This is a genomic window from Ramlibacter paludis (assembly GCF_022012305.1).
GTDB lineage: Bacteria > Pseudomonadota > Gammaproteobacteria > Burkholderiales > Burkholderiaceae_C > Ramlibacter > Ramlibacter paludis.
On sequence record NZ_JAKLTM010000001.1, the window covers coordinates 220,378 to 274,954 of the forward strand.

At 68.8% G+C, this 54,577-nt stretch carries 56 protein-coding genes and 1 riboswitch (2 of these 57 running past the window's edge); of the genes, 23 read left to right on the plus strand and 33 right to left on the minus strand.

Annotated elements, in window-relative coordinates; genetic code table 11:
• The 5 genes in view from ttcA to LZ009_RS01135 are tightly spaced (at most 58 nt apart) and all read left to right on the plus strand, a layout consistent with a single transcriptional unit that may run on beyond the window.
• Positions 1-579 carry the 3' portion of a tRNA 2-thiocytidine(32) synthetase TtcA gene (gene ttcA / locus LZ009_RS01115; protein WP_275696036.1) on the plus strand. 342 nt of this gene lie to the left of the window's left edge, so only the last 579 of its 921 coding nucleotides appear in the window; its start codon lies off the left edge, out of view; its stop codon occupies positions 577-579.
• A gap of 34 nt (positions 580-613) precedes the next feature.
• A complete protein-coding gene (locus LZ009_RS01120) occupies positions 614-1,228 on the plus strand; it encodes a DUF4136 domain-containing protein (protein WP_275696037.1) in 615 nt (204 codons plus the stop codon).
• Between the two features lie 58 nt (positions 1,229-1,286).
• On the plus strand, positions 1,287-1,931 hold the full coding sequence (locus LZ009_RS01125; RefSeq protein WP_275696038.1) for a histidine phosphatase family protein: 645 nt from the start codon (positions 1,287-1,289) through the stop codon (positions 1,929-1,931).
• A complete protein-coding gene (locus tag LZ009_RS01130) occupies positions 1,900-3,096 on the plus strand; it encodes a DSD1 family PLP-dependent enzyme (RefSeq protein WP_275696039.1) in 1,197 nt (398 codons plus the stop codon). Before LZ009_RS01125 ends, LZ009_RS01130 begins: the two co-directional genes overlap by 32 nt.
• A gap of 19 nt (positions 3,097-3,115) precedes the next feature.
• On the plus strand, positions 3,116-4,861 hold the full coding sequence (locus LZ009_RS01135; RefSeq protein ID WP_275696040.1) for a lysoplasmalogenase family protein: 1,746 nt from the start codon (positions 3,116-3,118) through the stop codon (positions 4,859-4,861).
• Here the strand turns inward: LZ009_RS01135 and LZ009_RS01140 are convergent.
• The 3 genes from LZ009_RS01140 to ruvA form a co-directional block, all read right to left on the minus strand.
• On the minus strand, positions 4,825-5,547 hold the full coding sequence (locus tag LZ009_RS01140) for a hypothetical protein (RefSeq protein ID WP_275696041.1): 723 nt from the start codon (positions 5,545-5,547) through the stop codon (positions 4,825-4,827). The two genes, LZ009_RS01135 and LZ009_RS01140, sit on opposite strands and share 37 nt — an antisense overlap.
• Positions 5,548-5,703: 156 nt before the next feature.
• Positions 5,704-6,765, minus strand: coding sequence for a Holliday junction branch migration DNA helicase RuvB (gene ruvB, locus LZ009_RS01145; protein WP_275696042.1), 1,062 nt, complete (start codon positions 6,763-6,765; stop codon positions 5,704-5,706).
• The gene (gene ruvA, locus LZ009_RS01150; protein WP_275696043.1) at positions 6,762-7,340 is read right to left on the minus strand and encodes a Holliday junction branch migration protein RuvA; all 579 of its coding nucleotides are present in this window, start codon (positions 7,338-7,340) and stop codon (positions 6,762-6,764) included. Before ruvA ends, ruvB begins: the two co-directional genes overlap by 4 nt.
• Positions 7,341-7,367: 27 nt before the next feature.
• Between ruvA and LZ009_RS01155 the strand changes: the two genes are divergently transcribed.
• Complete coding sequence (locus LZ009_RS01155; protein ID WP_275696044.1) at positions 7,368-8,309, plus strand: PhoH family protein; 942 nt, start codon at positions 7,368-7,370, stop codon at positions 8,307-8,309.
• A complete protein-coding gene (gene ybeY / locus LZ009_RS01160; RefSeq protein ID WP_275696045.1) occupies positions 8,306-8,749 on the plus strand; it encodes an rRNA maturation RNase YbeY in 444 nt (147 codons plus the stop codon). Before LZ009_RS01155 ends, ybeY begins: the two co-directional genes overlap by 4 nt.
• A gap of 97 nt (positions 8,750-8,846) precedes the next feature.
• On the opposite strand, the gene dtd is transcribed toward ybeY, so the two are convergent.
• Together dtd and LZ009_RS01170 are read right to left on the minus strand one after the other, a co-directional pair.
• Positions 8,847-9,287 (minus strand): D-aminoacyl-tRNA deacylase, encoded by a 441-nt coding sequence (gene dtd / locus LZ009_RS01165; protein WP_275696046.1) that lies wholly within the window; start codon positions 9,285-9,287, stop codon positions 8,847-8,849.
• Complete coding sequence (locus tag LZ009_RS01170; RefSeq protein WP_275696047.1) at positions 9,287-10,204, minus strand: cation diffusion facilitator family transporter; 918 nt, start codon at positions 10,202-10,204, stop codon at positions 9,287-9,289. The genes dtd and LZ009_RS01170 overlap by 1 nt, the downstream gene beginning before the upstream one ends.
• A 41-nt stretch (positions 10,205-10,245) precedes the next feature.
• On the opposite strand from LZ009_RS01170, the gene LZ009_RS01175 reads away from it, so the two are divergent.
• The 4 genes from LZ009_RS01175 to LZ009_RS01190 all read left to right on the plus strand — a co-directional run bounded on the left by LZ009_RS01175 (position 10,246) and on the right by LZ009_RS01190 (position 13,588).
• Positions 10,246-11,703 carry a sensor histidine kinase gene (locus tag LZ009_RS01175; RefSeq protein ID WP_275696048.1) on the plus strand — a complete coding sequence of 486 codons (1,458 nt, stop codon included), beginning with the start codon at positions 10,246-10,248 and terminating at the stop codon, positions 11,701-11,703.
• Positions 11,700-12,320 (plus strand): response regulator transcription factor, encoded by a 621-nt coding sequence (locus LZ009_RS01180; RefSeq protein ID WP_275696049.1) that lies wholly within the window; start codon positions 11,700-11,702, stop codon positions 12,318-12,320. The genes LZ009_RS01175 and LZ009_RS01180 overlap by 4 nt, the downstream gene beginning before the upstream one ends.
• Positions 12,321-12,428: 108 nt before the next feature.
• Positions 12,429-12,914, plus strand: coding sequence for a GlcG/HbpS family heme-binding protein (locus LZ009_RS01185; RefSeq protein WP_275696050.1), 486 nt, complete (start codon positions 12,429-12,431; stop codon positions 12,912-12,914).
• A complete protein-coding gene (locus LZ009_RS01190) occupies positions 12,911-13,588 on the plus strand; it encodes an ankyrin repeat domain-containing protein (RefSeq protein WP_275696051.1) in 678 nt (225 codons plus the stop codon). Before LZ009_RS01185 ends, LZ009_RS01190 begins: the two co-directional genes overlap by 4 nt.
• Here LZ009_RS01190 and vapC read toward each other — a convergent pair.
• Positions 13,585-13,992: a type II toxin-antitoxin system VapC family toxin gene (gene vapC, locus LZ009_RS01195; protein WP_275696052.1), complete on the minus strand. Its 408-nt coding sequence runs from the start codon at positions 13,990-13,992 to the stop codon at positions 13,585-13,587. The two genes, LZ009_RS01190 and vapC, sit on opposite strands and share 4 nt — an antisense overlap.
• Positions 13,992-14,282: a type II toxin-antitoxin system VapB family antitoxin gene (locus LZ009_RS01200; RefSeq protein WP_275696053.1), complete on the minus strand. Its 291-nt coding sequence runs from the start codon at positions 14,280-14,282 to the stop codon at positions 13,992-13,994. The genes vapC and LZ009_RS01200 overlap by 1 nt, the downstream gene beginning before the upstream one ends.
• Before the next feature lie 105 nt (positions 14,283-14,387).
• On the opposite strand from LZ009_RS01200, the gene LZ009_RS01205 reads away from it, so the two are divergent.
• Positions 14,388-14,780, plus strand: a complete 393-nt coding sequence (locus tag LZ009_RS01205) for a cupin domain-containing protein (RefSeq protein ID WP_275696054.1) — start codon at positions 14,388-14,390, stop codon at positions 14,778-14,780.
• A gap of 136 nt (positions 14,781-14,916) precedes the next feature.
• Here LZ009_RS01205 and tyrS read toward each other — a convergent pair whose 3' ends face one another.
• Positions 14,917-16,152, minus strand: coding sequence for a tyrosine--tRNA ligase (gene tyrS / locus LZ009_RS01210; protein WP_275696055.1), 1,236 nt, complete (start codon positions 16,150-16,152; stop codon positions 14,917-14,919).
• A 185-nt stretch (positions 16,153-16,337) separates the two neighbouring features.
• Here tyrS and LZ009_RS01215 point away from each other — a divergent pair, with 185 nt between their 5' ends.
• Positions 16,338-17,696, plus strand: a complete 1,359-nt coding sequence (locus LZ009_RS01215) for a M23 family metallopeptidase (protein ID WP_275696056.1) — start codon at positions 16,338-16,340, stop codon at positions 17,694-17,696.
• 54 nt (positions 17,697-17,750) lie between these two features.
• Positions 17,751-18,860: an anhydro-N-acetylmuramic acid kinase gene (locus tag LZ009_RS01220; RefSeq protein ID WP_275696057.1), complete on the plus strand. Its 1,110-nt coding sequence runs from the start codon at positions 17,751-17,753 to the stop codon at positions 18,858-18,860.
• On the opposite strand, the gene erpA is transcribed toward LZ009_RS01220, so the two are convergent.
• From erpA to rplM, 5 genes are all read right to left on the minus strand, one after another.
• The gene (gene erpA, locus LZ009_RS01225; RefSeq protein ID WP_275696058.1) at positions 18,861-19,226 is read right to left on the minus strand and encodes an iron-sulfur cluster insertion protein ErpA; all 366 of its coding nucleotides are present in this window, start codon (positions 19,224-19,226) and stop codon (positions 18,861-18,863) included.
• 55 nt (positions 19,227-19,281) lie between these two features.
• Positions 19,282-19,692, minus strand: a complete 411-nt coding sequence (locus LZ009_RS01230; RefSeq protein WP_275696059.1) for a bactofilin family protein — start codon at positions 19,690-19,692, stop codon at positions 19,282-19,284.
• Between the two features lie 28 nt (positions 19,693-19,720).
• A complete protein-coding gene (locus LZ009_RS01235) occupies positions 19,721-20,428 on the minus strand; it encodes a DUF6776 family protein (RefSeq protein ID WP_275696060.1) in 708 nt (235 codons plus the stop codon).
• A gap of 96 nt (positions 20,429-20,524) precedes the next feature.
• Positions 20,525-20,917, minus strand: a complete 393-nt coding sequence (gene rpsI, locus LZ009_RS01240) for a 30S ribosomal protein S9 (protein WP_275696061.1) — start codon at positions 20,915-20,917, stop codon at positions 20,525-20,527.
• Positions 20,918-20,927: 10 nt separating this feature from the next.
• The gene (rplM, locus tag LZ009_RS01245; RefSeq protein ID WP_275696062.1) at positions 20,928-21,356 is read right to left on the minus strand and encodes a 50S ribosomal protein L13; all 429 of its coding nucleotides are present in this window, start codon (positions 21,354-21,356) and stop codon (positions 20,928-20,930) included.
• A gap of 210 nt (positions 21,357-21,566) precedes the next feature.
• On the opposite strand from rplM, the gene LZ009_RS01250 reads away from it, so the two are divergent.
• A complete protein-coding gene (locus LZ009_RS01250) occupies positions 21,567-22,472 on the plus strand; it encodes a 23S rRNA (adenine(2030)-N(6))-methyltransferase RlmJ (protein ID WP_275696063.1) in 906 nt (301 codons plus the stop codon).
• A 44-nt stretch (positions 22,473-22,516) separates the two neighbouring features.
• Positions 22,517-23,110, plus strand: a complete 594-nt coding sequence (locus tag LZ009_RS01255; RefSeq protein WP_275697092.1) for an ATP-dependent Clp protease proteolytic subunit — start codon at positions 22,517-22,519, stop codon at positions 23,108-23,110.
• On the opposite strand, the gene LZ009_RS01260 is transcribed toward LZ009_RS01255, so the two are convergent.
• The 4 genes from LZ009_RS01260 to ahcY form a co-directional block, all read right to left on the minus strand.
• The gene (locus LZ009_RS01260; protein WP_430300178.1) at positions 23,079-23,486 is read right to left on the minus strand and encodes a septal ring lytic transglycosylase RlpA family protein; all 408 of its coding nucleotides are present in this window, start codon (positions 23,484-23,486) and stop codon (positions 23,079-23,081) included. The two genes, LZ009_RS01255 and LZ009_RS01260, sit on opposite strands and share 32 nt — an antisense overlap.
• Positions 23,483-24,307 (minus strand): methylenetetrahydrofolate reductase [NAD(P)H], encoded by an 825-nt coding sequence (metF, locus tag LZ009_RS01265; protein WP_275696064.1) that lies wholly within the window; start codon positions 24,305-24,307, stop codon positions 23,483-23,485. The genes LZ009_RS01260 and metF overlap by 4 nt, the downstream gene beginning before the upstream one ends.
• On the minus strand, positions 24,304-25,044 hold the full coding sequence (locus LZ009_RS01270; protein ID WP_275696065.1) for a TlyA family RNA methyltransferase: 741 nt from the start codon (positions 25,042-25,044) through the stop codon (positions 24,304-24,306). Before LZ009_RS01270 ends, metF begins: the two co-directional genes overlap by 4 nt.
• A 113-nt stretch (positions 25,045-25,157) precedes the next feature.
• Positions 25,158-26,594: an adenosylhomocysteinase gene (ahcY, locus tag LZ009_RS01275; protein ID WP_275696066.1), complete on the minus strand. Its 1,437-nt coding sequence runs from the start codon at positions 26,592-26,594 to the stop codon at positions 25,158-25,160.
• Positions 26,595-26,662: 68 nt separating this feature from the next.
• Positions 26,663-26,734, minus strand: a riboswitch (S-adenosyl-L-homocysteine riboswitch).
• A 76-nt stretch (positions 26,735-26,810) separates the two neighbouring features.
• On the opposite strand from ahcY, the gene LZ009_RS01280 reads away from it, so the two are divergent.
• Positions 26,811-27,887 carry an ATP-dependent DNA ligase gene (locus LZ009_RS01280; protein ID WP_275696067.1) on the plus strand — a complete coding sequence of 359 codons (1,077 nt, stop codon included), beginning with the start codon at positions 26,811-26,813 and terminating at the stop codon, positions 27,885-27,887.
• Between the two features lie 13 nt (positions 27,888-27,900).
• The gene (locus tag LZ009_RS01285; protein ID WP_275696068.1) at positions 27,901-29,127 is read left to right on the plus strand and encodes an FAD-dependent oxidoreductase; all 1,227 of its coding nucleotides are present in this window, start codon (positions 27,901-27,903) and stop codon (positions 29,125-29,127) included.
• Positions 29,128-29,130: 3 nt separating this feature from the next.
• On the opposite strand, the gene LZ009_RS01290 is transcribed toward LZ009_RS01285, so the two are convergent.
• The 5 genes from LZ009_RS01290 to LZ009_RS01310 form a co-directional block, all read right to left on the minus strand.
• Complete coding sequence (locus LZ009_RS01290; protein WP_275696069.1) at positions 29,131-29,694, minus strand: DNA-3-methyladenine glycosylase I; 564 nt, start codon at positions 29,692-29,694, stop codon at positions 29,131-29,133.
• Positions 29,695-29,777: 83 nt separating this feature from the next.
• Positions 29,778-30,452, minus strand: a complete 675-nt coding sequence (locus tag LZ009_RS01295; protein ID WP_275696070.1) for a hypothetical protein — start codon at positions 30,450-30,452, stop codon at positions 29,778-29,780.
• A gap of 138 nt (positions 30,453-30,590) precedes the next feature.
• Positions 30,591-31,802, minus strand: coding sequence for a non-homologous end-joining DNA ligase (ligD, locus tag LZ009_RS01300; RefSeq protein WP_275696071.1), 1,212 nt, complete (start codon positions 31,800-31,802; stop codon positions 30,591-30,593).
• A gap of 213 nt (positions 31,803-32,015) precedes the next feature.
• Positions 32,016-33,164, minus strand: a complete 1,149-nt coding sequence (locus LZ009_RS01305) for a DUF1501 domain-containing protein (protein ID WP_275696072.1) — start codon at positions 33,162-33,164, stop codon at positions 32,016-32,018.
• A gap of 3 nt (positions 33,165-33,167) precedes the next feature.
• Positions 33,168-34,541 (minus strand): DUF1800 domain-containing protein, encoded by a 1,374-nt coding sequence (locus tag LZ009_RS01310; RefSeq protein ID WP_275696073.1) that lies wholly within the window; start codon positions 34,539-34,541, stop codon positions 33,168-33,170.
• A 156-nt stretch (positions 34,542-34,697) separates the two neighbouring features.
• Here LZ009_RS01310 and LZ009_RS01315 point away from each other — a divergent pair, with 156 nt between their 5' ends.
• The 3 genes from LZ009_RS01315 (at position 34,698) to LZ009_RS01325 (ending at position 38,444) form a co-directional block, all read left to right on the plus strand.
• A complete protein-coding gene (locus tag LZ009_RS01315) occupies positions 34,698-36,338 on the plus strand; it encodes a peptide chain release factor 3 (RefSeq protein ID WP_275696074.1) in 1,641 nt (546 codons plus the stop codon).
• Between the two features lie 67 nt (positions 36,339-36,405).
• Positions 36,406-37,632: a S41 family peptidase gene (locus LZ009_RS01320; RefSeq protein WP_275696075.1), complete on the plus strand. Its 1,227-nt coding sequence runs from the start codon at positions 36,406-36,408 to the stop codon at positions 37,630-37,632.
• Positions 37,629-38,444, plus strand: a complete 816-nt coding sequence (locus LZ009_RS01325; protein ID WP_275697093.1) for an HAD-IIB family hydrolase — start codon at positions 37,629-37,631, stop codon at positions 38,442-38,444. Before LZ009_RS01320 ends, LZ009_RS01325 begins: the two co-directional genes overlap by 4 nt.
• A gap of 16 nt (positions 38,445-38,460) precedes the next feature.
• On the opposite strand, the gene LZ009_RS01330 is transcribed toward LZ009_RS01325, so the two are convergent.
• The 5 genes from LZ009_RS01330 to uvrA form a co-directional block, all read right to left on the minus strand.
• The gene (locus LZ009_RS01330; RefSeq protein WP_275696076.1) at positions 38,461-39,243 is read right to left on the minus strand and encodes a gamma-glutamyl-gamma-aminobutyrate hydrolase family protein; all 783 of its coding nucleotides are present in this window, start codon (positions 39,241-39,243) and stop codon (positions 38,461-38,463) included.
• 76 nt (positions 39,244-39,319) lie between these two features.
• A complete protein-coding gene (locus LZ009_RS01335) occupies positions 39,320-40,285 on the minus strand; it encodes a tripartite tricarboxylate transporter substrate binding protein (protein ID WP_275696077.1) in 966 nt (321 codons plus the stop codon).
• 111 nt (positions 40,286-40,396) lie between these two features.
• Positions 40,397-40,909, minus strand: a complete 513-nt coding sequence (locus LZ009_RS01340; RefSeq protein WP_275696078.1) for a hypothetical protein — start codon at positions 40,907-40,909, stop codon at positions 40,397-40,399.
• A gap of 102 nt (positions 40,910-41,011) precedes the next feature.
• Positions 41,012-42,052, minus strand: coding sequence for a histone deacetylase family protein (locus LZ009_RS01345; protein ID WP_275696079.1), 1,041 nt, complete (start codon positions 42,050-42,052; stop codon positions 41,012-41,014).
• 14 nt (positions 42,053-42,066) lie between these two features.
• Complete coding sequence (gene uvrA, locus LZ009_RS01350; protein ID WP_275696080.1) at positions 42,067-47,919, minus strand: excinuclease ABC subunit UvrA; 5,853 nt, start codon at positions 47,917-47,919, stop codon at positions 42,067-42,069.
• Positions 47,920-48,098: 179 nt separating this feature from the next.
• Between uvrA and LZ009_RS01355 the strand changes: the two genes are divergently transcribed.
• Positions 48,099-49,202, plus strand: a complete 1,104-nt coding sequence (locus LZ009_RS01355) for an ABC transporter substrate-binding protein (protein ID WP_275696081.1) — start codon at positions 48,099-48,101, stop codon at positions 49,200-49,202.
• A 143-nt stretch (positions 49,203-49,345) separates the two neighbouring features.
• Here LZ009_RS01355 and LZ009_RS01360 read toward each other — a convergent pair whose 3' ends face one another.
• Entirely contained in the window at positions 49,346-51,019 is a 1,674-nt protein-coding gene (locus LZ009_RS01360; RefSeq protein WP_275696082.1) for an MFS transporter, read from the minus strand.
• 299 nt (positions 51,020-51,318) lie between these two features.
• On the opposite strand from LZ009_RS01360, the gene LZ009_RS01365 reads away from it, so the two are divergent.
• Positions 51,319-51,606 carry a GIY-YIG nuclease family protein gene (locus LZ009_RS01365; RefSeq protein WP_275696083.1) on the plus strand — a complete coding sequence of 96 codons (288 nt, stop codon included), beginning with the start codon at positions 51,319-51,321 and terminating at the stop codon, positions 51,604-51,606.
• Between the two features lie 79 nt (positions 51,607-51,685).
• Here the strand turns inward: LZ009_RS01365 and LZ009_RS01370 are convergent, their stop codons facing one another.
• The 5 genes from LZ009_RS01370 to LZ009_RS01390 form a co-directional block, all read right to left on the minus strand.
• Positions 51,686-52,315 (minus strand): 2-hydroxychromene-2-carboxylate isomerase, encoded by a 630-nt coding sequence (locus LZ009_RS01370; RefSeq protein WP_275696084.1) that lies wholly within the window; start codon positions 52,313-52,315, stop codon positions 51,686-51,688.
• Positions 52,312-52,449 carry a DUF1289 domain-containing protein gene (locus tag LZ009_RS24255; RefSeq protein WP_346730710.1) on the minus strand — a complete coding sequence of 46 codons (138 nt, stop codon included), beginning with the start codon at positions 52,447-52,449 and terminating at the stop codon, positions 52,312-52,314. Before LZ009_RS24255 ends, LZ009_RS01370 begins: the two co-directional genes overlap by 4 nt.
• 83 nt (positions 52,450-52,532) lie before the next feature.
• Entirely contained in the window at positions 52,533-53,036 is a 504-nt protein-coding gene (locus LZ009_RS01380; RefSeq protein ID WP_275696086.1) for a YbaK/EbsC family protein, read from the minus strand.
• The gene (locus LZ009_RS01385; protein ID WP_275696087.1) at positions 53,018-53,947 is read right to left on the minus strand and encodes a hydroxymethylglutaryl-CoA lyase; all 930 of its coding nucleotides are present in this window, start codon (positions 53,945-53,947) and stop codon (positions 53,018-53,020) included. Before LZ009_RS01385 ends, LZ009_RS01380 begins: the two co-directional genes overlap by 19 nt.
• Positions 53,948-53,951: 4 nt before the next feature.
• Positions 53,952-54,577: the 3' portion of a 2-hydroxyacid dehydrogenase gene (locus LZ009_RS01390; protein WP_275696088.1), read on the minus strand. The gene runs 295 nt beyond the window's last position; the window shows 626 of its 921 coding nt (coding positions 296-921); the start codon falls outside the window, past its right edge; its stop codon occupies positions 53,952-53,954.

Consider the following 54,577-nt stretch of genomic DNA (forward strand, 5'->3'; position numbering starts at 1 on the left):
ACCTACTCCATCGTCAAGGACAAGATCCCCGAGGGCAAGACGCTGTGCAGCCTGTGCAGCCGCCTGCGCCGCGGCATCCTGTACCGCGTGGCCGACGAACTCGGCGCCACCAAGATCGCGCTGGGGCACCACCGCGACGACATGCTGCAGACGCTGTTCCTCAACATGTTCTTCGGCGGCAAGCTCAAGGGCATGCCGCCCAAGCTGGTGAGCGACGACGGCAAGCACGTGGTGATCCGCCCGCTGGCCTATGTGTCCGAGAAGGACCTGGTGCGCTGGGCCGAGGTGCAGGCCTTCCCCCTCATCCCCTGCACCTTGTGCGGCAGCCAGGAGAACCTGCAGCGCAAGCAGGTGGGCGCGATGCTCAAGGAGTGGGACAAGAAGTTCCCCGGGCGCCTCGACAACATGCTGCACGCCTTGCAGAACGTGGTGCCCTCGCACCTGGCCGATGGAACGTTGCACGACTTCAAGGGTCTGACCGCCGACGGCGTGCCGAGCCCGGACGGCGACAAGGCCTTCGACCACGAGGAATTCCCCGTGGCCCCGCAGCTGCCCGGCCTGCAGGTCATCAAGCTCTGAGGCACCGGCGCCTCGCACTCAGGAAGGACATCTGATGCGTTGCCTGACCACTCCCCTCACCGCCGCCCTCCTGGCGGTTGTCGTCCTGTCCGGCTGCGCCACCGGCTACACGCTGGACAACACCGTCCTCACCTTCTCCCAGCTGGCCGCCCCGCCCGCCCAGGCGGGCTATCGCTTCGAGCGCCTGCCTTCGCAACTGGCCGCGGGGCCGATGCAGGTCGCGCTGGAACAGACCGCCGAGCCGGCCTTGTCCAAGGCCGGGTTGCGGCGGGACGACACCTCGCCGCGTTATTCCGTGCAGGTCAGCGCGCGCGAGGAAGAAGTGCTCTCGCCTTTCGCCGACCCGTGGAGCTACCGCGGCGGCTGGGGTTGGGGCTGGGGCGGCGGATACGCCGGCCGCGGGATCGGCGTCGGCATCGGCAGTTCGATGTACCCGTCGCGGTTCGAGCAGCTGTGGTTCCGGCGCGAGGTGAGCGTGGTGCTGCGCGACCTGGGCACGCAGCAGGTCGTGTACGAGACGCGCGCCCTCAACGACGGCCCCTGGAGCGACGCCCGCGTGGTGTTCCCGCTCATGTTCGAGGCGGCCATGCAGGGCTTCCCCAATCCGCCGCCGGGGCCGCGCCGCGTCGACATCCACGTCGGCGGCTGAGAACACAAGTTATCTTTTTTTGCGGCAGGACGCAGGCCACTCCATACAATGGGCGGTTATGGAAGCGACTCGCATCATTGCCGTGCGGCATGGTGAAACCTCCTGGAACGTCGATGCGCGCATCCAGGGCCAGCTGGACATCCAGCTGAACGAAACCGGCCGCTGGCAGGCGCGTCGCGTCGGCCATGCGTTGTCGGCGGAGCAGATCGCCGCCATCTATTCCAGCGACCTGGGGCGGGCCCACGAAACGGCGCGCGCCATCGGCGAAGCCGCCGGCATCCCGGTGGTCGCGCATCCCGGCCTGCGCGAGCGCCGCTTCGGCATGTTCGAGGGCAAGACCTTCGACGAGATCCACGAGACCTGGCCCGAACACGCGCAGAACTGGCGCAAGCGCATGCCCGAGTGGGAGCCGCCCGAAGGCGGCGAGTCGCTGCTGCAGTTGCGCGAGCGCGTGACCCGCACCGTGAGCGACCTGGCCTCGCGCCACGCCGGCGAGCAGATCGCGGTGGTGGCGCACGGCGGCGTGCTGGACACGCTGTACCGCATCGCCACCGGCCAGGAAGTCAATTCGCCGCGCACCTGGCAGCTGCCCAATGGCGCGATCAACCGCCTGCTCTGGACCCCGCAGGGGTTCACCCTGGTCGGCTGGTCCGACACCCAGCACCTGGAACATGGCGCAGCCGACGAAAACACCTCTTTCTGAAGCGCTCAAGCGGCTCGTAGGGCAGCCGGTCAGCGCCATCGACACCCCGGCGCTGGTCCTCGACCTCGACGCCATGCAGCGCAACCTGAGCCGCATGGCGGAGTTCGCGCGCAAGCACGACATCCGCTGGCGCCCGCACGCCAAGATGCACAAGAGCTCCGCCCTGGCCAAGCTGCAGATGCAGGCCGGCGCGGTCGGCGTCTGCGTGCAGAAGGTGGCCGAGGCCGAAGTGATGGTCAACGGCGGCGTACCCAACGTCTACATCAGCAACGAGGTGGTGGCGCCCGCCAAGCTCGCGCGCGTGGCGGAGCTCGCGCAGCAGCTCGCCTCCAGCCACGGCCAGCTCGCGATTGCCGTCGACAGCCTGGAAGGCGTGCGGCGCCTGGCCGGCGCCATGAACGAGCGCCGGCATGGCGGCGGGGTGCCGGCGGTGATCGACGTGTTCGTCGAGATCGACGTCGGCCAGGGGCGCTGCGGCGTGCCGCCCGGCCGCGCTGCCGTCGAACTCGCGCACGAAATCCGCAAGCACCCCGCGCTGCGCTTCGCCGGCCTGCAGGCCTACCACGGCAAGGCGCAGCACCTGCGCACCGCACAGGCGCGGCGCGATGCGATCGGCGTCGTCGTGCAGGACGTGCTGTTCACGCGCAAGCAGATCGAAGCCGAAGGCGTGCCGGTGGAACTGGTGACCGGCGCCGGCACGGGCAGCATGGTCTGCGAAGCGGCCAGCGGCGTCTTCGGCGAGCTGCAGGCCGGCTCCTTCCTGTTCATGGACGCCGACTACGCCGCCAACGAGCGCGACCCCGCGCAGCCGCAGTTCGAACACGCGCTCTACGTCAAGTCGCGGGTGATGAGCTCGAGCCTGCGGCATGCGGTCTGCGATGCCGGCCACAAGAGCCACGCCATCGACTCGGGCCTGCCGACGGTGCTGACGCTGGAGCCGACCGGCGAGCTCGAATACGCCAACGGCGGCGACGAGCACGGCATCCTGCGTCCCAAAGGCGCCAACCAGCGCGTGCCCCAGCTCGATGACGTGGTCTGGCTCATTCCCGGCCATTGCGATCCCACCGTCAACCTGCACCGTTATCTGATCGGAGTCGGCGGCGGCATCGAGCGCGGCAAGGTGGAGAAAATCATCCGGGTTGACGCCAGAGGCGCGCTGACCTGAGCCGGATCAAAATGGCGGCATGCAACTGTCGCCCAGCCAGGTCATCGTCCTGGCGACCCCGGTCTTCCTGCTGCTGATCGCCCTGGAGTACGCCTGGGGGATCTACCGCGGCCGCAACACCTACCGGCTGAACGACGCCATCAACAGCATCAGCCTGGGCATGCTGAGCGAGGCCAGCGGCGCGCTGCTCACGCTCTTTCGCGTCGGCATCTACACGGCGCTGGCCGCGCACATCGCGCTGGTCGATGCGCAGGCTTTCTGGCTGTCGCCCGTCGGCTGGCTCGCGGCGCTGGTCTTCTACGACTTCTGCTACTACTGGCAGCACCGCACCGGCCACCGCGTGGCGCTGTTCTGGGCCGCGCACGTGGTGCATCACCAGAGCCAGGACTACAACCTGTCGACGGCGCTGCGGCAGCCCTCCACCTATCCCTTCCTGAACTGGGTGTTCTACGTGCCGATGGCGCTGGCCGGCGTGCCGCCGCTGGTGTTCGGCATCGTCGCCCTGGTCGACCTGCTGTACCAGTTCTGGGTGCACACCGAACACGTCGGCAAGCTGGGCTGGTTCGACCGCGTGTTCTGCTCGCCGTCCAACCACCGTGTGCACCACGCCGTGAACGACATCTACCTCGATCGCAATTACGGCGGCATCCTGGTGCTGTGGGACCGCCTGTTCGGCACCTTCCGCGAGGAAGGCGAGCAGTGCGTCTACGGCACGCGCGCGCCGCTGCGCAGCTGGGACCCGCTGTGGTCCAACGCCGAAGTGTTCTGGGCGCTGGCGCAGGACAGCTGGCACGCGCGGTCCTGGGGCGACAAGCTGCGCGTGTGGTTCAAGCCGCCGGGCTGGCGGCCGGACGACGTGGCGCAGCGCTTCCCGAAACCACCGTTCGACATCGCGAAGGTGGAGCGCTACCACCCGCCCGTGTCGATGGCGGTGGGCTGGTTCGCGAGCCTGCAGTTCATCGCCCTGCTGGGCGGCGTGCTGTGGTTCCTCTGGCATGCCGACCAGGCGCCACTGGCCGGGTCGGTGATCTGGCTTGCCGCCCTGTGCACGGGCATGTGGGCCGTGGGCACGGTGCTGCAAGGACGGCTGACGGTGCTGCAGGTGCTGCTGGTCGAGGCGGCGGCGCTGTCCGTCGCCACCTCCGCGCTGGGACTGCAGGGCCCGCACCTCGTGTTCAAGCCGCTGGCCATGGTGCTGGCGGTTGCCTGCGTGCTGCAGCGCGGGCGGGGCGGCCGCTTCGAGGCGCTACTCGTCGCGGCGCTGGCCTTCTCGCTGGCCGGTGATGTGTTCCTGATGCTCTCCGGCTATTTCATTCCGGGACTGGCGAGCTTCCTGCTGGCGCACCTTTGCTACCTCGCCCTGTTCCGGCAAGGCGTGCAGTGGTTCCCGAGCGGCAGCGCGCTGGCCGGCACGCTCGCGGCAGGCGCGGCGATGTACGCCTTCCTCTATCCGACGCTGGACCCGGTGCTGAAAGTCGCCGTCGCGCTCTACACCCTCGTGATCGCGCTGATGGCGGCACAGGCGATCGGGCGGGCGGTGGCGGTGCGCGATGCCGCATCGACCGCGGTCGCGGCGGGAGCGCTGTTCTTCATGGCCAGCGATTCGCTGCTGGCGATCAACAAGTTCGCCCTGCCGCTGCCGATGGCGCAGTTCGCGGTGCTGGCGACGTACTACGTCGCGCAGCTGCTGATCGCGCTGAACGCGCGCGCACCTTCGGTGCGGGCGGCCTACAAGGACTTCGTGGCGACGAACGTCAGCGCCTGACCGTAGGTGGTATTCACCACGGCGGCTTCCAGCTGCTGCAGGTCGTGGCTGTAGACGGCGGCGCCCGAGAACACCACGCCCGGGAACACGCAAGGCAGGCCGCCGAACTGGATGGTCAGGTCGTAGGCGTCGTCGCGGCGCGGCACCACCTGCCCGGTGATGCTGCAGCCGTTCAGCACGGTGCTCAGCTTGCCGTCCGCCGTCACGTTGAAGGTGGTCTGGCGCAGGCCCAGCGAGAACGTCACTTCGCCCGGGTAGGAGCCCGCCAGGTCGGCCAGCTTGCCATCGGGATCGAAGGCCTTCAGGTAACCGAGCTGCAGCGCCGCGGCGTTCATGGTTCCCTTGATGCCGTTGCTGCCCGTCACCTTGCCGCTGATGGCGGCGGGCGTCGGACGCTGCGGCGGATAGGCGAAGTGGTAGTCCACGCCGTCGGTCGAGGTGAATTTCGCGCCCTGGAAATCGCCGGTGCCGCGCACGAGGCCGCCCAGCGTTCCGGGCGTGCCGGCGTACTTCAGGTAGTAGGTGCCGTCACCGAGGACGATCGCGCTGGCGGCGCGGTTGTCGACCGTGCCCTGCCAGAGGCCGGTATAAGGTTCACCGCCGCCGCAGGAAGACACCGCCACGCTGGCGAGGACTGCGGCGCCGAGGAGGGCCGCGCGTCGCATGGTTTGCTGGAGGAAGTCCATGGTCACCACCTTTCACAGGAAGTGACCAGTGTTGCTAACTGTAAGCTCTGCCGTCAACGCCGTTCGCCAGCAAATGTTCATTCGGCAAGTGATTTAGTTGGCAGAAAACGGCCGCCAGTGGTCTCTTCCGGCGTTGTATCTACGCAACTCGGGCCGTCAGGCCCCGTCGAACAGCTCCGTCCCGCGCGAAGGCGGCACCACGCCCAGGTGCCGGTACGCAGCCATCGTCGCGATGCGGCCGCGCGGCGTGCGCTGCAGGTAGCCCTGCTGGATCAGGTAGGGCTCGATCACGTCCTCGATGGTGTCGCGCTCTTCGCCGATGGAAGCCGCGACGTTGTCCAGCCCCACCGGCCCGCCGTCGAAGCGATGGATCACCGCCTCCAGCAGCTTGCGGTCCATGACGTCGAAGCCCTGCGGATCCACGTCCAGCATGGCCAGCGCCTTCTGCGCGATGCCGTGGTCGATCTTGCCGCTGCCCTTGACGTCGGCGTAGTCGCGCACGCGGCGCAGCAGGCGGTTGGCGATGCGGGGCGTGCCGCGCGAACGGCGCGCGATCTCGCTCGCGCCCTGCTCGTCGATCGGCGCCTTCAGCAGGCCGGCGCTGCGATGCACGATGCGGGTCAGCTCCTCGGGCGTGTAGAACTCCAGCCGCGCGACGATGCCGAAGCGGTCGCGCAGCGGATTGGTCAGCATGCCGGCGCGCGTGGTGGCGCCCACCAGCGTGAAGGGCTGCAGGTCCAGCTTGATCGATCGCGCCGCGGGGCCTTCGCCGATCATGATGTCGATCTGGTAGTCCTCCAGCGCGGGGTAGAGGATTTCCTCCACCACCGGCGACAGGCGATGGATCTCGTCGATGAAGAGGACGTCGTTCTTTTCCAGGTTGGTCAGCAGCGCCGCCAGGTCCTTGGGCTTTTCCAGCACGGGGCCGGAGGTCTGGCGCAGGTTCACACCCAGCTCGTGGGCGATGATGTGCGACAGCGTGGTCTTGCCCAGGCCCGGCGGGCCGAACAGCAGCACGTGGTCGAGCGCCTCGCCGCGCTTGCGGGCCGCGCCGATGAAGATCTCCAGCTGCTCGCGCGTCTTGGCCTGGCCGACGTATTCCTTCAGGCCCTTGGGTCGCAGCGCGCGTTCCAGCGCTTCTTCCTGCGGCGATGCGGGCGCGGCGGAGACCACGCGCTTGGGCGGCGGCGGAGCGAAATCGTCGGTCTGGATGCTCATCTCACCAGTGCCTTCAGCGCCTGCTTGATGCCTTCACTCACGCCGATGTCCTTGGGCAAGGACTTGAGCGCGGCCTGCGCCTCCTTGTCGCTGTAGCCCAGGCCGACCAGCGCCTGCAGGATGTCGCCCTGGTGGTCGGTGACCGGCGTGCCGCCCCCGGGCAGGCCGAGGTCGGCGCCGATCTTGCCCTTCAATTCCAGCAGCAGGCGTTCGGCGGTCTTCTTGCCGATGCCGGGCACCTTCACCAGGCGGCCGGCATCCTGCGCCGTCACCGCCTGCGCGATGTCGCCCACGCTCATGCCGCTCAGCACCGACAGCGCCGTGCGCGGTCCGACGCCCGAAATCTTGATCAGTTCGCGGAACGCCGCGCGCTCGCCGGGCGAGCCGAAGCCGTAGAGGATCTGCGCGTCCTCGCGCACCACGAAGTGGGTCAGCAGCGTGACCTTCTCGCCCAGGCCCGGCAGGTTGAAGAACGTGCTCATGGGCACATCCACCTCGTAGCCGACGCCGTTGCAGTCCACCAGCACCTGCGGCGGATTCTTGTCGCTCAGCGTCCCCGTCAATTTGCCTATCATTGCGGTCCCTTCCTGGGGATTATCACTTTGATTCTGCGTCACGCATTCACGCCCCTGAACAACAACCGCCTCGGCCACCTGTGCGGGCCCATGGACGAACACCTGCGCACCATCGAGCAGGCGCTGCAGGTGCGCATCGGGCACCGGCAGGAGCACTTCCGCGTCGAGGGACCCAAGGCGAAGGCGGAACGCGCGATGAACGTGCTGCAGGCGCTGTACGAGACGGCGGGCCGCAGCATTCCCCGCGATCGCGTGCAGCTGATGGTGGCCGGCGACGCGCCGCTGTCCGAGGACGACGACGGGTCGCTGGTGCTGCACACGCGGCGCAGCGACCTGAAGGCGCGCACGGCCAACCAGAGCGTCTATCTGGACAACATCGCCGGCCACGACATCACCTTCGGCATCGGTCCCGCCGGCACCGGCAAGACCTACCTGGCGGTCGCCTGCGCCGTCGACGCGCTGGAGCGCAACGCGGTGCAGCGCATCGTGCTGACGCGTCCCGCGGTGGAGGCGGGCGAGAAGCTGGGCTTCCTGCCGGGCGACCTCTCGCAGAAGGTCGACCCTTACCTGCGGCCGCTGTACGACGCCCTCTACGAGCTGATGGGATTCGACCGCGTGGCCAAGGCCTTCGAGCGCAACGCGCTGGAGATCGCGCCGCTGGCCTTCATGCGCGGCCGCACCCTGAGCAACGCCTTCGTGATCCTCGACGAGGCGCAGAACACCACCCCGGAACAGATGAAGATGTTCCTCACGCGCATCGGCTTCGGCAGCAAGGCCGTGGTCACCGGCGACGTGAGCCAGATCGACCTGCCCAAGGGCGCGCTGTCGGGACTCGTGGAGGCGGAGCACATCCTCAAGCGCGTGAAGGGCATCGCCCACACGCGATTCACGAGCGCGGACGTCGTGCGGCACCCGTTGGTGGCGCGCATCGTCGACGCCTACGACGCCGCGCGCGCCAAAGAGCGATGACGCTCGACCTGGCACTGCAGTTCGGCGAGTTTCCGGGCGTCGCCGCGCATCGGGCCCTGCTCACCAAGGCGCGAGTGAAGCGCTGGATGGCGATCGCGCTGAAGAATCCGGGCGAGATCTCCGTGCGCATCGTGGGCGAGGACGAAGGGCGCGCCTTGAACCGCCAGTACCGCCGCAAGGATTACGCGACCAACGTGCTGACCTTCGACTATGCGCAGCAGCCGGTGGTGTCGGCGGACCTGGTGCTGTGCGGTCCGGTGGTGGAGCGCGAGGCGAGGGAACAGGGCAAGTCGCTGGAAGAGCATTACGCGCATTTGCTGGTGCACGGGACCTTGCATGCGCAGGGTTACGACCACGAGCGGGGCGAGCGCGAGGCCATGGAGATGGAGGCGGTGGAGATCCTTCTCCTTGCCGCGCTCGGCATCGCCAACCCTTACTAGTCCCCGCGCGCTTGTCATCCCGGGCTCGACCCGGGATCCATCTTCCGCGGCCGAACGAGCTCCGGGAGATGGATTGCGGGTCAAGCCCGCAATGACATCATTTGACGGTCATCGGAATCGTCACCGGCCCATCGTTCACCAGGTGCACCTGCATGTCCTCCGCGAACTCCCCGGTCGCCACGACCGGATGCTGCCCGCGTGCTTTCTCCACGAAATAGTCGTACAGCCGCCGCCCTTCCTCCGGCGCGGCCGCATTGGTGAAACTCGGCCGGTTGCCGCCGCTCACGTCCGCGGCCAGCGTGAACTGGCTCACCACCAGCAGGCCGCCCGCGACGTCCTGCACGCTGCGGTTCATCTTGCCGGCCTCGTCGCTGAAGATGCGCAGCTTCAGCAGCTTGGCCAGCAGCTTGTCCGCCTGCACCTCGCTGTCGCCCCGTTCGGCGCAGACCAGCACCAGCAAGCCCTGATCGATCGCGCCCGTCACGCGCCCCGCCACTTCGACGCGCGCCTCGCGCACCCGCTGCACCACGGCCAGCATCAGATCAGGTCCTCTTCGTCATCGAAGTGCGGCTCCACGTTGTTCGGCAGCAGCTGGATGGTCGCCCGCAGGCCGGGCACCGCGCTCATCAAGGCCTGCTCCACCGAGGCGCGCAAGGCGGCCGCGCGGCCCAGGGACACGTTGGCCGGCATGTGCATGTGCAGGTCGACGAAGCGGCGGCGTCCCGAGCGGCGCGAGGAGACGTGATCGAAGCGGATGGTGCGGTGCTTGAACTGCGCCAGCGTCTTGTCGATCTCGGCCAGCACGTCGGGCTCCAGGGCGCGGTCCATCAGGCCCTCGGTGGAGCGCCACATCAGCGACACGCCTTCGCGCAGGATGTTGGCGGCGACGCCGATCGCCACCACCGGGTCCAGCCAGAGCCAGCCGGTCGCGGCCGCCAGGCCCACGCCGACCACGACGCCGGCGGAGGTCCAGACATCCGTCATCAGGTGGCGCGCGTCGCCATCGAGGGCCATCGAACGATGTTCGCGGGCCGACTGCAACATCAGCCACGCCAGTCCGCCGTTCAGCGCGGAGCTCAGGACCGACAGAACCATGCCGACGCCCAGCTGCTCCAGCGGCTGCGGCGCCCGCAGGCGCAGCAGCGCGGCCCACAGGATGGCCGCGGCGGCGATGAAGATCATCATGCCTTCGAAGCCGGAGGAGAAATACTCCGCCTTGTGGTGGCCGTAAGGATGGTCCTCGTCGGCGGGCCGCTGGGCGATCTTCACCATCACGAGCGCGAAGGCGGCGCTGGCCAGGTTGACGAGCGACTCCATCGCATCCGAGGCGAGGCCGACCGAACCGGTCAGCCACCAGGCCAGGGTCTTCATGGCGATCGTGACGATGGCAACGGCAATGGACCAGCGCAGCAGCGTCTCGGGCTGCAGGCGGCTGGCGGCATGGGCAAGCGACATGGCGCCGATTGTGCGACAGGCCGCATGCCAGAATCCGCGCCATGCGCCGCCCGACCGGCCAGCAAGGCCTGGCAATCGCCCTGTGGTTCGTCCTGACGGCGGCCGGATGCGTGCTGCTGGCCCGTGCCGAACTGGGCCGGCTGCGCGAAGCCTTCGAGACCGATGCCCGCATCGCGCACCGGCTGCTGAGCCAGCGCGCCGTGCAGCACGACGCCGTGCTGGCGACGCTGGCACTGCTGCAACCTTCGGCCGCCGCCGGCGCCGAGAAGCGCCTGCCCGCGCTCTATCCGCAGATCCTGGCGGTGCAGCGCCGCGACGGCGAGGACGCCTGGCCGGAACCCGCGCTGGCCGCCGCCGAAGCCGAATCGCGCAGCTTGAAACGCGCCGTGCTGGTCGATGCCGACCTGGCCGCAGCCCGCTATCGCTTGCTGCTGGCGGGGGCGCCGGCGAGCTTCGCGCTCACGATGGACCTGCGCGCCGTCGTGCCCTGGAGCGAGTGGCCGATGGCGCCGCAGCAAAGCCCGGTGCGCGTGAGCGTGGAACACGCCGGCCAGCATTACCTGCTCCAGCCCGGACGCGACCCCGGCACCGGCTGGCGCTATGAATTCCACAAGCACCTGGCCGCCGACAGCCAGCCTTTCGACGTGGCCGCCCTGCGCGTCGTCGGCTGGAACGAACTGCCCTGGCGCTGGATGCTGTCCTGGGCGGCCGCGATGGCCCTGCTGGTGGCGGCATGGCAATGGCTGCGGCGCCAGCGAGCCGAGCGGCAACGCGCCGAGGAATTGCTGCGGCTCGGCCAGGTCGCCCGCCTGAACTCCCTGGGCGAACTGGCCGCCGGCCTCGCGCACGAATTGAACCAGCCGCTGACGGCGGTGCTGGCCAACACGCAGGCCGCGCGGCGCCTGCTGGAGGACGAGCCGCCCGACCTGGCCACCGCGCGCGACGCGATGCGGCAGGCCGGCGACCAGGCCAAGCGCGCCAGCGAAGTGCTGGGGCGGCTGCGGCGCGGCATCGAGCGCCCGGGCCAGGGCGCCGCCTTGCAGCCGGTGCTGCTGGAACAGGCCGTGCGCAATGCGCTGTACCTGCTGGAGCCCGAGTTCGCCAAGCGCCAGGTCGCGCCGCGGCTCGAAAGCACGACGCCCTCGCTGGCCGTGCAGGCCGAGCCGGTCGCGCTGGAACAGATCATCCACAACCTGCTGACCAATGCCTTGCAGGCGCTGGACCAGGTGCCGGCCGGCGAACGCAGCCTGTCGGTGCGGCTGCAGGCCGACCAGGGACAAGGTGCGCTCACCGTGGACGACAGCGGCCCGGGCATTCCGCCGGAGTTGCTGCCGCGCATCTTCGAACCGTTCTTCAGCACGCGCGAGCAGGGGCTCGGCCTCGGCCTCAGCCTGTGCGAAAGCCTGGCCGCCGCCATGGGCGGACAACTCGGCGTGCAGCCGCGCACGCCGCGCGGCGCGGCCTTCACCTTGCGCCTGCCGCTGGCGCCCGCAACATGAGCGCGACGCTGTCCCCGCTGATCCACCTGGTCGACGACGACGAGGCCGTGCGCAGCAGCCTCGCGTTGCTGATCTCCACCGTCGGCCTGCGCGTGCAAGGCTGGAGCGACCCGCAGGCCTTCCTGCGCGAGTTCCCGCGCGGCGACATCGGCGCGATCGTGCTCGACGTGCGCATGCCGGGCATCAGCGGGCTGGCGGTGCTCGAGACGCTGCTCGCGCAAGGGGTCGACCAGCCGGTGATCATGCTGACGGGCCACGGCACCGTGGACATGTGCCGGCGCGCGTTCAAGTCCGGCGCCGCGGAGTTCCTGGAAAAACCGGTGGACGACGAGCTGCTGCTGGAGGCGCTGCAGAACGCCGTGCGCCAGCACGTGCGTTCGCGCGAGCGGCTCGCGGCCGACCAGCAGGCGCGCGAGCGCTATGCGCAGCTGTCGGAGCGCGAGCGCGAGGTGCTGGGCCTGATCGTCGAGGGGCTGACCAACAAGGAGATCGGGCGCGCGCTGACGCTGTCGCCGCGCACGGTGGAAACCCATCGCGCGAACCTGTTCGCGAAGCTGCAGGCGGAGTCGCTGGCGCAGTTGATCCGGCGTTATGCGAGCCTGGTGGACGGCGCGTGACCGGTCGAGTCGCTCCGTAAAACTACGGAACCCCGCGCGTAGCCGCACGAATGTCCAATCCGGACGCGGATTCCTACAGTTCTCCCACCAACCACGGAGACCTCACGAATGAACCGCTTCCTGATCGCCCTGACCCTCACCGCCACCGCTGCCGCCGCGCAAGCGCAAGGCGTGCGCACCGAGCGCAACGTCTCGCTGGCCCTGGCCAACCAGATCGCCGCGGCCACCGTCGCCGCCTGCTCCGCCAACGGCTACGCCGTGGCCGCGACCGTCGTCGACCGCGCCGGCGGCATCCGTGCCGTGCAGCGCGCCGACAATGCCGGCCCGCACACGCTGGCGGCCAGCTACGACAAGGCCTTCACCTCCGCCTCGGCCAAGAACAACACGCTGGCCATGATGGAAGGCGCGCAGAAAAACCCGGCCGCCGCCAACCTGGTGCACATCCCCGGCTTCCTGCTGCTGGGCGGCGGCGTGCCGATCAAGGTGGGCAACGAGACCATCGGCGCGGTCGGTGTCGGCGGCGCCCCCGGCGGCCACCTCGACGAGCAGTGCGCGGTGGCGGCGCTGGACCAGGTCAAGGAGCAGCTGAAGTGAAGACCATCGTGCTGGCCCTCGCGCTGGCCCTGGCCGGCGCCGCACAGGCGCAGGTCGGCCCCACGCCGGCCGAGGCCGCGCAGTACCAGGGCCTGCATGCCGCCGCGCACGCGGGCGATGCCACGCGCATCGCCAGGCTGGCCGCCGGCGGCGCCGACCTCAATGCACGCGACGGCTACGGCCGCACGCCGCTGCACGTGGCCACGTTCGCGAAGCAGCGCGGCGCGATCGAAGCCCTGGCCAAGGCCGGCGCGAAGCTGGACCTGCTGGAAAGCGACCGCTACGACGGCGTCACCATCGCCTCGGTGGCCGACGACGAAGCGACGCTGAAGCTGCTGCTCTCGCTGGGCGCCAGCGCGAAGCAGGTCACGAGCCGCTACGACGGCACCGCGCTGATCGCCGCGGCGCACCTGGGGCACGACGGCGTGGTGCGCCAATTGATCGCCGCGGGTGCACCGCTGGACCACGTGAACAACCTGCACTGGACGGCGGTGATCGAGTCCATCGTGCTGGGCGACGGCGGGCCGCGGCACCAGCGCACCTTGCAGGCGCTGGTTGCGGCGAAGGCGAACCTGCAGCTCGCCGATCGCACCGGACGCACGCCGCTGCAGCTGGCGCAGGCGCGCGGCTACAAGGAGATGGTGGCGATGCTGGAGGCGGCGGGCGCGCGTTAGTGCGGGCGGCCGGGATAGATCATCAGCGCCGGCTCGACCTGGGCCAACGCGATGAAATCCCGGTCGTTGTGCACCAGCAGCGCACCGTGCTCCAGTGCAACTGCAGCGATCAGACAGTCGTCAGGCTTGCGGATGGTGAATCCCACGCGCCGCGCGCGCCGATGCAGGATGGCTGCGATTTCGTACGTGGAAAGCTCCCGCGGTTCCAACAGCACCATGGTGGACAGCATGTCCCGCAGTGCTTCGAAGCCTCGATCGCTGCGGGCGCCCTGCAACACCTCTTGGTAGATGATGCCTGTGACGGCAATGTCCTCTTGACCATCTCGCTCGTCGACAAATCGGGTGCCTTGGGTATCCACGCCCAGGGAGCGATCGATCCAGACCGAGGAATCGACGAGCAGCATCAGGTTTTGCGCCGAGTCGGCGTCTTCTTGCTGGAGGGCCTGGCGGCCACCTTGTATGCGGCGCGTACCTGTTCGACGCGATACCTGCCGAACTCCTCAGGTGACGACGCCTTCGGATCGTAGGTCGGATCGATATCTCCCACGCCCAGAAAGTCCCGGAATCGCGGCCGCTTTGCGCGCGCAACCAGCTCGCGTAGGGCACGGTCGACCACCTCCCGCTTGGTGCGAGCGCCAGAGACCTCCATCGCCTGTGCGACGAGCGCTTCGTCGATGTCGATGTTGGTGATCATTTTGTGGATTGTATGTCTCTTGTATAAAAAAGCCACCCCGGGTAGGCCCCGAGCGCCTGAAGCCGACCGCTGGCTAGCATTTGCTCCTCTCTCGGAGGACTCGCAATGCGTACTCATCGTCTCACCCTCTTCGCCGCCGCCCTCACCGTCGCCGCCGGCACCCTCTTCGCCCAGGCTTCGGGCCTCACCCGCACGATGCTGGGCAAGCACGACCTCTCGGCGCCGGGCTACGAAGCCGTGATCGCGCGCGTCGAAGTGGCGCCGGGCGCCAAGGCGGGCCGGCACACGCATCCGGGCGAGGAGATCAGCTACATCCTGGAAGGCGAGGCGCTGCTGCTGGTCGACGGCCAGCCGCCGCGCACCGTGAAGGCGGGCGAGTCGTTCGTGATTCCGGCCGGGGTCGTGCATGACGCGCACAACGCGAGCGCCGCGCCGATCAAGCTGGTCGGGGTGTATGTGGTGGAGAAGGGGAAGCCGCTGGCGACGCCGGCGCCGTAATTTGCATCCGTGGGCAGCCGGGGTTGCCACCCCGGCATACGGAACGCGGGGAAAGCCGCGGTTCGCAAGGCTCACCACGGCCTACGGGGCCGTCCGTTAGGCCGTGGTGAGCGCGAAGCCGAACCGCGGCTGCCCCTCACGCCAACGTGACGCGCGCAAACTTCCGCTTGCCCACCTGCACGACATACGTGCCGGCTTCCAGCTTCAGCCCCTTGTCGCTGACCACGCTCGAATCCACCCGCACGCCGCCGCCTTCGATCAGGCGGTTTGCCTCGCTGGTGGAAGGCGCCAGGTTGGCCTGCTTCAACAACTGAGCGATCCCCAGCGGCGCGCCCGAAAGCGCGACCTCGGGGATCTCGTCCGGCACGCCGCCCTTGCTGCGGTTGACGAAGTCCTGCTCCGCCGCGTCGGCGGCCTGCGTGCTGTGGAAGCGCGCGGTGATCTCCTTGGCCAGCATGACCTTCGCATCGCGCGGATTGCGGCCGCCGGCCACTTCGGCCTTGAGCTTCTCGATCGCTTCGGTGCTCAGCGCGCTCAGCAGCGTGAACCAGCGCCACATCAGCACGTCGCTGATCGACATGACCTTGGCGAACATGGTGTTCGCCTCCTCGGTCACGCCGATGTAGTTGTTCTTGCTCTTCGACATCTTCTCGACGCCGTCCAGCCCCTCCAGCAGCGGCATGGTCAGGATGCACTGCGGCTCCTGGCCGTACTCGGCCTGAAGGTGCCGGCCCATGAGCAGGTTGAACTTCTGGTCGGTGCCGCCGAGTTCCAGGTCGCTCTTGAGCGCGACGGAGTCGTAGCCCTGCATCAGCGGGTACAGGAATTCGTGCACCGAGATCGAGGTGCCGCTCTTGAAGCGCTCGTGGAAGTCGTTGCGCTCCATCATCCGGGCCACCGTGTACTTGGCCGCCAGCTGGATCATCCCGCGGGCGCCCAGGGGGTCGCTCCACTCGCTGTTGTAGCGAACCTCGGCCTTGTCCACGTCCAAAACGGTGCGCAGCTGGTCGAAATAGGTCTTGGCGTTGGCCTCGATCTGCTCCCGGGTGAGGGGCGGGCGGGTGCTGTTGCGGCCGGACGGGTCGCCGATCGTCGTCGTGAAGTCACCGATCAGCGGAATGACCAGGTGCCCCAGGTCCTGCAGCTGTTTCATCTTGCTGAACACGACCGTGTGGCCCAGGTGGATGTCCGGCGCGGTCGGGTCCAGGCCGAACTTGATGCGCAAAGGCACCCCGGTTGCCTCGGAACGGGCCAGTTTCTGCAGCCAGTCCTCCTGCGGGATCAACTCCTCGCAGCCCCGCAAAGTGACCGCCAGGGCCGCCCGCGCGGCGTCGGTCACGGGCCATTTTTTTGTAACAAGCTCTTGATTCATAAGGAGTTTTACAGATGCCGGGCCGCTGAGGTTGGCTACAATGCGGGCTCGCCGGGCAGCTGCCGATTGTAAGTTGCCACCCGTTTTCTTCCCGTCCCGTTGCCAGCCGGTTTCTCCAGGCGACGTGGGCGACGACCTACCGCGGTGTAGGACGAACAACGACATCGCGGAGAGGGGATCCCGTTTTGAAGAGTCTGATCAGTGCCGGGGAGCAGCTCGCGTCGCGCGCCAAGCGCACGCTGGAGCACCACCCCCGGCAAATCACGGCCGTCGTGGCCGCGCTGCTGCTGTGCGGCGGTGGCGGCGCCTACGCCGTCGCCTCGCTCGGCCCCGACCCGTCCCTGCTTCCGGTCCGTGAGGTATTGGAACACGTGGAGACGCTGCCGCTGGACGCGCAGGTCGAAGCCCTCGACGGCCACCGTTTCAGCCTCTACAGCAGCGACACGGTCCGCAAGGCCGATTCCGTCGATTCGCTGTTGGGCCGCCTGGGCATCAACGACCCCGTCGCCGCCACCTTCCTGCGCCAGGACCCGGCCGCCCGCCAGCAGCTGCTGGCCGTCACCGGCCGCACCATCAGCGTCGAGGCCACCGACAACCGCAACCTGTCCCGCCTCACGGTTCGCTGGTCCTTCGAGGACCCGACCAAGTTCAAGCGGCTCGTGGTCGAGCGCCAGGCCGACGGCAAGTTCGCCTCGCGCATCGAGGTCGCGCCGCTGACCGCATCGCTGCGCGTCGGCACCGGCGTGGTCCGCACCTCGCTCTATGCCGCCGTCGACGACGCCGGGATCCCCGATGCCGTGACCAGCCAGCTGGTCGAAGTGTTCTCCGGCACCATCGACTTCCACCGCGGCCTGCGCGTCGGCGACCAGTTCGCCGTGGTCTACGAGACGCTGGAAGCCGACGGCGAGCCGCTGCGCACCGGCCGCGTCATCTCCGCCGACTTCACCAACGCCGGCCGCCGCCTGGACGCCATGTGGTTCCAGGAGCCGGGCCAGCGGGGCGGCTACTACAACTTCCAGGGCCAGAGCCTGGAGCGCGCCTTCCTGGCGTCGCCCCTGGCCGTGTCGCGGGTGACGAGCAGCTTCAAGATGCGCTTCCACCCGATCCTGCACACCTGGATCCAGCACAACGGCGTCGACTACGGCGCGCCCACCGGCACGCCGGTGCGCAGCGTCGGCGAAGGCCGGGTGGACTACGCCGGCCGCATGAACGGCTACGGCAACGTGGTGCAGATCGACCATGGCAAGGGCGACACCACGGTGTACGCCCACCTGAGCCGGGTCGACGTGCGCCTGGGCCAGCCGGTGCAGCGCGGCCAGGTGGTCGGCGCCGTCGGCGCCACGGGCTGGGCCACCGGCCCGCACCTGCACTTCGAATTCCGCGAGAACGGCCGCCAGCGCGACCCGATCGAAGTGGCGCGCCAGAGCCAGCCGGCCACCCTGTCGGCAGCGGCGCGTCCGGCCTTCGACAAGGCGGCGGAGTCGCTGCGGGCGCAACTGGCCGCGGTGACGATGAACGCGCCGCAGCTGGCTTCCGCGCGCTGACACTGGATCCCGGCTCCAGGCCGGGATGACAAGCCTTGGGGATACCATTCCCCCATGCGCGACCTCTTCATCGGCCTCATGTCCGGCACCTCCATGGACGGTGTCGACGGCGTGCTGGCCGGCTTCTCCACCGGCCGCCCGCAGGTCCTGCAGCACGCCAGCGCCCCCTTCCCGGATGGCCTGCGCGCGGAACTGATGGCGCTCAACACCTCGGGCCCGGACGAACTGCATCGCGCCTGGCTGGCCGGCAATGCGCTGATGCGCGTCTATGCCGACGTGGTGCATGCCCTGCTCGCGCATGCGCAACTGCCGGCATCGGCGGTACAGGCGATCGGCGCCCACGGCCAGACCGTGCGGCACCGGCCCCAGCAGTTCGACGGCACCGGCTACACGATCCAGCTCGCCCAACCGGCCTTGCTGGCGGAGCTGAGCGGCATCGAAGTGGTGGCCGACTTCCGCAGCCGCGACGTCGCCGCCGGCGGCCAGGGCGCGCCGCTCGCGCCCTTCTTCCACCAGGAGGTGTTCGGCCGCTCGGGCCACGCCGTCGGGGTGCTGAACATCGGCGGCATCTCCAACATCACGCTGCTGCGCGCCGACGGCAGCATGCGCGGTTTCGACTGCGGCCCCGGCAATGCGTTGATGGACGACTGGTGCGCGCAGCACACGGGCGCGCCCTACGACGACGACGGCCGCTGGGCCGCCTCCGGCCACGTGCAGGACCCACTGCTGGCCCGCCTGCTGGCCGAGCCCTACTTCGCCCTGCCGCCGCCCAAGAGCACCGGCCGCGACCTGTTCAACCGCCCCTGGCTGGAGGCGCACCTGCAGTCCTTCCGCCACCTGGCGCCGGTGGATGTGCAGGCCACGCTGACCGAGCTCACCGCGCGAGCGATTGCCAGCGAGGCCAAGCGGCATGCGCCGCAGCTGGAAGAACTGATCGTCTGCGGCGGCGGCGCGCTGAACGGCCACCTGATGCGGCGGCTGCAGGCCTTGCTGCCGGGTGCCAGGGTGAGTTCCAGCGGCGACCACGGCATCCCGCCCATGCAGGTCGAGGCCGCCGCCTTCGCCTGGCTGGCGCGCAAGGCCGTGCGCGGCGAAAAACTGGAGCTCACAAGCACAACGGGCGCCCATGGCGCCCGTGTGTTGGGGGGAATCTACCCGGCCTGATCAGGCCGAGAAGCTCGAACCGCAGCCGCAGGTGGTGGTTGCGTTCGGGTTCTTGATCACGAACTGCGCGCCCTGCAGGTCTTCCTTGTAGTCGATCTCGGCGCCCACCAGGTACTGGTAGCTCATCGCGTCGATCAGCAGCGAGACGCCGTTCTTGGTCATCACGGTGTCGTCGTCGTTGGTGATCTCGTCGAAGGTGAAGCCGTACTGGAAGCCCGAGCAGCCGCCACCCTGGACGAACACGCGCAGCTTGAGGTCCGGATTGCCCTCTTCGGCGATGAGATCGGCGACCTTGGCCGCGGCGCTGTCGGTGAACAGCAGCGGGGCGGGCATATCGGTCGAGACGTTTTCGGCAACAGCGCTCATGTGGATTTCCTCAGGTCTTGCCACCAATGGTACGCCAGGCGGCGGCCAGCCGCTCTCAGGCGCTCTTTGCTGCCAGCTTGAGTAAGGGCTTTTCTTCCTCGCCGGCGGCTCCGTTGGCCAGCAGCGGCCGCAGTTGACCGGAGATGGTGGCGCCCTGGTGCATTTCCAGGGCGATATAGGAAACGTCGCCTTCGATCCGGGCCTTGGGCTGCAATTCGAGCAGCTCGCGGGCGTGGACCGGGCCGCGCACGGTGCCGTTGATGATCACGTGGTCGGCGACGATGGCGCCGTGCACGATGGCCGCCTCGGAGATCACCAGCAGGCTGTTCTCCTCGGAGGTGGCCTGGATGTCGCCGTAGACCTCGCCGTCGACGCGCAGGCCTTCGTTGAATTTCATGTTGCCTTCGATGCGCGTTCCCTGCGCGATCAGGCTCTTGATGGGAGGCTGGGCTTTCTTACCGAACATGCTGGATTCTCCTGACGACTTTTTCGACTTACAAGGAAACGTTCTGCTGGGCCCGGCTGACCGACCCTTCCACCACCCGGGCGGAAACATTTTTTACCACGGCCTGGGGCGGCAGATCGACCATTCCCTCCAGACGGCGGTATTGGCGGAACTGAAGGGCTTGCGGCCCCCCCGGCAGGCCCATCATCCAGGGCTTTCCGTCCAGGGTGCCGGACACGTTGAGCTCCAGCTTGCCCCGGAATTCGGGCGCGTTCTTCACCGGCTGGATCACCAGCACCTGCCACTTCAGCTGGGTGCCGGACAGCACCTCGGCCTGCAGGCCGCGGATGGTGACGGCTTCGGTGCCGCTGGCGGGCATGAGCTTCTCGAAGAAGCCCAGGTCCTCGCGCAGGGCGCGGTTCTCGGTCTCGAGCACGCGGATCTGGTTGGCCAGGCGCTCCTGGGCGGAGCGCTCCACCAGCATCGCGCTGCCGGACGTGTTCAGGATGGATTGCAGCCGGTCGCGGTCGCCGCGCAGCTTGGCGGCGTCCAGGCGCAGCTGTTCGAGTTCTTCCTTGTCGGTGTTGTCGACGCCGGCCAGGCCCTTGCCCAGCTCGAAGGTCCACAGGGCGATGGCGCCGCAGAAACCCAGCACGATGGCGGCAGCGGCCCATTGCAGGGGCCAGGGCATGGCGCTGCGCACCTTCATCCGCGGTGCGCTGATGGTCAGCCTACGCCTGAGCAGCTTGAAACGCATGGATGAGGATGCTGCACAAAGAACAAAGCCGCAGCAAGTCTTGACTTGTGCGGCTTTGTGTCGGACGACAACCCGTAGGCCGTCGTCGGGGGAAGCTTAGCGCTTCGAGAACTGCTTGCGGCGGCGAGCAGAGTGCAGGCCGACCTTCTTCCGTTCCACTTCGCGAGCGTCGCGGGTCACGAAGCCGGCTGCGGACAGCTGGGGCTTGAGGGCCGCGTCGTAGTCGATCAGGGCGCGCGTGATGCCGTGGCGGACCGCGCCGGCCTGGCCGGATTCGCCGCCGCCGTGCACGTTGCACTGGATGTCGAACGCTTCAGCGTTGTTGGTCAGCACCAACGGCTGCTTGGCGATCATGATCGAGGTCTGGCGGCCGAAGAACTCCTGGATGTCCTTGCCGTTGACCGTGATCTTGCCGGAGCCCTTCTTCAGGAACACGCGGGCGACGCTGGATTTGCGACGGCCGGTGCCGTTGTTCCATTCACCAATCATCAATAGCTCCTTAGATTTCCAGCGGCTTCGGCTGCTGGGCGGTGTGCGGATGTTCGCCGCCACCGTAAACCTTCAGCTTCTTGATCATGGCGTAGCCCAGGGGACCCTTGGGCAGCATGCCCTTGACGGCCTTCTCGAGCGCGCGGCCGGGATGCTTGGCCTGCATTTCCTTGAAGGTCTGCTGGCGGATGCCGCCCGGATAGCCGGTGTGGCGGTAGTAGACCTTGTCCGTCTCCTTGGCGCCCGTGACACGGAGCTTGGAGGCGTTGATGACGACGATGAAGTCGCCGGTATCGACGTGAGGCGTGTAAATGGCCTTGTGCTTGCCGCGCAGTCGGAGGGCAGCTTCGCTGGCTACCCGTCCGAGCACCTTGTCGGTGGCGTCAATCACAAACCACTCGTGCTTCACGTCAGCGGGCTTGGCGCTGACAGTGGTCATTGAAGACTTTCGAGTAAGTTTGGCGGGCCCTTTTCCACGGTCGGTTTCCCTCTGGCGGGGATCTCTTAGGTGGGGTTTTCAGTTCCGTCGCGGGGCCACTAAGCGCTGCGGAACCCGGCATTATAGCCGTAAGTCGTCATCCCCGCCCCGGCCTACGCCGGGGCAGGCTCCGGCGGGGATCCAGGGCTTGCCGAGGGGTACCATCCGCGGATGTTCAGCTACCGCCACGGCTTCCATGCCGGCAACCACGCCGACGTCCTCAAGCACATGGTGCTGATCGCGGTCCTGAAGCACCTGACGGCCAAGCCGACCGCCGTGACGGTGGTCGACACCCACGCCGGCGCCGGCCTCTACCGCCTGGACTCCGATTTTGCCGGCACCTCCGGCGAGGCCCAGGACGGGATTGTGAAATTGTGGGCCAGCCCGCTGGCGGCCGAGCCGCCGCCGCTGCTGGCCGACTACCTGGAGCTGGTCGCCAGCTTCAATCCGTCGGGCAAGAAGAAGATCTACCCCGGCTCGCCCTTCGTCACCCAGGCCCTGCTGCGGCAGGACCCGCGTGACAAGCTGTGGCTGTTCGAGCTGCACCCCACCGACAGCAAGGCGCTGGCCGACCACGTGGCCCAGATCGAGGACCACCGCATGGTGGCGGTCAAGCGGGAAGACGGCTTCGAGGGCCTGCGCGCGCTGATCCCGCCGCCCTCGCGCCGCGGCCTGGTGCTGATCGACCCCAGCTACGAGATCAAGAACGACTACGGGCGCGTGGCCGCCTGCATCCAGGAGTCGCTCAAGAAGTTCGCAACCGGCACCTACATGGTCTGGTACCCGGTGATCCCGCGGCCGGAAGCGCACGAGTTGCCGCGCCGGCTGAAGACGCTGGCCAACCAGGCCGGCAAGCCCTGGCTGCACGCCACGCTCAACATCGGGCAGGCGCCCGAGCGGGCCAAGACCCATACGCCCGGCGAGCAGCCGATGCGGCAAGGCCTGACCGCCAGCGGCGTGTTCCTCATCAACCCGCCGCACACGCTCAAGGCGCCGCTGCAGGAGGTGCTGCCGCAGCTGGTGGAAGTGCTGGGGCGCGGTCGCGGCCAGGGACAGGTCGTGGAGTCCGGCGGCTGAAGCGGGGTTTGGTGCATCATGCGGCCATGACACGAGGCCCCACCATGGAACATCCCGATCCCGATACCCCCGCGGCAACCGGAGAGCCGCGCAATGCCTTCCTCGAGGAAAAGGCGTTCAAGTCGCGCACCGTGATGCTGTTCGGCGCCGTCAGCGACCAGTCGGCCAGCGACATCGCGCGCCGCCTGATCGCGCTCGACGCCGAATCGCACGCGCCGATCGACATGATCCTGAGCTCGCCCGGCGGCCACCTGGAGTCCGGCGACGCCATCCACGACATGATCCGCTTCATCCAGGCGCCGGTGAACATGATCGGCACCGGCTGGGTCGGCAGCGCGGCGACGCACCTCTACCTGTCGGTGCCCAAGGAGCGGCGCTTCTGCACGCCCAACACCCGCTTCCTGATCCACCAGCCCTCCGGCGGCGCGGGCGGACCGGCCAGCGACATCGCGATCCACGCGCAGGAAATCATCAAGGCGCGCGAGCGCATCGCCCGCACCATCGCGCGCGAGACCGGCCGCCCGCTGGATGGCGTGCTGGAAGACATCGAGCGCGACCGCTGGCTGTCGGCCGAGGAAGCGATCGACTACGGCCTGGTCGGCCGCATCATCGAGCGGAAGACGGATCTGAAGAAGTAGCGTCCAGCACGGTCAGGCTGACCTGCGCCGTCCCGCGGCCGCGGCCCAGGCCGATGGCCCGGGCGGCGGCGTGGCTCAGGTCGATGATGCGCTGGCGCAGGTGCGGCCCGCGGTCGGTGATGCGCACTTCGACCGTGCGGCCGGTCGCCAGGTTGCGCACCAGCACCCGCGTCCCGAACGGCAGGCTGGGATGGGCGGCGGTGAGGGCATGCATGTCGAAGCGCGCACCGCTCGCCGTGCGCTTGCCGTGGAAGCGCGCGCCGTACCAGGAAGCCAGCCCGCGCTCGCCGATGACGGGCTCGGGTGCCTCGTCGGCAAGCCCCGCCAGCGGCCACGCCGCCGCCAGTGCCAGCAGGAGAGCGGGAAGCCGCCTCATCCCAGGCGCTGGCACAAGGCCAGCGTCGGCCCCGCCTGGTTCATCGTGTAGAAGTGCAGCCCCGGCGCGCCGCCGCGCTGCAGTTGCTCGCACAGCGCGCTCACCACGTCGAGGCCGAAGGCCTTGATCGACGCCGTGTCGTCGCCGAAGCTTTGCAGCCGCAGCCGGATCCAGCGCGGCACTTCGGCGCCGCAGGCGTCGGAGAAGCGCAGCAGCTGGCTGGAGTTGGTGATCGGCATGATGCCCGGCACCACCGGCAGCGCGATGCCCAGCTTGTGCGCCTCGTCGACGAAGCGGAAATAGGAGTCGGCGTTGTAGAAGTACTGCGTGATGGCCGAGTCCGCCCCGGCTTTCGCCTTGGCCGCGAAGGCCTGCAGGTCGGACTGCGGCGACTTCGCCTGCGGGTGCACCTCGGGATAGCAGGCCACCTCGATGCGGAAGGTCCGGCCCGTCTCCGCGCGGATGAACTCCACCAGCTCGCTGGCGTACTGGAACTCGCCGCCCATGCCGTAGCCGCTGGGCATGTCGCCGCGCAGGGCCACGATGCGCTTCACGTTCATGGCCTTCAGCTGCGCGAGCTGGTCGCGCACCTTGGCGCGCGTCGCGCCTATGCAGCTGAAATGCGAAGCCGCTTCCACGCCTTCGGCCAGGATCTCGCTGACCGCGCCGAAGGTGCCGCTCTGCGTGGAGCCGCCGGCGCCGAAAGTGACCGAGCAGAACTCGGGGCGCAGCGCGTACAGCTGCTTGCGCGCGGCGCGCAGCTTGTCGCTGCCTTCCGCCGTTTTCGGCGGGAAGAATTCAAGACTCAAGGGAAGCATCAATCGCTCCTCTGGGCATGCAAAAAGAACTCCCGGTTGCCATCACCGCCGGCAATGGGACTGTCGTACCACCCGCGCACCGGCAAGCCGAGCGATTCACAGGCAGCGCGCAAGCGCTGCTCCACCTGCGCGTACAGCGACGCATCGCGCACCACGCCGCCCTTGCCGACTTGCCCCGGCTGCAGTTCGAACTGCGGCTTGGCCAGCACCAGCAGGTGGCCGCCCGATTTGAGCAGCGGCGCCAGCGCGGGCAGCACCAGCGTCAGCGAGATGAAGGACAGGTCGCCGGTCACCAGGTCGAACTCCGCCCCGACCTGCTCCGCGCTCAGCTCCCGCGCATTCAGCTTCTCGATGGCCACCACCCGCGCATCGCCCCGCAGCTTCCCGTGCAGCTGGCCGTGGCCGACGTCGACGCCGGTCACCCGGGCCGCGCCATGCTGCAGCAGGCAGTCGGTGAAGCCGCCGGTCGACTGGCCGACGTCCAGGCATTTCCAGCCCTGGACGTCGAGTTGCGCAGTCCGCAGCGCGCCTTCCAGCTTCAGGCCGCCGCGCGAGACGTAGCGCGCCTCGGCGGTGTCCAGCAGCTGCAGTTCCGCGCTGCCGGGCAGCTCGTCGCCGTTCTTGGCCACGGGCTTCCAGGCGCTGCCGTCGAACCACTGCACGCCGGCCGCGATCAGCCGCTGCGCCTGCGAGCGCGTGGCGGCCAGGCCGCGTTCGACGAGCAATTGGTCGGCACGCATGGGGGGATCGTGAAGAAGGATGTCATTGCGGGCCTGGCCCGCAATCCAGCTCCCGTGCCTGTTCGGCCGCAGGGCTGGATCCCGGGTCAAGCCCGGGATGACATGAACTTCCATCAATAACGGTAGGTATCGGGCTTGTACGGCCCGTTCTTGTCCACGCCGATGTACGCGGCCTGCGCGTCCGTCAGCACGGTCAGCTGCGCGCCCAGCTTGGACAGCTGCAGGCGCGCGACCTTCTCGTCCAGGTGCTTGGGCAGCACGTAGACCTGGCCCACTTCGTAGTCGTTCGGCTTGGTGAACAGCTCGATCTGGGCGATGGTCTGGTTCGCGAACGAAGAGGACATCACGTAGCTGGGGTGGCCCGTGCCGCAGCCCAGGTTCACCAGCCGGCCCTTGGCCAGCAGGATGATGCGCTTGCCGTCCGGGAAGATCACGTGGTCGACCTGCGGCTTGATCTCGTCCCACTCGTACTTCTCGAGCGAGGCGACGTCGATCTCGTTGTCGAAGTGGCCGATGTTGCAGACGATGGCCTGGTCCTTCATGGCCTTCATGTGCTCGTGGCGGATCACGTCCTTGTTGCCCGTGGTCGTGACGAAGATGTCGGCCTTGTCGGCGGCGTACTCCATGGTCACCACGCGGTAGCCTTCCATCGCGGCCTGCAGGGCGTTGATGGGGTCGATCTCGGTGACCCACACCTGCGCCGACAGCGCGCGCAGGGCCTGGGCCGAACCCTTGCCCACGTCGCCGTAGCCGGCCACGACCGCGACCTTGCCGGCGATCATGACGTCGGTGGCGCGCTTGATGCCGTCCACCAGCGACTCGCGGCAGCCGTACAGGTTGTCGAACTTGCTCTTGGTGACGGAGTCGTTGACGTTGATGGCGCGGAACTTGAGCAGGCCCTTCTTCGACATCTCCTGCAGGCGGTGCACGCCGGTGGTGGTCTCTTCGGTCACGCCGACGATCTGCGCGGCCTTGCGGCTGTACCAGGTCGAATCTTCGGCCAGCTTCCTGCGGATGGAGGCGAACAGGATGCGCTCTTCCTCGCTGCTGCCGTTGCCGGCGACGAGCGACGCGTCCTTCTCGGCGCGCTGGCCCAGGTGCATCAGCAGGGTGGCATCGCCGCCGTCGTCCAGGATCATGTTGGGGCCTTCGCCTTCCGTGCCCTTGGCGCCGAAGTCGAAGATGCGATGGGTGTAGTCCCAGTAGTCTTCCAGCGACTCGCCCTTGACGGCGAACACCGGTGTGCCGCCCGCGGCGATGGCGGCAGCGGCGTGGTCCTGCGTGGAGAAGATGTTGCACGAGGCCCAGCGCACGGTGGCGCCCAGGGCCTGCAGCGTCTCGATCAGCACCGCGGTCTGGATCGTCATGTGCAGCGAGCCGGTGATGCGCGCGCCCTTGAGCGGCTGGCTCTTGGCGTACTCCGAGCGGATGGCCATCAGGCCGGGCATCTCGGTCTCGGCGATGCGGATTTCCTTGCGGCCCCAGTCGGCGAGCGACAGGTCGGCGATGGCGCAGTCCTGGGTGGGGACGGGCTTGAGAACGGCGTTCATTGATGGCTCCAAATCAGATTTGAGTCAGCCACTCGGTCCAGTCGGGGGGATTCCTCACCGCACGGAAGAGTGGGTGAGCGTCGTTGCATGTAGATTCCGAGCCTCGCGTCCGTGATGGACGCTGCAACGCTCCTCGGTTGCGCCGATTTTACCGGCAAAGCGACCCGGGGCGCCAATCACCCCACGGCAGCGTCCGGAACCGTTAAAAAGGCCAACATGCCGTCCTCCGCCCTCCCCACCGCCCCCATCGCACCGATGCTGGCGAAGATCGCCGATGCCTTGCCCACCGGCGAAGGCTACCTGTTCGAGCCCAAATGGGATGGTTTCCGCGCCCTGGTATTCCGCGGCGCCGACCAGGTCTACCTGCAAAGCCGTGACTTGCGGCCGCTGAACCGCTACTTCCCAGAGCTGGAGAAGGCGTTGCAGGAAGCGCTGCCCAAGGGCTGCGTGCTCGATGGCGAGATCGTCGTGGCCGGCAAGCGCGGCCTGGACTTCGACGCCCTGCAACAGCGCATCCATCCGGCGCCCTCGCGCATTGCGCGCCTTGCGAAGGAGACGCCGGCCGGCTTCGTGGCCTTCGACCTGCTGGGCGCCGGCGGCAAGTCGACGATGGAGCTGCCGCAGGCTGAACGCCGCCTGCGGCTGGAGCGCCTGCTGGCCAAGGCCAAGCCGCCGCTGTACCTCACGCCGATGACGCGCGACCGCGCGCAGGCCGAAGAGTGGCTGCAGAAGTTCGAAGGCGCGGGCCTCGACGGCGTGATCGCCAAGCTCGAATCGGCGACCTACCAGCCGGCCAAGCGCGCGATGCTGAAGATCAAGCACGTGCGCAGCGCCGATTGCGTGGTGGCGGGCTTCCGCTGGTACAAGGAGCGCGACGACGCGGTCGGTTCGCTGCTGCTGGGCCTCTACGACAACGAAGGCGTGCTGCACCACGTCGGCGTGACTTCGTCCTTCACCATGGCCATGCGCGAGGAGCTGGCCAGGGAACTCGAGCCGCTGCGCACCGGCGTCGACAAGCACCCCTGGCGCGACTGGGCCGGCGCCGAGGCAGGCGAAGGCGGCCAGCGCATGCCCGGCGCGCAGAGCCGCTGGAGCGGCGGCAAGGACCTGGGCTGGGAGCCGCTGCGGCCCGAGCGCGTGGTGGAAGTCAAGTACGACCACCTGCAAGGCGACCGCTTCCGCCACGCCGCGGTCTTTCTGCGCTGGCGGGCCGACAAGCCGGCCGAAGACTGCAAGTACGACCAGCTGGAGGTGACGACGCCGTTTGCGCTCTCCAAGGTGTTCGGCGCATGATGGCCTCCGCGCCATGACCGACAGGACCACCTCGACGCAGTGCTGCATTGCCGGCGGCGGACCGGCCGGGATCATGCTGGGCTTCCTGCTGGCGCGTGCCGGCGTCGACGTGGTCGTGCTCGAGAAGCACGCGGACTTCCTGCGCGACTTCCGCGGGGACACCATCCACCCTTCCACGCTGACGGTGCTGGACGATCTCGGCCTGCTGGACGAATTCCTCGCGCTGCCGCACGACGAAGTGCTGGAACTGACGGCGGACGTCTACGGCGAGATCTTCACGATGGCGGACTTCCGCCACGTGCCGGCGGCGCGCCACATGCTGGTGCTGGTGCCGCAGTGGGACTTCCTGGACTTCATGGCGCGCAAGGCGCGGGAGCTGCCGCACTTCCACCTGCGCATGGGCAGCCGGGCCGAGGCCGTGGTAACCACCGGCGAGCGCGTCACCGGGCTGGAGGGCAGCGACGGCGAGGGCCGCTGGCGGATCGATGCCGACCTCGTGGTCGCCGCCGATGGCCGACACACCACGGTGCGCGAAAGCGCGGGCCTGCAGGCCACCGATGTCGGCGCGCCCATCGACGTGCTCTGGTTCCGCCTGCCGCGCGATGCGGCACGGCATCCGGCGCGCACCGGCGGCATCATCCGCACGGGTGCGATGCTGGTGATGCTGGATCGCGGGACCTACTGGCAGTGCGCCTTCGTCATCCCCAAGGGGTCGCTCGATGCGCTGCGCGCCGAAGGCCTGGAGCGCTTCCGCGCGCGCATCGCGGCGATCGCGCCTTACCTGGAACCGGAACTGCAGCCGCTGGCCGGCTGGGACGACATCAAGCTGCTGAGCGTGCAGATCACCGACCTGCCGCGCTGGTACCGCGACGGCCTGCTGTGCATCGGGGACGCCGCGCACGCGATGTCGCCGGTGGGGGGAGTCGGCATCAACCTGGCGATCCAGGATGCCGTGGCGGCGGCCAACCTGCTGGCCGCGCCGCTGCGCGAGGGCAGGCTCACCAGCGCGGACCTGCACAAGGTGCAGCAGCGCAGGCACTGGCCGGCGCGCGTGACGCAGCGCGCCCAGGTCGCGATCCAGGAAACGGTGCTCTCGCCCTTGCTGGCCAACACGAGCGGGCCGGGCCACCCGCCCGCCGTGCTGCGCCTGCTGCAGCGCTTTCCGCGGCTGCGGCGGCTGCCGGCGCGGCTGGTCGGCATCGGCGTGCGGCCGGAACGCGTGGAAAGCGTCCAGCGCTGAGCTTCAACGGGCAGCGCCGCGGCGGAAGCAGCCGACGGCGTGGTCGTCGACGATGCCCACGGCCTGCATCCACGCATAGACGATCACCGGCCCCACGAACTTGAAGCCGCGCTGCTTCAGCGCCTTGGAGATCTCTTCCGACTTCTCCGTGCTCACTGGCAGGCTGCGGCCGTCGCCGCGGATCACCTGGCCGCCGGTGAAGGACCAGCAGAAGTCGGCGAAGTCCTCGCCCTGTTTCTCCATGGCGCAGTAGATCTTCGCGCCGGCAATGGTGGCCTCGATCTTCGCGCGCGAGCGGATGATGCCGGGGTTCTCCAGCAGCTTCGCGACCTTCTTCTCGTCGAAGCGCGCAACCTTGCGCGGATCGAAGCCGGCAAAGGCCTCGCGGAAGGCTTCGCGCTTGTGCAGGATGGTCCGCCAGGAGAGGCCCGCCTGGAAGCCCTCCAGCATCAGCATCTCCCACAGCATGCGCGCATCGCGCTGAGGCACGCCCCATTCCTCGTCGTGGTAGCGGGCCATGAGCGCGTCGTCGCCGTTGGCCCAGGAGCAGCGGTTCAAGGTGGTCATCGGCCGATCGTACGGTCTGCGCCGGCCGGTCCGGCCACCACGAAAAAAAGGGGCCGAAGCCCCTTTCCTGGAAGACCGGCGGGTCAGTCCTTGTGCTTGTCGTGGCCCTTGGCCTTGCCCTGGCCGTGCTTGCCCGGACCGTCGGCATTGATGGCGCTGCTCACCGAGCCGGCGCTCACCGCGCCAGCCCCGTTGGCACCGGCACCCGCAGCTGCAACGCCGCCGAGGGTGGTGGAGGTGCTGCTCGTGCCGCTGGTGCCCGCCTGGGTGTTGCTCGTCGTCGCCGTGTTCTGCGTCGCGCTCGTGGCCTGGTTGGTCACGGCGCTCGGGCTGATGGTGACGTTGCTGTGCGGCATCGCCCGGAAGGTGGCGTCCGTGTTCACCGTGGTGCTCGCCTTCGGCGCGACCGACTGGCTGGCGGTGGTGCTCGTGGTGCTGCCCGCGCGATTCGTGGTCTTGCCGCTCTTGCCCGATCCCGTGGTGCTGCCGGTTGCCGCCTGCGTGCTGCTGGTGGTGGCGGTGTTCTGGGAGGCCGACGTGGTCTGGTTGGTCGTGGCGCTCGGGGCGATGGTGACGTTGCTGTGCGGCATCGCCCGGAAGGTCGCGTCGGTGTTGACCGTGGTGCTCGCGCTCGGGGCGACCGACTGGGTGGCCTGCGTGCCGGTGGTGCTCGTCGCCGTGTTGGCGGTTTGGGCGAGGACCGAGCCGCTGGCGGCGGCGGCGACGACGGCGGCGATGAGGGTGAGTTTGTTGATCATCTGGTTTGTTTCTCCGTGGACAGATGCGCCATGTTGAGCAGGGGTGCGCCGCGCAAGGTGTCATCCACAGGGGACGGGCTCGGACGGCCAGCTCCTACACGTGGGCGGGCTCAGCGATTGCGCCGGGCTAGGTCAGCATCAGGTGGAAGCGGGCTTGTCCGCCTTGGGCCGCAAGCGCGCCGGCACGTGCTCCAGGTTGATCCGCACGCGGTACGACACCGATGAACTTCCGCGCATCTTGTCCACCAGCACGTCGGCCGGCTGCAGATGAGCCGCGGCCTTCGGGTGCTTGGCCTTCCAGTCCTCCGCGGCCGCGATCGCTTCGGCTTCGCGCTGCGCGCGCGCAACTTCGACCAGCGGCTTCTTCGAGGGCGGCGCCCGCCTCGGCTCGCCGGCGCCCTTGCGGTAGTGCGGCGGCCAGGGCGCGTCGCCTTCGCCGTGCGACTCGGCCAGCGCCAGCAGCGGCTCCAGCGATTGCGGCTGCTCGTCGATTGCCGCATGCGGATCGCCGACCTGCAGGAACCGCCTGGGCACGGTCCACAGCGTGAAGTCGGCCGGATTGCACGCATCGAGTTCGTCCCAGCGCACCGGGGCCGACACGCGCGCATCGGGCTTGGCCCGCACCGAGTAGGCGGAGGCCACCGTGCGGTCCTTGGCGTTCTGGTTGTAGTCGACGAACACGCCGTGGCGCTCTTCCTTCCACCACTTGCTGGTGGCGAGCTGGGGCGCCCGGCGTTCGATCTCGCGCGCCAGCGCCAGTGCGGCGCGCCGCACTTCGTCGAAGGTCCAGCGCGGCTGGATGCGCACCAGCACGTGGATGCCGCGCGAACCCGAGGTCTTGGGCCAGCCCACCAGGCCCAGGTCGGCCAGCACCGAGTGCGCGACCTTGGCCACCTCGACGATCTGCGGCCATTCGATGCCGGGCACGGGATCGAGGTCGACCCGCAGTTCGTCGGGATGGTCCAGGTCTTCGGCGCGCACCGGGTGCGGGTGCAGTTCCAGGCAGGCCAGGTTGGCCATCCAGGCGAGGTCGCTCGCGTGGCGTGGCACGACTTCCTCGGCGCTGCGGCCCGAGGGGAAGCGGATCTGGGCCACCTCGAGCCAGTCGGGCCGTTTCTCGGGAGCACGCTTCTGGAAGAAGAAATCCTCGGCGATGCCATTCGGGTAGCGCACCAGCACGCAAGGCCGGCCACCCGCGCCGCGCAGCGCGCCTTCGGCCACCGCGAGGTAGTAGTCGACGAGGTCGCGCTTGCGCACGCGCGCTTCGGGGATCAGCAGCTTGTCGGGGCTGGTGATGATGACCTCGCGGTCGCCGACCGTGAGGTGGAGTTCTTCCTTGGCGGCGGGCATGAGGGCAAGCTAGCGCGGGTGGGGCATGCGTGGTGTCGGACGCAGCCGCGGTTCGGCTGCGCGCCCGCCACGGCCTACGGGCCGCACCGGCGAGCCGGGGTTTCCACCCCGGCCTACGAAATCGGATAGCCGTAGGCCGGGGTGGAAACCCCGGCTCCCCCATCCCCGCCATCCACCCGTAGGCCGTGGTGAGCGGCGCAGCCCGAACCGCGGCTAGCTCCGCAACAACCGCGGCAACGCCTTGCCCGTCGGCACGCCCGGGAACAACGCCCGCGCCACCCGCTCCGGCTCGATTCCGAAACACTCGCCTGCCGCTGCGCTCACCAAGGCATCGAGCCCGGTCGTCGGCTGCAGGTCCCGCCCCTCGTACAAGGACGCCAGCCCCGGCCAGTCGCCCAGCACGCGCCCGCCTTGCACCGCGCCGCCCAGCAGCATCGCCGCCGAGGCCGTGCCGTGGTCCGTGCCGTTCGTGCCATTGGCGGCCGCGGTGCGGCCGAACTCCGTCGCCACCAGCACCACCGTGTCGACCCAGGCCGGTCCCATGCCGGTGCGCAAGGCGGCCAGCATCGCATCGAGGTTCTTCAGCTGGTTCGCGAGTCGCGGACCTTGCGCACTGTGCGTGTCCCAGCCCCCGGTCTCCAGCATCGCGATGCGCGGACCGGCAGGCTGCGACAGGAAGCGCGCGGCCAGCTGCCCCAGCTCGGCCGGGTTCTGCCGCAGCGGCGCGCCCGCCATGCCGCGCGCTTCCATCGCGGCCGTCCACAGCGCGTGCAGCTGCGCATCCTGCGCGTACAGCTGCTCCACGCGCTGCAACAGGTCCTCGGGCGCCTGCCGCAGGGCCGAAGGCGCATACGAGGTGACCTTGGCCGGGCCGCGCATGGCCAGCGGCAGGGTCGGCGTGATCGCGACCGCCTCCGCGCCTTCCTTGGGCAGCAGCGCCACCAGGCGGTTCAGCCAGCCGTCCTTCAATTGATAAGGCGCGCTGCCGCCGGTCTCCAGCACGTTCTGGCCGTCGAAGTGCGAGCGATCCCGGTAAGGCGAGGCCACCGCATGCACGAACAGCGCTTCCTGCGCCGAATGCAGCTTCGCGGTCTCGGCCAGCGCGGGATGCAAGCCGAAGAGGCCGTCCATGCGCGTGAGCGACGCCGCATCCAGCGCGATCGCGCCGCGCAGCCGCGCATAGGCCGGATCGGCATAAGGCACGACGGTGTCGAGGCCGTCGGCCGCGCCCCGCTGGATCACGAAGACGAAACGCCGCTGCGTCGCGGCGCCGGCCAGCACCAGCCGCGGCGCCGCCAGCCACGCGGTGCCGGCAGCAGCGAGCTGGAGGAAACCGCGGCGCGAAGGGGAACGGGCTGTCATGGCTTACCTCCTCATGAATTCGGGCGACACCATCAGCAGCGCCAGCGCCGTGGCCGGACTGTCGGCACGCGCCAGCGCCGTGGCCGTAGCCGCACCCACGCCGCCGGGCAGCAACTGCGGCGCCAGCGCCCGCGCATCGAGCGTGGCCGGCGCCAGCGACGCCAGCCGCTGCGCCAGCTCCACCCGCCGCAGCAGCAGGTCGGGCGCCATCCAGCTGGCCGCAAGGTCGTCGTAGCCCGCAGGCGAGCCGGGCCGCCACACCGGCTGGCCCAGCTGGGCCAACATCGGGGCCAGCATCGTGCTGCGCGGCTCGCGCACACCCAGCCCGCGCAGGGCCGACAAGGTCCAGTCCCAGGGCGTCTTGAACTTGGGCTGGGCCTGCGCCCAGGCCTCCGGCGATTCCACCAGCGCGCGATACACGGTCGGCAGGTCGCCGCCGCTTTGCAGGAAGGCTTCGGCCAGGCGCTGCTGCAGCACGGGCGGCGGCTGGTCGCCGGCAAAGTGCCGCGCCAGCTTGGCCGCGATGTGCTGCGCGGTCGCCGGATGGCGCGCGAGGTCCGACAGGATCGCCGCCGCCTGCGCCTCGCCGCGCTGGTCGTAGGCCTGCCCCAGCACCCGCCGCGGCCCGGGTTCGTGCAGCGCCGGGAAATAGGCAAAAGCGCCGGGCGCCGCGTTGGCCGGCAGTCCGGGCAAGCCGCCCACGCTCCAGCCGGTGAGGGCGCGCGCGAACTCGGTCACGTCGTCCTGGCCGTAGCCGCTGCGCACGCCCAGCGTGTGCAGCTCGAGGATCTCGCGCGCCAGGTTCTCGTTGAGGCCGCGCCTGCGTTCCGGCGGCGCCCGCCGGCCGGCCGCGCTCTCCGGCCCGACCGACCGCGCCTGGTCCAGGTACAGCAGCATGGCCGGATGGCGCTCGGCGGCCAGCAGCAGGTCCTCGAAGCGGCCGAACACGTGCGGCCGGATCGCCTCCGCCTCGAAGCTGCCGGCTAGCAGGCCCAGCGGCGCCTTCTCGACCGACACCGCGAAGTGGTTGGCCCAGAAGTGCACCAGCCGTTCGGCGAACGGGGCCTGGGTCTCGACGGCGCTGGCGGTGCGGGCCAGCACCGCGCTGCGGTAGCGCTCCTGCCCCAGCTGGGCCAGCTTCTGCCGCGCGGCCAGTTCATCCGGCCCGCGCAGGCCGCGCTGGTACTCGCCGTAGTAGGTGACCAGTTCGCCGCTGCCCGGCTCGCCGGACCAGGCCGGCGCCTTCGCGTCGTAGCGTTCGAACTGCGCCAGCAGGAATGCCCGCGGATCGGGCGGAAGGGTTTCGCCGGGACGCGCGCCGAGCCCGAAGCGGTTCAGGGCAGCGGCGGCCAGCCGTGGGTCGGCAGCAGGGCTCATGGGACCTCCGATGCCGGAATTAACGCCGAAGGCCGGTGATTCGTCACGCGCCAGCTTGTAAAGACCGCGCAAAGCACACGCGGCTGCCGGCTTGGCACAATACGGGGGTCCAGCCGCGGCGTCCGCCCGTGCGCCCGCCCCCTCCGGAGTCTCCCTTTGTCCGCCTCGCCCCTGGGCGCCGAAACCCGGCGCCGCCGCACCTTTGCCATCATTTCCCACCCCGACGCCGGCAAGACGACGTTGACGGAAAAGCTGCTGCTGTTCTCCGGCGCGATCCAGATCGCCGGCGCGGTCAAGGGCCGCAAGGCCTCGCGCCACGCCACCTCGGATTGGATGGAAATCGAGAAGCAGCGCGGCATCTCGGTGGCTTCGTCGGTGATGCAGATGCTGTACCGCGACCACGTGGTCAACCTGCTCGACACGCCCGGCCACAAGGACTTCTCCGAAGACACCTACCGCGTGCTGACCGCGGTGGACGCGGCGCTGATGGTGATCGACGCAGCCAACGGCGTGGAAGCGCAGACGCGGCGGCTGATCGAGGTCTGCCGCCAACGCGACACGCCCATCATCACCTTCGTCAACAAGATGGACCGCGAAGTGCGCGAGCCGCTCGACATCCTCGACGAGGTGGAGCGCGAGCTGGGCATGCCCTGCGTGCCCATGACCTGGCCGGTCGGCAAGGGCAAGGGCTTCGGCGGCATCATGAACCTGCGCACGCAGGCCATGACGGTGTTCGAGTCGGGCAGCGAGCGCCGGCCGCAGGACTTCGACACGATTCCGCTGGAAGACGCCGCCACGCTGCAGGCGCGCTTCGGCGACGAGTACACGCAGGCCGCCGAGAGCATGGAGCTCGCCGTCGGCGCCTCGCCCGAGTGGGACCACGCGGCCTTCCTGGCAGCCAAGCAGACCCCGGTGTTCTTCGGCTCCGCCGTCAACAACTTCGGCGTGATGGAGGTGCTGGACGCGCTGGTCGACCTGGCGCCTTCGCCGCAGCCGCGCGTGGGCCATGCCATGGTCAACCGCCAGAGCGTGGAGCGCGTGGTCGAGCCCGACGACGAGGCCTTCTCCGGCGTGGTGTTCAAGGTACAGGCCAACATGGACCCATCGCACCGCGACCGCATCGCCTTCGTGCGCATGGCCTCGGGCAAGTTCACGCCCGGCATGAAGCTCAAGGTGCAGCGCACGTCCAAGGAACTGCGGCCCACCTCGGTGGTGACCTTCATGTCGCAGCGGCGCGAGGCCGTCGACGAGGCCTATGCCGGCGACATCATCGGCTTCACCACGCACGGCGGCGTGCAGCTGGGCGACACCATCACCGACGGCACGGTCAACCTGCAGTACACCGGCCTGCCCTTCTTCGCGCCCGAACTGTTCATGGTGGTCGTGCTGAAGAACCCATTGCGCACCAAGCAGCTGCAGCAGGGCCTGGCCCAGCTCGGCGAGGAAGGTGCGATCCAGGTCTTCCGGCCCGAGGTCGGCGGCCCGATGCTGCTGGGCGCGGTCGGCCAGCTGCAGTTCGAAGTGGTGCAACACCGGCTGAAGGGCGAGTACGACTGCGACGTGCGGCTGGAAGGCTGCCCTTACACCGGCGCGCGCTGGATCACGGCCGACACGCCGGCGGAGCTCAAGGCCTTCACCGACGCCTATCCGCAGCGCATGGCGCTGGACGCGGCCAACGCCCTGGCCTTCCTTTGCACGTCGCCCTACGACGTGCGGCTGGCGCAGGAACGCTTCCCCAAGATCCACTTCCACCTGTTGCGCGAACACGCCGGCCTGGCTTTGCAAAGCGCCGGCTAGCAGGCCCTGCCACCGGCGGGCGCGGCGCGGCAATAATGGGCCCTCGCGTTTGCCAGGGAAGACCAACATGAAGATGTCCCCAGCCCGCCGCCGCCTTGCTCCGGCGCTGGCCTTTGCTGCCGTCCTTCTGGCCGCCTGTGGCGGCGGTGGCGGCGGCGGCAGCTCCGCCCCGCTGGGGCCGCCGCCCTCGGTCCGCTTCGGCGCTTCCTCCAGCCTCGAGAACATCTGCACCCTCGACGGGCAGAAGCGCTTCGTCCGCGCGTACATGGACGAGGTGTACCTCTGGTACAACGAAATCCCCGAGCTCGACGCGTCGCAGTACGCCAACATCAGCGACTACTTCAACGCATTGCTGGTCAAGACGCCCGACGCCAACGGCGTGCCCAAGGACCGCTTCAGCGCGGTGCTGCCGGAGTCGGCGGTGCGCGCGAGCATTGCGCAGTCCGCCGCGGCGCCGGTCGCGGCCGACCTGGGAACGGCGCTGGCCGCCACGTTCTCGGTGCCCGTCTCCAAGGTCGTGACCACGCCCGGCGGCCGCCGCGTGGGCTACATCCAGTTCAACGACCACGCATCGGGCGCGCAGGACGAACTGATCTCCGACTTCCGCGCGCTGCGCGACGCCGGCATCCAGGACATCGCGCTGGACCTGCGCTTCAACTCGGGCGGCTTCCTCTACGTGGCGCAAAGCACGGCGTCGATGATCACCGGCCCCGCCAACAACGGCCGCGTGTTCGAGCAGCTGATGTACAACGACAAGCGCGGCGCCGAGACGGCCGCCAGCGCGCTGCCCTTCATCGGCGCCGTGACCTTCGCCGAAACGCGCTACCCCGCCGGCACGGAGCTGCCGCAGCTGGGCCTGACGCGCGCCTACATCCTGACCTCGGGCAACACCTGCTCCGCCAGCGAATCGATCATCAACAGCCTGCGCGGCATCGACGTGGAAGTGATCCTGGTGGGCAGCAAGACCTGCGGCAAGCCCTACGGCTTCCACCAGAAGAACAACTGCGGCATGGCTTTCTTCCCGATCGAGTTCCGGGGCAGCAATGCCAAGGGCTTCGGCGACTACACCGTCGGCTTCTCGCCCACCTGCGCAGTCACCGACAACCCGGCGGCCTTTGCGGGCAGCGGCACCGACCCGCTGCTGAACGCGGCGCTGTACCACTCGGACCACGGCGCCTGCCCGCCGGTGGCCAGCAGCGCCCTGGCGGGGTCCTCCTTGATTCCCGGCATCACACGCGAAGTGCCGGCACGTCCGGCATGGCTGGGACGGGTGCTGACGGGAGCCGAACGCTGAAGCCGCTGCAGGAATGGCCGGCCGCCGAGCGCGCCGGCATCGTCGGCGTGCTGACCGACATCGACGACACGCTCACGACCAATCACGCGGTCACGCCCGATGTCATCGCGGCGCTGGGCGCGCTGCGCGCGGCCGGCCTGCACGTGATCCCGGTCACCGGCCGTCCCGTCGGCTGGAGCGAGCCCTTCGCGCTGCAATGGCCGGTCGATGCGATCGTCGCCGAGAACGGCGCGGTGGCGCTCGTGAACGAGGGCGGCCGGCTGAAGAAGATCTACATCCAGGACGAAGCGACGCGCCGCGCGAACTTCGCGCGCATGCAGCAGGTCGCGCAGCGCGTGGTGCGCGAGGTGCCCGGCGCCACGATCTCGCAGGACAGCCCGGGCCGCGAGACCGACATCGCCATCGACCACAGCGAGTTCGCGCACCTGCCGCAGGACGCGATAGCCCGCGTCGTTGCGCTGATGCGGCAGGAAGGCATGAACGCCACGGTCAGCTCGATCCACGTGAACGGCTGGTACGGCGGCCACAACAAGCTGGCCGGCGCACGCTGGATCGTGCGCGAGCTGCTGGGCCGCGACCTCGATGCGGAGCTGCAGCACTGGGCCTATGTGGGCGATTCGACCAACGACGTGCTGATGTTCGAACACTTCCCGCACAGCGTGGGCGTCGCCAACATCCGGCGCTTCGTGGACCAGCTGGCGTTCAAGCCGCGCTACGTGACTGCAGGGGAGCGCGGGGCAGGTTTCGCTGAAGTGGCCCGCGCGATTCTTTCCCCCGGTCATTCCCGCGCAGGCGGGAACCCAGGGCTTTGAAGGCGCGCCGCTTCGCTCACGCGACCGCGGCCTCCTCGTCCTTCGCCCGCCGGCGTTCGCGGCAGGCCTCGGCAAACGCCTGCAAGGTGCGTTCGTAGAACGGATGCTGCTCGTGGCGCCACTCCGGGTGCCATTGCACGCCATAGGCAAAGGCCGGCGCCGCGGCGACCCGAACGCCTTCCACCAGGCCGTCGGGCGCACGGGCCTCGGCCACCAGCCCTTCGCCGAGACGCTTGATGCCCTGCCCGTGCAGCGAGTTCACCTTCGCCCGCGTGCCTCCCGCCCAGCGCGCGAAGGCGCTGTCCGGCTCCAGCAGCACGTCGTGCGCCTCGGCAAACTGCACGGCCAGGTCCTCGCTCTCGGGCTCGCGGTGATCCAGCATGCCGCCTGCGCTGTGCACAGCCTGGTGCAGGCTGCCGCCCAGCGCCACGTTGATCTCCTGCAGCCCGCGGCACACGCCGAACAGCGGCACGCCCGCCATCAACGCCTCGCGCACGAGCCGCATGGTGAGCTTGTCGCGGCGCGGATCGAGCAGGTCGGTGGGCAGCGCGGCGGCGCCGAAATGCGTGGCCTCGACGTTGGAAGGCGAGCCGGTGAGCAGCACGCCGTCCACCAGCGGCAGCAGGCAGGGCACGTCGTCCGCTTCGGCCATCGGGAACAGCACGGGCTGGAGGCCCAGCGCCGTGACCGCGGCCGCGTAGCGGTCGGCCAGCACGGTGTAGCCGCCGGGATCGGACAGGTCGAGATTGCGGTGGCAGGCTGGCAGCCAGACCAGGGGCTTGTGGGGGAGCTTGGGCATGCTCCGCCATCCTGCCTCGTGCGCCGCGGCGGCGCGCTCCGACGCGGCGTGACACCGCGTCGGAAAAAGCTCACGCTCAGTTCGGCTTGGCCAGGCCCAGCTTCTCCACCAGGGCCTTCTCGCTCTTGAAGGTGTCCTGTGCGAAGCGCGTGTACTGCACGGGGTCCATGTAGATCGGCAGCATGTCGTAGCGGGCCAGTGCGGCGACGTAGCTGGGATCTTCCATCGCCTTCTTGAAGGCGTCGTGCAGCTTCTTCACGACGTCGGGCGGCGTGTCGCGCGGCGCGCCGATGCCGAAGGGCGAGTTCTGCACCACGTCGATACCCAGTTCCTTGAGCGTCGGCGCATCGGGGAATTTGTCGAGCCGCTTCTCGCCCCAGGTGTTGAGCACGCGGATCTTGCCGGCCTGCACCAGCGGCGCGAAGCCGGTGGAATCGGCCGCCGCCATGATGTGGCCGCCGGTGATGGCCACGGCGAGGTCGGCGCTGCCCTTGTACGGCACGTGGTTCAACTGCAGGCCCAGCTTCTGCGCGACCAGCTCGGTGGTCAGGTGCGGGCTGGTCAGCGTGCCGGTGGAACCGTAGCTCAGCTTGCCCGGGTTCGCCTTGGCATACGCGACGAAGTCGCCCCAGTTCTTGAACGGGCTGTCGGCGGGCACCACGATGCCGAACGCATAGCCGGTGAGGTTGATGACGTAGTTGATGTCCTTGACCGGGTCCCAGGCGATCTTGGTCGTGTACGGCAGGCGGAACACCCCTAGCGGGATCTGCGCGAGCGTGTAGCCGTCGGCCTGGGACGTCTGCAGCAGCTGCGCGGGCAGCGTGCCGCCGGCGCCCGGCTTGTTGTCGATGACGACCGGCTGCCCGAGGATCTTGCCGGCGTTGTCGGCCAGCTGGCGCATGGTGATGTCGGTGGGCCCGCCCGCGGGGAAGGCGATCACCAGCTTGATCGGCTTGGCGGGAAACGTGGATTGGGCGTGGGCGCCCAGGCTGGCCGCGGCCAGGGTGGCGGCGGCAAGCTGGACGAGGTGGCGACGGCGCATCGGGGCTCCTGTGAAAGCGAAAGGGCGAGCGCGCATTGCAGCGCGTCGCCCTTCCAACGGCAATCGGGAGTAGCCCGGGCGGCCGTAACCTGCGCGACAGGCGCCCTTGGCTCAGCAGCCTTCCGGACGGTCGGGCCGCATCGGAACGGCGCCGGTCAGGGTGATGGTCGCGCCGGAGCCGGTGGTGGACGTGAACGTCGCGCCGGCGAAGTTGACGCGGTTGTTGGCGCGGTCCACCGCGGCGCCCGCGGAACCGAGCAGCCGGAATTCCACCGCGGCGATCGAGACGATCGTGGTGCGCAGGTCCGGACTGCCCGGGATGTAGCGCACGTCGCCGTCCATCATGCGGATGCCGCCGGTCTGCGTGAGCCCGTTGAACTTGAAGCGGCAGGTCTCGGGATCGCCGCCGATGGGATTGACCTTGGTGACGTTGTTCGAGTTGACGTTGGTGCTGGCGTAGACGCCATTCAGGTTGGCGTCGGTCGCCGCGGCGACGGTCACAGACGCGGCCTGGCCGGACGGCGACGGATCCTTCTCGTCGACGATCACGCCTTCGTCACCGCCGCCGCACGCGGCCAGCAGGACCGAGAATGCGACCGCGGTCGTGGCAAGTAAAGCTTTCATGGCTACCTCGGGGGTTGGGGAGGAAGCCGAGGCTAGAGGATGGTTCCCCTCGTGCCGTGCGCTCGTTTCCGACAGCCCTGTCGGACGACGCCGACTTTGCAATCACAACATTTCGAAACCTTCGAGCACATTCACGGTGTTGCGCCCGACCTCCGCCACCGCGTAGCCACCCTCGAACACGAACAACATCGGCAGGCCGGTGCGCGCGAGCGCTTCGCCCACGCGCAGGTAATCGTCGCTGCGCAGGCCGAAGCCCGAGATCGGGTCGCCTTCGAAGGTGTCGACGCCGAGCGAGAGCACGATGGCTTCCGCACCGAAACCGCGGATCGCCGCCAGGGCCTGGGCCAGCGCTTCGCGCCAGGCCGCGAATCCCGTCCCGCGCGGCAGCGGCAGGTTGAGGTTGCAGCCGGCGCCGGCGCCGCTGCCCGTCTCGTCGGCGTAACCGAGGTAGTACGGATACTCGGTGTGCGGGTTGCCGTGCACGCTGGCGAAGAAGACGTCGCCGCGCTCGTAGAAGATCGCCTGCGTGCCGTTGCCGTGGTGGTAGTCGAGATCGAGCACGGCCACCTTTTGCAGGCCCGCGTCGCGTAGCACCTGCGCCGCGATCGCGGCGTTGTTCAGGAAGCAGTAGCCGCCGAAGAAGTCGTGCCCCGCGTGATGGCCCGGCGGGCGCGTCAGCGCGAAGGCGGCGCGCTCGCCGGCGAGCAGCGCGCGCGCACCGGCGACGGCGCAGTCGGCGCCGCGCCGCGCTGCGTCCCAGGTGCCGGCGGTGATGGGCGAACCGGCGTCGAACGAGAACAGGCCCATGCGCGCGAAGAAGCTCGCGGGGAGCACGTCGGTGCGGAAGGTGCGGATCGGCCAGTACGACGGAATGGCATCGCGTTCGGCGTTCCTCGGATCCAGCGCAACCCACTCGTTCCACGCGCCGGCGAGGAAGTCGAGGTAGCGCGGCGCGTGGATGCGCTCCAGCACCGTGCGCGGCACTTCGGGCGCGGACGCGATGCTGCCGAACTTGCGCGCATTCAGCTCCTGCAGCACGTAGTCGGCGCGCGCGGGCACCTCGAAGCAAGGCACCAGCTCGCCGCGAAACATCTCGTGCCGCCCGTGGTGCTGGGCATGCGCCTCGTTGTAGAAGATCTTCATGCCGCCAACCGCACTCAGCGTGCCAGCACCGGTGCCAGCGCGACCCCGGTATGCGTGCCCAGCGCCACCACATCCTCCGGCGAGGCCGCAGCCACCACCTTGCCGCCGGCGCTGCCGCCTTCCGGCCCGAGGTCGATGATCCAGTCGGCCTCGGCGATCACGTCGAGGTCGTGCTCGATCACCACCACGCTGTGGCCGCCGTCCACCAGCCGGTGCAGCACGCGGATCAGCTTCTCCACGTCCGCCATGTGCAGGCCCACCGTGGGCTCGTCCAGCACGTAGAGCGTGTGCGGCGCCTTCTGGCCCCGGCGCGTGATGTCGTCGCGCACCTTGGACAGCTCGGTCACCAGCTTGATCCGCTGCGCCTCGCCGCCGGAAAGCGTCGGTGAAGGCTGCCCCAGCGTGAGGTAGCCCAGGCCCACGTCGCGCAGCAGCTGCAGCGGATGGGCGATGTTGTTCATCGTCGCGAAGAACTCCACCGCCTCGTCCACTTCCATCTGCAGCACGTCGCCGATGCTCTTGCCGCGCCAGGTGACGGCCAGCGTCTCCGGGTTGAAGCGCGCGCCATGGCAGGCCTCGCACGGCACCTTCACGTCGGGCAGGAAGCTCATCGCGATGGTCCGCACGCCCTGGCCTTCGCAGGTCGGGCAGCGGCCTTCGCCGGTGTTGAAGGAGAAGCGGCCCGGGCCGTAGCCGCGCGCGCGCGCCTCCAGCGTGTCCGCGAACAGCTTGCGGATGGTGTCCCAGAAGCCGATGTAGGTGGCCGGGCAGGAACGCGGCGTCTTGCCGATCGGCGTCTGGTCCACTTCCAGCACGCGGTCGATGGTCTGGTAGCCGTCCACCGACTTGCAGCCGCTCCACTTGGGACGCTTGCCCGCATCGTCGGCGTCGCGGCCGGCCTTGGTGCTGCGCTGCTGCACGGCCGCCTGCACGTTGTGCAGCAGCACGTCGCGCGCGAGCGTCGACTTGCCGGAGCCGGAGACGCCGGTGACGACGACCAGCCGGCGCAGCGGCACGTCGACGTCCACGTCGTCGAGGTTGTGCAGGTCGGCGCCCTTCAGGCGCAGGAACGATGCAGCTTCGGTGCCGGCGGTCACCGGCAGCGCACTCGACATGTGGGCCAGCATGGACTTCAGCTTCTTGCCCTTGGGCGCCGCCGGCGGCTTGGCCGCCACGGGCGCACCGGGAGGCTCGCGTCCGTCCATCCCCTCGACCTCGCGGCGCGCCTTGAGCGGATGCTTCATGGCGTGCAGCAGGTAGCGGCCAGTCAGCGAATCCGCGTTCGCGGTGACGTCGTCCGCCGTGCCCTGGGCCACCACGCGGCCGCCGCGCTTGCCGGCGCTGGGGCCGATGTCGATGATGTGGTCGGCGCGCCGGATCGTGTCCTCGTCGTGCTCCACCACCACCAGCGTGTTGCCCTTGCCGCCCAGCTTGTGCAGCGCGTCCAGCAGGATCTGGTTGTCGCGCGCATGCAGGCCGATGGTCGGCTCGTCCAGCACGTAGCAGACGCCCTGCAGGTTGGAACCCAGCTGCGCCGCCAGCCGGATGCGCTGCGCCTCGCCGCCAGAAAGCGTGGGCGCGCCGCGGTCCAGCGTCAGGTAGCCGAGGCCCACTTCCTCCAGGAATTCCAGCCGCGAGCGGATCTCGGGGATCAGGTCGCGCGAGATGCCTTGCTCGCGGGTGCTCAGCACGTCGGCCACCTGCAGGCTCTCGACCCAGCGCCGCACGTCGCGCACCGACAGCGCGGCGACGTCGGCGATGCCGGTCTTGTCGAAGCGCACCGCGCGCGCCTGCTTGTTCAGGCGGCTGCCGTGGCAGGTGGCGCAGACCTCGTCGGTGAGGTCTTCCACCTCGGGCTCGGCAAAGGTCTGCTCGCGGCCCTTCTCCTCGGCGAACACCGTGTCGTCGAACACCTCGCGCTGCGCGCGCGTCAGCTTGACGCCGGTGCCCACGCAGTCGGGGCACCAGCCGTGCTTGCTGTTGTACGAGAACAGGCGCGGATCGAGTTCGGGATAGCTGGTGGCGCAGACCGGGCAGGCCCGCAGCGTGGAAAACACTTCCACCTTGCCGATGGCGTCGTGCTTGCCGATGCCGTTCAGGAAGGCGGCCTTCAGGCCGTCCAGCGGCGCCAGCACGTGCAGGATGCCCTTGCCGTGTTCCAGTGCGACGGCGATCTTCTCGCGCAGCAGCGTTTCGTTGGCCGGCGTGATGTCCAGGTCGCACACCGGCAGCTCGATGGTGTGCTCCTTGAAGCGGTCGATGCGCGGGAAGCCGGTGGTGGGCAGGAAGTTGCCGTCCACGCGCAGGTGCGAATAGCCGCGCGGCCGCGCCCAGTCGGCCAGCTCGGTGTAGACGCCCTTGCGGTTCATCACCAGTGGCGCCATCAGGCCGATGTGCTGGCCCTTGTAGCGCTTCATGATCTGCGCCACGATGGAATCGACGGTCTGCGGCTTCACCTCGGCGCCGTCGTTCACGCAATGCTGGATGCCCAGCTTCACGTACAGCAAGCGCAGGAAGTGCCAGACTTCGGTGGTGGTGCCCACGGTGGACTTGCGGCCGCCGCGCGACAGGCGCTGCTCGATCGCCACGGTCGGCGGGATGCCGTACACCGCGTCGACCTCGGGCCGGCCCGCCGGCTGCACGATGGAGCGCGCATAGGCGTTCAGCGATTCCAGGTAGCGGCGCTGGCCTTCGTTGAACAGGATGTCGAAGGCGAGCGTCGACTTGCCGGAGCCCGAGACGCCGGTGATCACGCTGAACTTGCCGTGCGGAATGTCGACGGACAGGTTCTTGAGGTTGTGCTCCTTCGCGTTGACGATCTGGATCGCGTTCGGCCGCTCGGCGGCGCGAGTCGCGCGTTCGGCGTAGTCGGCAGCGTCTTTCTCGCTCACCGCCAGGCTGCCGACGCCCAGCGTCGAGTCGTAGTCGCGCAGCGCCTTCGCCGTGTGCGACGTCGCATGCAGCTTGACCTGCTCCGGCGGCCCTTCGGCCACCACCAGGCCGCCCTGGTCGCCACCTTCCGGCCCCAGGTCGACCAGCCAGTCGGCCGCGCGGATCACGTCGAGGTTGTGCTCGATGACGATCAGCGAGTTGCCCGCTTCCAGCAGCTTGCGCAGCGCCCGCATCAGCTTGGCGATGTCGTCGAAGTGCAGGCCGGTGGTCGGCTCGTCGAACAGGAACAGCGTGCCCTTGGTGGCCTTGGCCTGCCGGCTCGAGGACGCGGAGCGCGCCGCCTCCGCCAGGAAGCCCGCGAGCTTCAGGCGCTGCGACTCGCCGCCGGAAAGGGTAGGCACCGGCTGCCCCAGCTTCACGTACTCCAGGCCGACGTCGACGATGGGCTGCAGCGCGCGAATCACGTCGCGGTCGTTGGCGAACAGCGAAGCCGCTTCGCTCACCGTGAGGTCCAGAACGTCGGCCACGTTGAGGCGGCGCGGTTCGAGCGCGCCGATCGCCTGCCGCTCGATGTGCACTTCGAGGATCTCGGGCCGGTAGCGCTTGCCGTCGCAATCCGGGCAGCGCAGGTAGACGTCGGACAGGAACTGCATCTCGACGTGCTCGTAGCCCGAGCCGCCGCAGGTGGGGCAGCGCCCGTCGCCCGAGTTGAACGAGAACTTGCTGCCGGTGTAGCCGCGCTGCCTGGCCAGGGGCGAGGTCGCGAAGATCTCGCGGATCGAGTCCCAGGCGCCGACGTAGCTCACCGGGTTGGAGCGCGCGGTCTTGCCGATCGGCGACTGGTCGACGAACACCACGTCGGCCAGCTGCTCGGCGCCCAGCAGGCGGTCGTGCAGGCCGGGCGTCTCGGTGGCGCGGCCGAAATGGCGCAGCAGCGCCGGGGCCAGGATGTCCTGCACCAGGCTGGACTTGCCCGAGCCGGAGACGCCGGTCACGCACACCAGCCGCTGCAGCGGGAACTCCACGGCGACGTTCTGCAGGTTGTGCTCGCGCGCGCCTTCCAGCACCAACCGCGGCGTGGACTCGGTGACGGCGCGCTTGAATCCCATGCCCACATGCTTGCGTGCACCCAGGTAGGCGCCGGTCAGCGTGTCGGCGTCGCGCAGGTCGTTGGTGGTCCCGTCGAAGACGATCTGGCCGCCCCGCTCACCCGGGCCCGGGCCCATGTCGATGATGCGGTCGGCCGCCACCATCACGGCGGGGTCGTGCTCCACCACCACCAGCGTGTTGCCGGCGTCGCGCAGGCGGTGCATGGCCTGCGTGATGCGGCCCATGTCGCGCGGGTGCAGGCCGATGCTGGGCTCGTCCAGCACGAACAGCGTGTTGACCAGCGAGGTGCCCAGCGCGGTGGTGAGGTTGATGCGCTGCACCTCGCCGCCGGACAGCGTGCGGCTCTGCCGGTCCAGCGTGAGGTAGCCGATGCCCACGTCCACCAGGTACTTCAGCCGCGTGTTGATCTCCTCGAACAGCAGCTTCAGCGCCTGCAGCTCGCCGGTGCCCGCATGGGCTTCCGCCTCCGGCTCGACGCGGTCGAAGAACTTCCGCAGCCGCGCGATCGGCAGGATCATCAGGTCGTGCAGCGACAGGCCGGGCAGCGCTTCCAGCTGCTCGCGCGACCATTGCACGCCCACCGGCATGAAGCGCCTGGACGGCTCCAGCACGGCGTCGGCGTCTTCCTTGCTGCCCAGGCGCCACAGCAGCGGCTCGGTCTTCAGGCGCGCGCCGCCGCAGGCTTCGCACGGCGTGTAGCTGCGGTACTTGGACAAGAGCACGCGGATGTGCATCTTGTAGGCCTTGCTTTCCAGGTACTGGAAGAAGCGCTTCACGCCGTACCACTTCTTGTTCCACTGGCCGTCCTGGTAGCCGGCCACGCCGTCGATCACCCAGTGCTTCTGTTCGGGCGTGAGCTTGTACCAGGGCGTGTCGCGCGGGATGCCGGCCGCTTCGGCGTGCCGCATCATGTCGTCCTGCGACTCCGACCAGGCCGGCGTCTGGAAGGTCTTGATGGCGCCGGCGCGCAGGGTCAGCTTGTCGTTCGGGATCACCAGCCCGTAGTCGACCCCGATCACGCGGCCGAAGCCGCGGCAGGTCTCGCAGGCCCCCACCGGCGAGTTGAAGGAGAACATCGACGGCACCGGCTCCGAATAGCGGATGTCGCTGTCGGGGCAGTGCAGGCCGGTGGAGAACTTCCAGACTTCCTTCGCGTCGTCGTCGCCGGCGTACACCGACATGCGTCCGCTGCCGCGCTTCAAGGCAACCTCGATCGCTTCGATCGCGCGCGCCTTCTCCACGCCCTGGATGCGGAAGCGGTCGGCCACCACGTCCAGCACCTTGCGCGGGCCGGTCACGGTGCCGACTTCGCGCTCGGCCTGCACGCGGGTGAAGCCGCTGGCGGAGAGCCACTGCTCGATCTCTTCCGCCGTGGTGCTGGCGGGCAGTTCGACGGGAAAGGTCACGACCAGGCGCGGGTCGCCGTCCTTCGTGCGGGCCATCAGCTGCTCGTAGATGGTCTCCGGCGAGTCGTGCCGCACCTGCAGCGCGGTCTGCTTGTCGAACAGCTGCGCCGCCCGCGCGAACAGCAGCTTCAGGTGGTCGTTCAGCTCGGTCATCGTGCCGACCGTGGAGCGCGAGGAGCGCACCGGGTTGGTCTGGTCGATGGCGATGGCCGGGGGCACGCCTTCCACGCGGTCGACGGCGGGCTTGTCCATGCGGTCCAGGAACTGGCGCGCGTAGGCCGAGAAGGTCTCCACGTAGCGCCGCTGCCCTTCGGCATAGAGCGTGTCGAAAACCAGGCTGGATTTGCCGGAGCCGCTGGGGCCCGTGACGACGGTCAGTTCACCCGTTCGCAGGTCGACATCGAGGTTCTTGAGGTTGTGCTGTCTGGCTCCGCGGATGCGGATGGTTCCCTGGGACATGGAGGCCTTGTTCTGGTGGGGCCCGACATTCTAGGGAGCGTGGCGTTGCCGGAAGGCGGGAGGGTCTTGCCGGGCCGCAGGGCCGCCCGGGCGCGAAAAATTCCTTGTTTACCACGCCCTGCTCGACAGTTAGTGCCCGCGAACCTACACTTCGGTACACACAAAGTCGAGGGGACGTCATGAAGCACTGGATCGTCGCGGCAGTGGCCGCATTCGCGCTTGCGCCATCCTTCGCCCAGATCGTCATCGGGCAGACCGCGGGCTTCACGGGCGTCGCCGAGGCCGGCGTCAAGGAAACCTCCAACGGCGCCAGGCTCTGGCTCGATCACATCAACGCCAAGGGCGGGGTGAACGGCCAGAAGATCGAGCTGGTAGCGATGGACGACGCCTTCGACCCGAAGAAGGCCGCGGCCAACGCCAAGGTGCTGATCGAGGAAAAGAACGTCGTCGCCCTGTTCCTCAACCGCGGCACGCCGCACACCGAGGCCGTGCTGCCGCTGCTGGAAAAGCACGGTGTGCCGCTGGTGGCGCCGTCGACCGGCGCGATGGTGCTGCACCAGCCGGTGAACAAGTGGGTCTTCAACGTGCGCGCCACCTACCAGCGCGAGGCGGAGAAGGCGGTCGAGTACCTGGGCACGGTGGGCATCACGCGCATCGCGGTGCTGCACACCGACGACTCCTTCGGCGCCGACGGCTTCGAGGGCGCCAAGAAGGGCCTGGCCAAGGCCAAGCTCGACCCGACCATCATCGTCAAGACCGACCGCAACAAGCCGGACTTCGCGAAGATCATTCCCGACGTGCTCAAGACCAACCCGCAGGCGCTGGTGTGGATCGCTTCGGGCAACGCCGTGGCCGACGGCGTGAAGGCGCTGCGCAAGGCGGGCTCGGCGGCGCAGGTGGTCACGCTGTCCAACAACGCGTCCGGCGGCTTCATCAAGAGCCTGGGCGACAACTCGCGCGGCGTGATCGTGTCGCAGGTGTTCCCGTACGAGCGTTCCATCGCCTATCCGATGGTGAAGGAAGCGCGCGACCTGGCCAAGGCCAAGGGCCTGGACGATGTCTCGCCCGCCATGCTGGAAGGCTACGCCGCCGCCAAGGTGATGGTGGAAGCGCTGCGCCGCGCCGGCCCTTCGCCCACGCGCGACAAGGTGCAGAAGGCGCTGGAGGGGATGAACAAGTTCGACCTGGGCGGGCTGGAGGTGAGCTACGGCCCGAACGACCACACCGGGCTGGACTTCGCGGACCTGTCGATCATCGGGGCGGAAGGCAAGTTCCGGCGCTAGCCGCGCGCATTGTCATTGCGGGCTTGACCGGTGCCGGATCCCGGGTCGAGCCCGGGATGACCGCCAAAGGAAAAAGCGGCCCGCGGGCCGCTTTCTCTTTGGATGCCCTGGATCCCCGCCTTCGCGGGGATGACGGAGCGCGCTCAATCCTTCGCGTAGATATCCACGTCCTTCGTCTCCTTCACGAAGAGCGTGCCGATGATGAAGGTGGCGCCGGCGATGATGATGGGGTACCAGAGGCCGTTGTACATGTTGCCGGTCTGCGCCACGATGGCGAAGGCGGTGGTGGGCAGCAGGCCGCCGAACCAGCCGTTGCCGATGTGGTACGGCAGGCTCATCGAGGTGTAGCGAATGCGGGTGGGGAACATCTCCACCAGCATCGCCGCGATCGGACCGTAGACCATGGTCACCAGGATCACCAGGTAGGCCAGGATCACGACCATCATCAGCTTGTTCATCTTGGCCGGGTCCGCCTTGGCCGGATAGCCGTCGGCCTTCAGCGTGTCGGCCACGCCCTTCTTGAACTCCGCTTCGCGCTTCTTGGCGTCGTCGGCGGACAGGCCCTTGGCCGCATAGCCCGGGATCACCTTGTCGCCGATCCGGATGCTGGCGACGGTGCCGGCCGGCGCGGCTTCGTTCTCGTAGCTCACCGAGCCGTTGGCCAGCACCTGCTTGGCGATGTCGCAGGAGCTGGTGAACTTGCTGGTGCCGGTGGGGTTGAACTGGAACGAGCAATCGTTCGCGTCGGCCACGACGACGACCTTGTTCTTCGCCTGCGCGGCGGCCAGGTCGGGGTTGGCGGCCACGGTGAGCGCCTGGAACACCGGGAAGTAGGTCAGCACCGCCAGCAGGCAGCCGGCCATGATGATCGGCTTGCGGCCGATGCGGTCGGAGAGCGCGCCGAACACGATGAAGAACGGCGTGCCGATGGCCAGCGCCGCGGCGATCATCAGGTTGGCGGTCACCGCATCCACCTTCAGCTGCTGCGTCAGGAAGAACAGCGCGTAGAACTGGCCCGTGTACCAGACCACGGCCTGGCCGGCGGTGAGGCCGATCAGCGCCAGGATCACGATCTTCAGGTTCTTCCACTGGCCGAAGGATTCCTTCAGCGGCGACTTGGAGACCTTGCCTTCGGCCTTCATGCGCTGGAAGGCCGGCGATTCGCTCAGGGTCATGCGGATCCAGACCGAGATGGCGAGCAGCACGATCGAGACCAGGAAGGGAACACGCCAGCCCCAGGTGTCGAACTCGGCGCCCAGGAATTCGCGGCAGGCCAGGATGACCAGCAGCGAGAGGAACAGGCCCAGCGTCGCGGTGGTCTGGATCCACGCGGTATAGGCGCCGCGCTTGCCGTGCGGTGCGTGCTCGGCGACGTAGGTCGCGGCGCCGCCGTATTCACCGCCGAGGGCGAGGCCCTGCAGCAGGCGCAGCGCGATCAGGATCACCGGCGCGGCGACGCCGATGCTGGCGTAGCCGGGCAGGATGCCGACGATGAAGGTCGACATGCCCATGATCAGGATGGTGACGAGGAAGGTGTACTTGCGGCCGATCATGTCGCCGAGGCGGCCGAACACGATGGCGCCGAAAGGGCGCACGATGAAGCCGGCGGCGAAGGCGAGCAGCGCGAAGATGAAGGCCGAGCCGGCGTCGAGGCCGGAGAAGAACTGCTTGGCGATGATCGCGGCGAGCGATCCGTACAGGTAGAAGTCGTACCACTCGAAGACCGTGCCGAGCGACGAGGCGAAGATGACCTTCTTCTCCTCGCCGGACATCGGCCGGTCCGCGGCGGCGCCGGCGGTGGCGGTGGCAGTTGCCATGTGCTGTGTCTCCTGGATGTGTGGAGACCGCATTCAACGCCCCGGCTCTGACCCTCGTCTGACGCGAATCCAACGCAGACTTACGGCGTGGCTGAAACCTGAGTTCTGGATTGCGGGTCGAGCCCGCAATGACAAGGGGTTTGTCATCCCGGCCGCGCACGAGACCTTATCGTTCGCGCCCCCACGAGACCTTGTCATCCCGGCCTTGAGCCGGGATCCAGCTCCCCGGCATATTCGTTCACAAGACCCGTGTGATTCGCCGCCTTGCCTCCTTCGGGCCATTGCGATGGGATCGAAGGATGTCCGCCTATTACGTCTACATCCTCGCAAACCGCAAGAACGGCGCCCTCTACATCGGTGTCACCAATGACCTGATCCGCCGCGTGCACGAACACAAGTCGGGCGACGTCGCGGGCTTCACGCAAAAGTACGGCTTGAAGACATTGGTCTGGTTCGATTCGACCGGCTCCGTCGAGGGAGCCATCCAGACCGAGAAGCGGCTGAAGAACTGGAAGCGGGAGTGGAAGATTGCGTTGATCGAGAAGGAGAATCCGGGGTGGAAGGATCTGTATCCGGGATTGTTGTGACGCGGGGGATGGATTGCGGGTCAAGCCCGCAATGACAAGCGCGCTTGTCATCCCGGCCTCGAGCCGGGATCCAGGAGCGTCACCGGGAACGCGTGACGCCCGCCGGCACCTTCGCAGCGGCTTCCCAGTTCCCCGCGTCGAACCACGCGTTCCCTTCGAGGTAAGCGCGCAGCATCGGCAAGCCATCGAAGCCCCAGAACAACTTCCCATCCACCTCGCACGTCGGCACCCCGAACAAGCCACGCGCGAGCGCGTCGTCGGTGTTGGCCTTCAACTCCGCCTTCACTTCGTCCGACGCCAGATCCCGCTTCGGCTGCAGCAAGGCCTGCAAGGTTTCGAGGCGGCCCGCATCCGCCGCATCGGCACCGCCACGCCACACATGGCGGAAGATGGTCTCGCAGACGTAGCGGTTCGCACCGCACGCGACAGCGAGCCGCAGCAAGGCGATCGGGTTGAACGGATGCGCCGCCGGCAGGTCCATCGGAATGCCATGGGCATGCGCCAGCCACGCCACCTGCCGATAGGTCCAATCGCGCTTGGGCGCGATCTCCGCCGGACCCAGCTGGCCGTGCTGCTTGAGGAAGGCCGCGAACAGCACCGGCTTGTAGTCGACGCTGTAGCTCAATCCCTTCAGCGCTTCCGGCAATTGCTCGAACGCGAGATAGGCATACGGCGAAATGAAGTCCAGGTAGAAGGTGATGTGCTTCATGCCTTGCCCTCCTGCACGCGATCGACCAGCAAGCGCCACACCGCGCGCCGTTCCTCGTCGCCCTGCATGCCCCAGGCCGCAATCTCTTCCAGCGTGCGGAAGCAGCCTTCGCAGAAGCCCGTCTCGGCACTCATGCGGCAGACGGAAATACAAGGAGAAGGAACCGGCCCGGCGTCCAGCTCCGCCGCCCGCTCCAGCAAGAGTTCCGCAGCCGGACTCATGCCGCCGGCGCCTGCACGACGTCGGCCACCGGCGCGCCCGTGAGCTGTTCGAGGTCCTGCGGCCGCAGCTTGAACACGCCGTGCGGATGCCCGGCCGCCGCCCAGATCTCGTCGAAGCGGAACAGATCGCGGTCGATCAGGGTCACCGGCGCCTGCGCGTGCGCCACCGGCGACACGCCGCCGATGGTGAAGCCGGTCTTGGCCTTGACGAATTCCGCATCCGCGCGGCCGGTCTTGCCCACCAGGGCATCGACCTTCTTCTCGTCGACACGCCGGTCGCCCGAGGCGATGACCAGCACCGCCGCATCGTCGCTCTTGCGCCGGAAGATGATGCTCTTGGCGATCTGGCCGACCTGGATACCCAGCGCGTCGGCCGCCTGCTGCGCGGTGCGCGCGGCGTCGTCCAGCATCACCGGCGTGTGGGGATGGCCCTTGTCCTGCAGCACGCGCGCGACACGCTGCACGCCCTCGGGCAGCGCGCTCAGCTCGGCACCGCACATGCTTCGTTGTTCCTCTTGTTCAGGATCGCCGTCGCCGCCCGCGAGTTCGGCTTGCGGCCCAGGAAGTCGCTGATGTACTTGCCCGCGTCGATCAGCTTGTCGAGGTCGATGCCGGTCGCTATGCCCATGCCGTTCAGCATGTAGACCACGTCCTCGGTCGCGACGTTGCCGGTCGCGCCCTTGGCATAAGGACAGCCACCCAGGCCGGCCACCGAGGCGTCGTACTGCCAGATGCCCATTTCCAGGCAGGCCAGGGTGTTCGGCAAGGCCTGGCCGTAGGTGTCGTGGAAATGGCCGGAGATGTCGTCCAGCGCGTAGTGCTTCAAGGCCGCCTCCATCGCCGCCTGCACCTTGCGCGGCGTGCCGACGCCGATGGTGTCGGCCACGCCCAGGTGCTGCACGCCGATCTGCTTCATCAGCTTGGCGACCATCTCGACGCGCGAGGGCGCGATCTCGCCCTCGTACGGACAGCCCACCGCGGTGGACAGCGCGCCGCGCACGTAGATGCCGTGCTTGCGCGCGGCTTCCACCACCGGCGCGAAGCGCTCGATGCTCTCCGCGATCGAGCAGTTGATATTGCGCTGGCTAAACGCCTCGCTGGCGGCGCCGAACACCACGATCTCGTCCGGCTTCGAAGCCAGCGATGCTTCCAGCCCCTTGAGGTTGGGCGTCAGCACCGAATAGCGCACGCCCGGCTTGCGCTGGATGCCCGCCATCACCTCGGCGTTGTCGGCCATCTGCGGCACCCACTTGGGCGAGACGAAGCTGGTGACCTCGATCTCCTTCAGCCCGGCGTCCTGCAGCCGGTGCACCAGCGCGATCTTCACCGCCGCCGGCACCGGCTCCTTCTCGTTCTGCAAGCCGTCGCGCGGGCCGACGTCGACGAGCTTGACTCTGCTGGGATAAGCCATGGCTTCAGTATCCTTTCTTGCGATCAACCACACCGGCGATGGGCTCACCCCGCGAGAAAGCCCGCATCTTGCGGGCGATCTGGGCGATGCTTTCCTCGCGCAGCGTGCGGGCCGAGGTGTGCGGCGTGACCGTCACCTTCGGATGGGTCCAGAACCGGTGCTCGGGCGGCAGCGGCTCGGTGCGGAACACGTCCAGTGCCGCCCCGGCCAGGTGGCCCTCGTCGAGCAAGGCCAGCAGGTCGTCTTCCACCAGGTGCGCGCCGCGCGCCACGTTGATGACGTACGCCTGCGGCAGCAGCTGCGACAAGGTCGCGCGGTTCATGATGCCGCGCGTGTCCTCGGTCAGCGGCAAGAGGCACACCAGGATGCGCGTGCCGGCCAGGAACTGCCGGAAGCCTTCGTCGCCGGAAAAACACTCCACGCCCTCGACCTGCTTGGGGCTGCGGCTCCAGCCGCGCACGGGAAACTCGAACGACGCGACCGCCTGGGCCACCCGCTGCCCCAGCACGCCCAGGCCCATCACGCCCACCGGAAAGTCGGCGCGCAGCTTCGGCTTGCGGAAGCCCCACTTGGCCTGCGCTTCGTCGCGCTCGTAGGCATCGAGCTCGCGAAAGTGCCGGATCACCGCAT

Bases quoted from the DNA above. Each gene is read 5' to 3' on its own strand.
- LZ009_RS01120 (WP_275696037.1), top strand. From the start codon at position 614: ATGCGTTGCCTGACCACTCCCCTCACCGCCGCCCTCCTGGCGGTTGTC.
- LZ009_RS01125 (WP_275696038.1), top strand. From the start codon at position 1,287: ATGGAAGCGACTCGCATCATTGCCGTGCGGCATGGTGAAACCTCCTGG.
- LZ009_RS01130 (WP_275696039.1), top strand. From the start codon at position 1,900: ATGGCGCAGCCGACGAAAACACCTCTTTCTGAAGCGCTCAAGCGGCTC.
- LZ009_RS01135 (WP_275696040.1), top strand. From the start codon at position 3,116: ATGCAACTGTCGCCCAGCCAGGTCATCGTCCTGGCGACCCCGGTCTTC.
- LZ009_RS01140 (WP_275696041.1), bottom strand. From the start codon at position 5,547: ATGGACTTCCTCCAGCAAACCATGCGACGCGCGGCCCTCCTCGGCGCC.
- ruvB (WP_275696042.1), bottom strand. From the start codon at position 6,765: ATGAGCATCCAGACCGACGATTTCGCTCCGCCGCCGCCCAAGCGCGTG.
- ruvA (WP_275696043.1), bottom strand. From the start codon at position 7,340: ATGATAGGCAAATTGACGGGGACGCTGAGCGACAAGAATCCGCCGCAG.
- ybeY (WP_275696045.1), top strand. From the start codon at position 8,306: ATGACGCTCGACCTGGCACTGCAGTTCGGCGAGTTTCCGGGCGTCGCC.
- dtd (WP_275696046.1), bottom strand. From the start codon at position 9,287: ATGCTGGCCGTGGTGCAGCGGGTGCGCGAGGCGCGCGTCGAAGTGGCG.
- LZ009_RS01170 (WP_275696047.1), bottom strand. From the start codon at position 10,204: ATGTCGCTTGCCCATGCCGCCAGCCGCCTGCAGCCCGAGACGCTGCTG.
- LZ009_RS01175 (WP_275696048.1), top strand. From the start codon at position 10,246: ATGCGCCGCCCGACCGGCCAGCAAGGCCTGGCAATCGCCCTGTGGTTC.
- LZ009_RS01180 (WP_275696049.1), top strand. From the start codon at position 11,700: ATGAGCGCGACGCTGTCCCCGCTGATCCACCTGGTCGACGACGACGAG.
- LZ009_RS01185 (WP_275696050.1), top strand. From the start codon at position 12,429: ATGAACCGCTTCCTGATCGCCCTGACCCTCACCGCCACCGCTGCCGCC.
- vapC (WP_275696052.1), bottom strand. From the start codon at position 13,992: ATGCTGCTCGTCGATTCCTCGGTCTGGATCGATCGCTCCCTGGGCGTG.
- LZ009_RS01200 (WP_275696053.1), bottom strand. From the start codon at position 14,282: ATGATCACCAACATCGACATCGACGAAGCGCTCGTCGCACAGGCGATG.
- LZ009_RS01205 (WP_275696054.1), top strand. From the start codon at position 14,388: ATGCGTACTCATCGTCTCACCCTCTTCGCCGCCGCCCTCACCGTCGCC.
- tyrS (WP_275696055.1), bottom strand. From the start codon at position 16,152: ATGAATCAAGAGCTTGTTACAAAAAAATGGCCCGTGACCGACGCCGCG.
- LZ009_RS01220 (WP_275696057.1), top strand. From the start codon at position 17,751: ATGCGCGACCTCTTCATCGGCCTCATGTCCGGCACCTCCATGGACGGT.
- erpA (WP_275696058.1), bottom strand. From the start codon at position 19,226: ATGAGCGCTGTTGCCGAAAACGTCTCGACCGATATGCCCGCCCCGCTG.
- LZ009_RS01230 (WP_275696059.1), bottom strand. From the start codon at position 19,692: ATGTTCGGTAAGAAAGCCCAGCCTCCCATCAAGAGCCTGATCGCGCAG.
- LZ009_RS01235 (WP_275696060.1), bottom strand. From the start codon at position 20,428: ATGCGTTTCAAGCTGCTCAGGCGTAGGCTGACCATCAGCGCACCGCGG.
- rpsI (WP_275696061.1), bottom strand. From the start codon at position 20,917: ATGATTGGTGAATGGAACAACGGCACCGGCCGTCGCAAATCCAGCGTC.
- rplM (WP_275696062.1), bottom strand. From the start codon at position 21,356: ATGACCACTGTCAGCGCCAAGCCCGCTGACGTGAAGCACGAGTGGTTT.
- LZ009_RS01250 (WP_275696063.1), top strand. From the start codon at position 21,567: ATGTTCAGCTACCGCCACGGCTTCCATGCCGGCAACCACGCCGACGTC.
- LZ009_RS01255 (WP_275697092.1), top strand. From the start codon at position 22,517: ATGGAACATCCCGATCCCGATACCCCCGCGGCAACCGGAGAGCCGCGC.
- LZ009_RS01260 (WP_430300178.1), bottom strand. From the start codon at position 23,486: ATGAGGCGGCTTCCCGCTCTCCTGCTGGCACTGGCGGCGGCGTGGCCG.
- LZ009_RS01270 (WP_275696065.1), bottom strand. From the start codon at position 25,044: ATGCGTGCCGACCAATTGCTCGTCGAACGCGGCCTGGCCGCCACGCGC.
- ahcY (WP_275696066.1), bottom strand. From the start codon at position 26,594: ATGAACGCCGTTCTCAAGCCCGTCCCCACCCAGGACTGCGCCATCGCC.
- LZ009_RS01280 (WP_275696067.1), top strand. From the start codon at position 26,811: ATGCCGTCCTCCGCCCTCCCCACCGCCCCCATCGCACCGATGCTGGCG.
- LZ009_RS01285 (WP_275696068.1), top strand. From the start codon at position 27,901: ATGACCGACAGGACCACCTCGACGCAGTGCTGCATTGCCGGCGGCGGA.
- LZ009_RS01290 (WP_275696069.1), bottom strand. From the start codon at position 29,694: ATGACCACCTTGAACCGCTGCTCCTGGGCCAACGGCGACGACGCGCTC.
- LZ009_RS01295 (WP_275696070.1), bottom strand. From the start codon at position 30,452: ATGATCAACAAACTCACCCTCATCGCCGCCGTCGTCGCCGCCGCCGCC.
- ligD (WP_275696071.1), bottom strand. From the start codon at position 31,802: ATGCCCGCCGCCAAGGAAGAACTCCACCTCACGGTCGGCGACCGCGAG.
- LZ009_RS01305 (WP_275696072.1), bottom strand. From the start codon at position 33,164: ATGACAGCCCGTTCCCCTTCGCGCCGCGGTTTCCTCCAGCTCGCTGCT.
- LZ009_RS01310 (WP_275696073.1), bottom strand. From the start codon at position 34,541: ATGAGCCCTGCTGCCGACCCACGGCTGGCCGCCGCTGCCCTGAACCGC.
- LZ009_RS01320 (WP_275696075.1), top strand. From the start codon at position 36,406: ATGAAGATGTCCCCAGCCCGCCGCCGCCTTGCTCCGGCGCTGGCCTTT.
- LZ009_RS01330 (WP_275696076.1), bottom strand. From the start codon at position 39,243: ATGCCCAAGCTCCCCCACAAGCCCCTGGTCTGGCTGCCAGCCTGCCAC.
- LZ009_RS01335 (WP_275696077.1), bottom strand. From the start codon at position 40,285: ATGCGCCGTCGCCACCTCGTCCAGCTTGCCGCCGCCACCCTGGCCGCG.
- LZ009_RS01340 (WP_275696078.1), bottom strand. From the start codon at position 40,909: ATGAAAGCTTTACTTGCCACGACCGCGGTCGCATTCTCGGTCCTGCTG.
- LZ009_RS01345 (WP_275696079.1), bottom strand. From the start codon at position 42,052: ATGAAGATCTTCTACAACGAGGCGCATGCCCAGCACCACGGGCGGCAC.
- uvrA (WP_275696080.1), bottom strand. From the start codon at position 47,919: ATGTCCCAGGGAACCATCCGCATCCGCGGAGCCAGACAGCACAACCTC.
- LZ009_RS01355 (WP_275696081.1), top strand. From the start codon at position 48,099: ATGAAGCACTGGATCGTCGCGGCAGTGGCCGCATTCGCGCTTGCGCCA.
- LZ009_RS01360 (WP_275696082.1), bottom strand. From the start codon at position 51,019: ATGGCAACTGCCACCGCCACCGCCGGCGCCGCCGCGGACCGGCCGATG.
- LZ009_RS01365 (WP_275696083.1), top strand. From the start codon at position 51,319: ATGTCCGCCTATTACGTCTACATCCTCGCAAACCGCAAGAACGGCGCC.
- LZ009_RS01370 (WP_275696084.1), bottom strand. From the start codon at position 52,315: ATGAAGCACATCACCTTCTACCTGGACTTCATTTCGCCGTATGCCTAT.
- LZ009_RS24255 (WP_346730710.1), bottom strand. From the start codon at position 52,449: ATGAGTGCCGAGACGGGCTTCTGCGAAGGCTGCTTCCGCACGCTGGAA.
- LZ009_RS01380 (WP_275696086.1), bottom strand. From the start codon at position 53,036: ATGTGCGGTGCCGAGCTGAGCGCGCTGCCCGAGGGCGTGCAGCGTGTC.
- LZ009_RS01385 (WP_275696087.1), bottom strand. From the start codon at position 53,947: ATGGCTTATCCCAGCAGAGTCAAGCTCGTCGACGTCGGCCCGCGCGAC.